The 55,814-nt window shown below is 67.5% G+C and carries 50 protein-coding genes, 8 tRNA genes and 1 pseudogene (2 of these 59 only partly in view); 35 read left to right on the top strand and 24 right to left on the bottom strand.

Annotation, left to right across the window (positions count from 1 at the left end; all coding sequences use genetic code 11):
• The 7 genes from GO999_RS10775 to GO999_RS10745 all read left to right on the top strand — a co-directional run.
• On the top strand, positions 1-542 hold the 3' portion of the coding sequence (locus GO999_RS10775) for an L-threonylcarbamoyladenylate synthase (RefSeq protein WP_011001091.1). It extends 82 nt beyond the left edge of the window; only the last 542 of its 624 coding nucleotides appear in the window; the start codon falls outside the window, past its left edge; it ends in the stop codon at positions 540-542.
• Between the two features lie 57 nt (positions 543-599).
• Complete coding sequence (locus tag GO999_RS10770) at positions 600-1,277, top strand: site-2 protease family protein (RefSeq protein ID WP_019717989.1); 678 nt, start codon at positions 600-602, stop codon at positions 1,275-1,277.
• Positions 1,278-1,290: 13 nt separating this feature from the next.
• On the top strand, positions 1,291-2,493 hold the full coding sequence (locus GO999_RS10765; protein WP_020831674.1) for a tryptophan--tRNA ligase: 1,203 nt from the start codon (positions 1,291-1,293) through the stop codon (positions 2,491-2,493).
• A gap of 19 nt (positions 2,494-2,512) precedes the next feature.
• A complete protein-coding gene (locus tag GO999_RS10760) occupies positions 2,513-3,085 on the top strand; it encodes a class I SAM-dependent methyltransferase (RefSeq protein WP_011001094.1) in 573 nt (190 codons plus the stop codon).
• 118 nt (positions 3,086-3,203) lie between these two features.
• Positions 3,204-4,088, top strand: a complete 885-nt coding sequence (gene dapA, locus GO999_RS10755) for a 4-hydroxy-tetrahydrodipicolinate synthase (RefSeq protein ID WP_028852909.1) — start codon at positions 3,204-3,206, stop codon at positions 4,086-4,088.
• Between the two features lie 40 nt (positions 4,089-4,128).
• Positions 4,129-5,325 (top strand): NlpB/DapX family lipoprotein, encoded by a 1,197-nt coding sequence (gene bamC, locus GO999_RS10750; RefSeq protein ID WP_058907008.1) that lies wholly within the window; start codon positions 4,129-4,131, stop codon positions 5,323-5,325.
• Positions 5,326-5,359: 34 nt separating this feature from the next.
• A complete protein-coding gene (locus GO999_RS10745; protein WP_019717992.1) occupies positions 5,360-6,145 on the top strand; it encodes an MBL fold metallo-hydrolase in 786 nt (261 codons plus the stop codon).
• Positions 6,146-6,282: 137 nt separating this feature from the next.
• On the opposite strand, the gene GO999_RS24705 is transcribed toward GO999_RS10745, so the two are convergent.
• Together GO999_RS24705 and GO999_RS10735 are read right to left on the bottom strand one after the other, a co-directional pair.
• Complete coding sequence (locus GO999_RS24705) at positions 6,283-6,561, bottom strand: hypothetical protein (RefSeq protein ID WP_020831678.1); 279 nt, start codon at positions 6,559-6,561, stop codon at positions 6,283-6,285.
• A 226-nt stretch (positions 6,562-6,787) separates the two neighbouring features.
• The gene (locus GO999_RS10735; protein WP_211906214.1) at positions 6,788-8,017 is read right to left on the bottom strand and encodes a ribosomal protein uL16 3-hydroxylase; all 1,230 of its coding nucleotides are present in this window, start codon (positions 8,015-8,017) and stop codon (positions 6,788-6,790) included.
• Positions 8,018-8,028: 11 nt separating this feature from the next.
• Between GO999_RS10735 and GO999_RS10730 the strand changes: the two genes are divergently transcribed.
• A complete protein-coding gene (locus GO999_RS10730) occupies positions 8,029-8,553 on the top strand; it encodes an FKBP-type peptidyl-prolyl cis-trans isomerase (protein WP_011001099.1) in 525 nt (174 codons plus the stop codon).
• A 54-nt stretch (positions 8,554-8,607) separates the two neighbouring features.
• Here GO999_RS10730 and GO999_RS10725 read toward each other — a convergent pair whose 3' ends face one another.
• The gene (locus tag GO999_RS10725) at positions 8,608-9,672 is read right to left on the bottom strand and encodes a hypothetical protein (RefSeq protein WP_021154891.1); all 1,065 of its coding nucleotides are present in this window, start codon (positions 9,670-9,672) and stop codon (positions 8,608-8,610) included.
• On the bottom strand, positions 9,672-11,312 hold the full coding sequence (gene mutS, locus GO999_RS10720; protein ID WP_249215019.1) for a DNA mismatch repair protein MutS: 1,641 nt from the start codon (positions 11,310-11,312) through the stop codon (positions 9,672-9,674). The genes GO999_RS10725 and mutS overlap by 1 nt, the downstream gene beginning before the upstream one ends.
• Here mutS and GO999_RS10715 point away from each other — a divergent pair.
• Positions 11,313-11,423, top strand: a tRNA-OTHER gene (locus GO999_RS10715). It abuts the gene before it with no gap.
• 144 nt (positions 11,424-11,567) lie between these two features.
• On the opposite strand, the pseudogene GO999_RS25090 reads toward GO999_RS10715, so the two are convergent.
• Together GO999_RS25090 and GO999_RS10705 are read right to left on the bottom strand one after the other, a co-directional pair.
• Positions 11,568-12,239 (bottom strand): annotated as a pseudogene (locus GO999_RS25090) (MutS N-terminal domain-containing protein); the annotation flags it as partial.
• A gap of 167 nt (positions 12,240-12,406) precedes the next feature.
• The gene (locus GO999_RS10705) at positions 12,407-13,300 is read right to left on the bottom strand and encodes a LysR substrate-binding domain-containing protein (protein WP_211906213.1); all 894 of its coding nucleotides are present in this window, start codon (positions 13,298-13,300) and stop codon (positions 12,407-12,409) included.
• 112 nt (positions 13,301-13,412) lie between these two features.
• Between GO999_RS10705 and GO999_RS10700 the strand changes: the two genes are divergently transcribed.
• The 4 genes from GO999_RS10700 to GO999_RS10685 all read left to right on the top strand — a co-directional run bounded on the left by GO999_RS10700 (position 13,413) and on the right by GO999_RS10685 (position 19,346).
• Entirely contained in the window at positions 13,413-14,615 is a 1,203-nt protein-coding gene (locus GO999_RS10700; RefSeq protein ID WP_011001103.1) for an MFS transporter, read from the top strand.
• Positions 14,616-14,647: 32 nt separating this feature from the next.
• On the top strand, positions 14,648-15,463 hold the full coding sequence (gene dkgB, locus GO999_RS10695) for a 2,5-didehydrogluconate reductase DkgB (protein ID WP_020831681.1): 816 nt from the start codon (positions 14,648-14,650) through the stop codon (positions 15,461-15,463).
• A gap of 133 nt (positions 15,464-15,596) precedes the next feature.
• Positions 15,597-17,468, top strand: a complete 1,872-nt coding sequence (locus GO999_RS10690) for a methyl-accepting chemotaxis protein (RefSeq protein WP_211906212.1) — start codon at positions 15,597-15,599, stop codon at positions 17,466-17,468.
• 75 nt (positions 17,469-17,543) lie between these two features.
• Positions 17,544-19,346: a methyl-accepting chemotaxis protein gene (locus tag GO999_RS10685; protein WP_211906211.1), complete on the top strand. Its 1,803-nt coding sequence runs from the start codon at positions 17,544-17,546 to the stop codon at positions 19,344-19,346.
• Between the two features lie 8 nt (positions 19,347-19,354).
• On the opposite strand, the gene GO999_RS10680 is transcribed toward GO999_RS10685, so the two are convergent.
• Entirely contained in the window at positions 19,355-20,080 is a 726-nt protein-coding gene (locus GO999_RS10680) for an MOSC domain-containing protein (protein ID WP_071012717.1), read from the bottom strand.
• On the bottom strand, positions 20,077-20,805 hold the full coding sequence (locus tag GO999_RS10675; RefSeq protein ID WP_011001108.1) for a glutamine amidotransferase: 729 nt from the start codon (positions 20,803-20,805) through the stop codon (positions 20,077-20,079). Before GO999_RS10675 ends, GO999_RS10680 begins: the two co-directional genes overlap by 4 nt.
• 92 nt (positions 20,806-20,897) lie before the next feature.
• Here GO999_RS10675 and GO999_RS10670 point away from each other — a divergent pair, with 92 nt between their 5' ends.
• Entirely contained in the window at positions 20,898-21,446 is a 549-nt protein-coding gene (locus GO999_RS10670; protein ID WP_011001109.1) for a helix-turn-helix domain-containing protein, read from the top strand.
• A 45-nt stretch (positions 21,447-21,491) separates the two neighbouring features.
• Here GO999_RS10670 and GO999_RS10665 read toward each other — a convergent pair whose 3' ends face one another.
• The gene (locus tag GO999_RS10665; RefSeq protein ID WP_011001110.1) at positions 21,492-22,304 is read right to left on the bottom strand and encodes an inositol monophosphatase family protein; all 813 of its coding nucleotides are present in this window, start codon (positions 22,302-22,304) and stop codon (positions 21,492-21,494) included.
• 113 nt (positions 22,305-22,417) lie between these two features.
• Here GO999_RS10665 and GO999_RS10660 point away from each other — a divergent pair, with 113 nt between their 5' ends.
• Complete coding sequence (locus tag GO999_RS10660; protein ID WP_028852917.1) at positions 22,418-23,281, top strand: RNA methyltransferase; 864 nt, start codon at positions 22,418-22,420, stop codon at positions 23,279-23,281.
• A 136-nt stretch (positions 23,282-23,417) separates the two neighbouring features.
• Positions 23,418-24,164 (top strand): serine O-acetyltransferase, encoded by a 747-nt coding sequence (gene cysE, locus GO999_RS10655; RefSeq protein ID WP_016725822.1) that lies wholly within the window; start codon positions 23,418-23,420, stop codon positions 24,162-24,164.
• A 21-nt stretch (positions 24,165-24,185) separates the two neighbouring features.
• Here cysE and GO999_RS10650 read toward each other — a convergent pair whose 3' ends face one another.
• Genes GO999_RS10650 through GO999_RS10635 form a run of 4 tightly spaced genes read right to left on the bottom strand, consistent with a single transcriptional unit; the run spans position 24,186 to position 26,819 of the window.
• Complete coding sequence (locus GO999_RS10650) at positions 24,186-24,992, bottom strand: UDP-2,3-diacylglucosamine diphosphatase (protein WP_165591463.1); 807 nt, start codon at positions 24,990-24,992, stop codon at positions 24,186-24,188.
• Complete coding sequence (locus GO999_RS10645) at positions 24,989-25,495, bottom strand: peptidylprolyl isomerase (RefSeq protein ID WP_019718005.1); 507 nt, start codon at positions 25,493-25,495, stop codon at positions 24,989-24,991. The genes GO999_RS10650 and GO999_RS10645 overlap by 4 nt, the downstream gene beginning before the upstream one ends.
• Positions 25,496-25,533: 38 nt before the next feature.
• The gene (locus tag GO999_RS10640) at positions 25,534-26,106 is read right to left on the bottom strand and encodes a peptidylprolyl isomerase (protein ID WP_016722171.1); all 573 of its coding nucleotides are present in this window, start codon (positions 26,104-26,106) and stop codon (positions 25,534-25,536) included.
• Positions 26,107-26,159: 53 nt separating this feature from the next.
• Complete coding sequence (locus GO999_RS10635; RefSeq protein ID WP_019718007.1) at positions 26,160-26,819, bottom strand: tetratricopeptide repeat protein; 660 nt, start codon at positions 26,817-26,819, stop codon at positions 26,160-26,162.
• Between the two features lie 242 nt (positions 26,820-27,061).
• On the opposite strand from GO999_RS10635, the gene cysS reads away from it, so the two are divergent.
• The 6 genes from cysS to GO999_RS10605 all read left to right on the top strand — a co-directional run bounded on the left by cysS (position 27,062) and on the right by GO999_RS10605 (position 33,373).
• Entirely contained in the window at positions 27,062-28,459 is a 1,398-nt protein-coding gene (cysS, locus tag GO999_RS10630; RefSeq protein ID WP_019718008.1) for a cysteine--tRNA ligase, read from the top strand.
• Positions 28,444-29,319 (top strand): DNA-3-methyladenine glycosylase family protein, encoded by an 876-nt coding sequence (locus GO999_RS10625; RefSeq protein WP_019718009.1) that lies wholly within the window; start codon positions 28,444-28,446, stop codon positions 29,317-29,319. The genes cysS and GO999_RS10625 overlap by 16 nt, the downstream gene beginning before the upstream one ends.
• Positions 29,320-29,405: 86 nt before the next feature.
• A complete protein-coding gene (locus GO999_RS10620; RefSeq protein WP_011001119.1) occupies positions 29,406-30,374 on the top strand; it encodes an acetyl-CoA carboxylase carboxyltransferase subunit alpha in 969 nt (322 codons plus the stop codon).
• A 7-nt stretch (positions 30,375-30,381) separates the two neighbouring features.
• Complete coding sequence (gene tilS, locus GO999_RS10615; RefSeq protein WP_211906210.1) at positions 30,382-31,770, top strand: tRNA lysidine(34) synthetase TilS; 1,389 nt, start codon at positions 30,382-30,384, stop codon at positions 31,768-31,770.
• 128 nt (positions 31,771-31,898) lie between these two features.
• Positions 31,899-33,149: an aspartate kinase gene (locus tag GO999_RS10610; RefSeq protein WP_011001121.1), complete on the top strand. Its 1,251-nt coding sequence runs from the start codon at positions 31,899-31,901 to the stop codon at positions 33,147-33,149.
• A 130-nt stretch (positions 33,150-33,279) separates the two neighbouring features.
• Positions 33,280-33,373, top strand: a tRNA-Ser gene (locus GO999_RS10605).
• 177 nt (positions 33,374-33,550) lie between these two features.
• Here GO999_RS10605 and fabI read toward each other — a convergent pair.
• Positions 33,551-34,345, bottom strand: coding sequence for an enoyl-ACP reductase FabI (gene fabI, locus GO999_RS10600; RefSeq protein ID WP_011001122.1), 795 nt, complete (start codon positions 34,343-34,345; stop codon positions 33,551-33,553).
• Between the two features lie 265 nt (positions 34,346-34,610).
• On the opposite strand from fabI, the gene GO999_RS10595 reads away from it, so the two are divergent.
• The 5 genes from GO999_RS10595 to GO999_RS10575 all read left to right on the top strand — a co-directional run bounded on the left by GO999_RS10595 (position 34,611) and on the right by GO999_RS10575 (position 41,303).
• Entirely contained in the window at positions 34,611-36,488 is a 1,878-nt protein-coding gene (locus tag GO999_RS10595; protein ID WP_211906209.1) for an extracellular solute-binding protein, read from the top strand.
• Between the two features lie 18 nt (positions 36,489-36,506).
• Complete coding sequence (locus GO999_RS10590; protein WP_011001124.1) at positions 36,507-37,562, top strand: microcin C ABC transporter permease YejB; 1,056 nt, start codon at positions 36,507-36,509, stop codon at positions 37,560-37,562.
• Positions 37,563-37,568: 6 nt separating this feature from the next.
• Positions 37,569-38,693 carry an ABC transporter permease gene (locus GO999_RS10585; RefSeq protein ID WP_019718012.1) on the top strand — a complete coding sequence of 375 codons (1,125 nt, stop codon included), beginning with the start codon at positions 37,569-37,571 and terminating at the stop codon, positions 38,691-38,693.
• Positions 38,690-40,345 (top strand): ABC transporter ATP-binding protein, encoded by a 1,656-nt coding sequence (locus GO999_RS10580; RefSeq protein ID WP_211906208.1) that lies wholly within the window; start codon positions 38,690-38,692, stop codon positions 40,343-40,345. The genes GO999_RS10585 and GO999_RS10580 overlap by 4 nt, the downstream gene beginning before the upstream one ends.
• Positions 40,346-40,634: 289 nt before the next feature.
• Positions 40,635-41,303, top strand: a complete 669-nt coding sequence (locus GO999_RS10575; protein ID WP_011001127.1) for a C40 family peptidase — start codon at positions 40,635-40,637, stop codon at positions 41,301-41,303.
• A gap of 73 nt (positions 41,304-41,376) precedes the next feature.
• Here the strand turns inward: GO999_RS10575 and GO999_RS10570 are convergent, their stop codons facing one another.
• Entirely contained in the window at positions 41,377-42,336 is a 960-nt protein-coding gene (locus GO999_RS10570) for a patatin-like phospholipase family protein (RefSeq protein WP_016722164.1), read from the bottom strand.
• Between the two features lie 173 nt (positions 42,337-42,509).
• Between GO999_RS10570 and gltX the strand changes: the two genes are divergently transcribed.
• The 7 genes from gltX (at position 42,510) to GO999_RS10535 (ending at position 44,898) form a co-directional block, all read left to right on the top strand.
• The gene (gltX, locus tag GO999_RS10565) at positions 42,510-43,907 is read left to right on the top strand and encodes a glutamate--tRNA ligase (RefSeq protein ID WP_016722163.1); all 1,398 of its coding nucleotides are present in this window, start codon (positions 42,510-42,512) and stop codon (positions 43,905-43,907) included.
• Positions 43,908-44,020: 113 nt separating this feature from the next.
• A tRNA-Ala gene (locus GO999_RS10560) sits at positions 44,021-44,096 on the top strand.
• A 116-nt stretch (positions 44,097-44,212) separates the two neighbouring features.
• Positions 44,213-44,288: transfer RNA gene (locus GO999_RS10555), tRNA-Glu, on the top strand.
• A 64-nt stretch (positions 44,289-44,352) separates the two neighbouring features.
• Positions 44,353-44,429, top strand: a tRNA-Asp gene (locus GO999_RS10550).
• Positions 44,430-44,489: 60 nt separating this feature from the next.
• Positions 44,490-44,565: transfer RNA gene (locus tag GO999_RS10545), tRNA-Ala, on the top strand.
• Between the two features lie 116 nt (positions 44,566-44,681).
• A tRNA-Glu gene (locus GO999_RS10540) sits at positions 44,682-44,757 on the top strand.
• A 64-nt stretch (positions 44,758-44,821) separates the two neighbouring features.
• Positions 44,822-44,898 (top strand) — tRNA-Asp (locus GO999_RS10535).
• A 99-nt stretch (positions 44,899-44,997) separates the two neighbouring features.
• On the opposite strand, the gene GO999_RS10530 is transcribed toward GO999_RS10535, so the two are convergent.
• From GO999_RS10530 to trxA, 9 genes are all read right to left on the bottom strand, one after another.
• Entirely contained in the window at positions 44,998-46,344 is a 1,347-nt protein-coding gene (locus tag GO999_RS10530; RefSeq protein ID WP_011001130.1) for an MATE family efflux transporter, read from the bottom strand.
• Complete coding sequence (locus GO999_RS10525) at positions 46,331-48,127, bottom strand: ArnT family glycosyltransferase (RefSeq protein ID WP_020831697.1); 1,797 nt, start codon at positions 48,125-48,127, stop codon at positions 46,331-46,333. The genes GO999_RS10530 and GO999_RS10525 overlap by 14 nt, the downstream gene beginning before the upstream one ends.
• 158 nt (positions 48,128-48,285) lie before the next feature.
• Positions 48,286-48,549 carry a type B 50S ribosomal protein L31 gene (locus tag GO999_RS10520; RefSeq protein WP_011001132.1) on the bottom strand — a complete coding sequence of 88 codons (264 nt, stop codon included), beginning with the start codon at positions 48,547-48,549 and terminating at the stop codon, positions 48,286-48,288.
• A gap of 192 nt (positions 48,550-48,741) precedes the next feature.
• A complete protein-coding gene (locus GO999_RS10515; protein WP_019718015.1) occupies positions 48,742-49,305 on the bottom strand; it encodes a hypothetical protein in 564 nt (187 codons plus the stop codon).
• Complete coding sequence (locus GO999_RS10510; protein ID WP_019718016.1) at positions 49,302-50,168, bottom strand: M90 family metallopeptidase; 867 nt, start codon at positions 50,166-50,168, stop codon at positions 49,302-49,304. Before GO999_RS10510 ends, GO999_RS10515 begins: the two co-directional genes overlap by 4 nt.
• A gap of 56 nt (positions 50,169-50,224) precedes the next feature.
• On the bottom strand, positions 50,225-50,893 hold the full coding sequence (locus tag GO999_RS10505) for a LuxR C-terminal-related transcriptional regulator (RefSeq protein ID WP_011001135.1): 669 nt from the start codon (positions 50,891-50,893) through the stop codon (positions 50,225-50,227).
• 1,005 nt (positions 50,894-51,898) lie between these two features.
• A complete protein-coding gene (locus GO999_RS10500) occupies positions 51,899-53,275 on the bottom strand; it encodes a sigma-54 dependent transcriptional regulator (RefSeq protein ID WP_028860457.1) in 1,377 nt (458 codons plus the stop codon).
• Between the two features lie 255 nt (positions 53,276-53,530).
• The gene (gene rho, locus GO999_RS10495; RefSeq protein ID WP_011001137.1) at positions 53,531-54,793 is read right to left on the bottom strand and encodes a transcription termination factor Rho; all 1,263 of its coding nucleotides are present in this window, start codon (positions 54,791-54,793) and stop codon (positions 53,531-53,533) included.
• A 193-nt stretch (positions 54,794-54,986) separates the two neighbouring features.
• Entirely contained in the window at positions 54,987-55,313 is a 327-nt protein-coding gene (gene trxA, locus GO999_RS10490) for a thioredoxin TrxA (protein WP_011001138.1), read from the bottom strand.
• A gap of 200 nt (positions 55,314-55,513) precedes the next feature.
• Here trxA and GO999_RS10485 point away from each other — a divergent pair, with 200 nt between their 5' ends.
• Positions 55,514-55,814, top strand: partial view of a PD-(D/E)XK nuclease family protein gene (locus GO999_RS10485; RefSeq protein ID WP_211906207.1) — the start only. Its footprint extends 2,588 nt past the window's final position; the window shows 301 of its 2,889 coding nt (coding positions 1-301); it begins with the start codon at positions 55,514-55,516; its stop codon lies off the right edge, out of view.

The following is a 55,814-nucleotide window of genomic DNA, read 5'->3' as shown; positions in this document are numbered from 1 at the left end:
GCCTGATCGCGCTGCCGACCGACTCCTGCTACGCGCTGGCCTGCCACCTGGATGACAAGGCCGCCGTGGAGCGCTTGCGCCGCGTGCGCGGCATCGACGAAAAGCACCACCTGACGCTGATGTGCCGGGACCTGTCGGAGCTGGCCACCTTCGCCCGCGTCGACAACCGGCAGTATCGCGCGGTCAAGGCGGCCACGCCCGGCCCGTTCGTCTTCCTGCTGGAGGCGACCCGGGAGGTGCCGCGCCGGCTGTCGCATCCGTCGCGCAAGACCATCGGCCTGCGCGTGCCCGACCACCCGATCCCGCTGGCGCTGATGGCCGAGCTGGGCGAGCCGCTGCTGTCCGCCACGCTGCAGCTGCCGGGCGACGAAGCGCCGCTCAACGAAGCGGATGCCATCCGCGCCCTGCTGGAGCGGCAACTGGAGCTGGTGATCGACGGCGGCCCGGCCCCGGCCGAGCCCACCACCGTGATCGACCTGACCGGCGGCGAGCCGGAACTGGTGCGCAGGGGGCGCGGCGACCCGGCCAGGGTCGGCCTGTAGGCAAGGCGCGCGGGCGGCCGCTGTGCGGTTGCGCGCGCTTGCTACAATAGCCCGCTTATGAATCCCACCGTCATCCAAACTCTCACGGTCTACGCGATCCCCGTGCTGTTCGCGATCACCGTGCCGGCCGCCGCCCGTGGCTATCTCGCCAGGCACTATGGAGACAACACGGCATTCCTGGCGGGCCGGCTGAGTTTCAACCCGCTGCGCCATGTCGATCCGATCGGTACGATCGCGATGCCGCTGCTGCTGTACTTCGTGACGGGGGGCGCGCTCGTATTCGGCTATTCCAAGCCGGTGCCGGTGGATTTCAGCGCGCTGCGCGATCCGCGCTGGCAGGGGCTGCGCGTGGCGCTGGCCGCGCCGGAGACCAATTTCGCGATGGCGCTGGCCTGGGGGATGCTCGGGCTCACCCTGGCCGCTGCCGGCATCGACGAGCGCTTCCTGACGGGCATGGCGGCCGCCGGCGTCGGCGCCAATCTCGCCATGGCCGCGCTCAATCTCGTCCCGGTGCCGCCGCTGGATGGCGGCCGGGTGCTGGCGGCGCTGCTGCCGCAGCGCCTGGCGCCGGTCTTCGCCCGCGTCGAGCAATATGGTTTCTACATCGTCATGGCGCTGATCCTGACGGGCGTGCTGACCCAGGTCTGGATGCGCCCGGTCGCGGGGTTGCTGGCCAAGGCGCTGATGATGGTCCTCAGTCCGCTTCAGGCGGCGCTTTCCTGGTTCGTCTCCTAAATCCTTTCCCCACATGTTTCCTGAACGCGTTCTTTCCGGCATGCGGCCGACCGGTGCCTTGCACCTGGGTCACTACCACGGCGTCCTGAAAAACTGGGTCCGGCTGCAGGCCGAATACCCATGCTTTTTCTTCGTCGCCGACTGGCATGCGCTGACCACGCACTACGAATCGCCCGAGGTGATCGAGGAATCGGTGTGGGAGATGCTGATCGACTGGCTGGCCGCCGGCGTCGATCCGACCCAGGCCACGCTGTTCATCCAGAGCCGTGTGCCCGAGCATGCCGAGCTGTTCCTGCTGCTGTCGATGGGCACGCCGCTGGGCTGGCTTGAGCGCGTGCCGACCTACAAGGACCAGATCGAGAAGCTCAAGGAAAAGGACTTGTCCACCTACGGCTTCCTCGGCTATCCGCTGCTGCAGGCCGCCGACATCCTGATCTACCGCGCCGGCTTCGTGCCGGTGGGCGAAGACCAGGTGCCGCACGTCGAGATGACGCGCGAGGTGGCGCGCCGCTTCAACTACCTGTACGGCCGCGAGCCGGGCTTCGAGCAGAAGGCGCTGGATGCGGCCAAGAAGCTCGGCGGCAAGCGCGCCAAGCTCTATCTGGAGCTGCGCACGGCCCACCAGGAGCGCGGCGAGGACGATGCCCTGGAGCAGGCCCGCGCATTGCTGGCCGAATCGCAGAGCCTGTCGATGGGCGACCGCGAGCGCCTGTTCGGCTACCTGGAAGGCGCGCGCAAGATCATCCTGCCGGAGCCGCAGGTGCTGCTGACCGAGGCGTCGCGCATGCCGGGCCTGGACGGGCAGAAGATGTCCAAGTCCTACGGCAACACCATCCGCATGCGCGAGGACAAGGCCAGCGTCGAGAAAAAGGTACGCACCATGCCGACCGATCCGGCCCGCGTGCGTCGCACCGATCCGGGCGATCCGGGAAAGTGCCCGGTCTGGCAGCTGCACCAGGTGTACTCCGATGCGGATACCAGGGAATGGGTGCAGAAGGGATGCCGCAGCGCCGGCATCGGCTGCCTGGAATGCAAGCAGCCCGTCATCGACGGCATCTTGCGCGAGCAGCAGCCGATGCTGGAGCGCGCGCAGAAGTACATGGACGACCCGTCGCTGCTGCGCGCCATCATCGCCGACGGCTGCGATACCGCACGCAAGGTCACGCAGGAGACCATGCGCGAGGTGCGGGAGGCGATGGGGCTGACGTACAGCTGAGCCACCGGGCGATTGACGCATGTGTCCAGCCGTCGTTCCCGATGATCCGCACGCGCTCACGGCGCCATCGCCGTGGGTGGTGCGCTGGGCCGCACCGCTGCCGGCCGGCGCGCGCGTGCTCGACGTGGCCTGCGGCAGCGGCCGGCATGTACGCTGGCTGGCGGCGCGCGGCCTGCGCGTGACCGGCATCGATCGGGATGCCGACGCGCTGTCGGGCCTGTCGGAGGCTGCCGACACCCTTATCGCCGACATCGAGGACGGCCTGTGGCCGTTGCCGGCCGAGGCCGTCTTCGATGCCGTGGTCGTCACCAACTATCTGTACCGCCCGCTCTGGCCGCGCCTGCTGGCCTGCGTCGCGCCGGGCGGCCGGCTGATCTACGAAACCTTCGCGGTCGGAAACGAAACGGTCGGAAAACCGTCCAACCCGGCATTCCTGCTGGCGCCGGGCGAACTGCTCGAAGCCGTGCGCGGCCAGCTGCGCGTGATCGGCTACGAAGACGGCTTTATCGCGGCGCCGCGGGAGGCTTACGTGCAGCGCCTCTGCGCGGTTCGCGAATCGGCAGGGGCGCAGGCCCGGCGCTACGCACTTTGAAGTCGTCTGCGGTGTGATGTCCCCGCCTTGTCCAGGGCTTCGCGTGTGGCGAATTCATTTTTACGATCCGGTACAATCCCACTGATTTACGTTTACGCTTTTGTCTGCTTTCGAAACCATGACCCAGATTTCCGGCAGTCTCGTCGCCATCGTCACGCCCATGCACGAGGACGGCAGCCTAGATTTCCCGTCGTTGCGCAGCCTGATCGACTGGCATATCGCCGAAGGCACGGACGGCATCGTCATCGTCGGGACCAGCGGTGAATCGCCGACGGTGTCGGTGGACGAGCACCGGGAGCTGATCCGCGTGGCGGTAGAGCAGGTCAACAAGCGCATTCCGGTCATTGCCGGCACCGGCGGCAATTCCACCACCGAAGCCGTGGAGCTGACGGCCTACGCCAAGTCGGTGGGCGCCGATGCCTCGCTGCAGGTCGTGCCGTACTACAACAAGCCGACGCAGGAGGGCATGTACCTGCACTTCCGCAAGGTGGCGGAGTCGGTGGACCTGCCGGTGATCCTGTACAACGTGCCTGGCCGCACCGTCGCCGATATGTCGGTCGACACGATGCTGCGCCTCGCGCAGGTGCCCGGCGTGATGGGCGTCAAGGAGGCGACCGGCAATATCGACCGTGCCGCCCAGTTGATCAAGGCCGCGCCGGCGTCCTTCAAGATTTACAGCGGGGACGACCCGACCGCCGTCGCGCTGATGCTGCTGGGCGGTCACGGCAACATCTCCGTGACGGCCAACGTGGCGCCGCGCGCCATGCATGACTTGTGCGCCGCCGCCATGCGCGGCGATGTGGAGACGGCCCGCCGCATTCACATGCAGCTGCTGTCGGTGCACAAGAACCTGTTCGTGGAATCGAACCCGATTCCCGTCAAGTGGGCCCTGCAAGCCATGGGCAAGATGGCCGGCGGCATCCGCCTGCCGTTGACGCCGCTGGCGGCCCAGTATCAAGAGGTGGTGCGCGCATCCTTGCAGGATGCCGGACTGCTCTCCTGATTCATAAAGCCCTCGTTCTCATCTGAAGGATCGCAAGTCAATGAAACTGCTCCAAACCCGTCGCGGGGCTGTGGCGACGTCCGCTCAACTGCTGCTGGCCGCGTTGTCGGTTGCCCTGATTTCCGGTTGCGATACCGTCAATGAGGTGATGCAGCCGGACCGCATCGATTACAAGTCGCAGGCGAAGAAGGGCCCGACGCTGGAAGTCCCGCCCGACCTGACCTCCGTCCAGGCCGACCGTCGCTACGCTGCGCCGGATTCCGGCACCACCACGCTGTCGGCCTACACTTCGGCCGCGCCCAAGGTGACCACGCCGGGCGCCGGTGCCGACAACGTGCTGCCGGCCGTGTCCGACATGCGCATCGAGCGCGACGGCAACCAGCGCTGGCTGGTCGTGAAGACCACGCCGGATACCCTCTGGCCGCAACTGCGCACGTTCTGGCAGGAACTCGGCTTCCTGCTGGTGATCGATTCGCCCGAGACCGGCATCATGGAAACCGACTGGGCCGAGAACCGCGCGAAGATTCCGCAGGACATCATCCGCCGCACCGTCGGCAAGGTGTTCGACGGCCTGTATTCGACCTCGGAGCGCGACAAGTTCCGCACCCGCATCGAGAAGGGCCCCAACGGCACGGTCGAGGTCTACATCTCGCATCGTGGCGCACAGGAGCAACTGGTCGGCTCGTCCAAGGACCAGACCGTGTGGACGCCGCGTCCGGCCGATCCCGAGCTCGAGGCTGAATTCCTGTCGCGCCTGATGCAGCGCCTGGGTGCGAGCAAGGAGGGCGCCCAGCAGAAGCTGGCGCAGGCCAAGGCCACGCATCCGGTGGAAGACGGCGCCAAGGCCGAGCCGGCCCCGCGTACCGGCCCGTCGCTGCTGACGCAGGCGAATGGCCAACCGGTGCTGCAGGTGCCGGAGCCCTTCGATCGCGCCTGGCGGACGGTGGGCCTGGCCCTCGACCGCGTGAACTTCACCGTGGATGATCGCGACCGCTCGCAGGGCGTGTACTTCGTCCGCTACGCCGACACCCGTGCCGAGGCGAACGCGCCGGGCTTCTTCTCGCGCCTGTTCTCGGGCACGAAGATCGAAGACCTCAAGCGCGCCAAGCGCTATCGCGTGGTGGTCAAGGACGGCGGCGCTTCGTCGACCGTGCTGGTGCAGAACGACGACGGCTCGGCGCAGACCGGCGACATCGGCAAGCGCATCCTGTCGCTGCTCGACGAGCAGCTGCGGTAAGCGGCATCATGCAGTCAGGCTGCCCGGGCGGGCGATGGCAGTGAGATTCGCCAGTCTCGGCAGCGGCAGCGACGGTAATGCGCTGCTCGTCGAATCCACCGATGGAACGACGAGCACGCGCATCCTGCTCGATTGCGGATTCGGCATCCGCGAGACCGTGCGCCGGCTTGAACGCCTGGGCTGCACGCCGGCGTCCCTCGACGCCATTCTCGTCACGCACGAGCATGGCGACCATATCGGCAGCGCCTATGCGTTCGCCGCCAAATACAGTGTTCCGGTCTGGACCAGCCACGGCACGTATCGCGCCACGGCATCGCTGCGCGGCGCCGACCGGGCCGCCGTCCGTTTCTGCCGTGCCGACGATGCCTTCAGCATCGGCGATCTGCGGATCCTGCCCTACACCGTGCCACACGATGCGCGCGAGCCCTTGCAGTTCATCTTCGACGACGGCGCGCGGCGCCTCGGTGTGCTGACGGATGCCGGCATGTCGACGGAGTACCTGTGCGGGCACCTGACCGGTCTGCATGCCTTCGTGCTCGAATGCAATCACGACCGTGAGATGCTGGCCAACTCGGCGTATCCGTGGTCATTGAAGCAGCGGATCGGGGGAGACTTCGGGCACCTGGCCAATGACATCGCGGCGGCGATCCTGGCGCGCGTCCGGCACGACGGTCTTCATACCGTCGTGGCCGCGCATCTTTCCAAGCAGAACAACACGCCCGAGCTGGCGGCGGCGGCGATCGCGTCGGCGCTGGGCGTGCCCGCGGGCGACGTGCCGATCGCGGATCAGGAAGCGGGCCTCGGCTGGCAAGCCGTCTGAGCGAGGGCCGGCGGCCTTGTAAGATTCAGAAACAACTTTGTGTGGCGATCGGGCGACCTGTCGGCAGGTGCGTGCCGTTCAGCCATGAAAAAAGCCGACCCGAAGGTCGGCTTTTTCGTCTCGCGAGAAGCGCGCGATTATTGCTTGGCAGCCGGAGCCGAAGCGGCGGCGTCCGAAGCGGCCGGGGCAGCAGCGGCCGGAGCCGAAGCGGCGGCGTCCGAAGCGGCCGGGGCGGCAGCGGCCGGAGCCGAAGCGGCAGCAGCTTCCGAAGCGGCCGGAGCGGCAGCAGCCGGAGCGGCGGCGGCGGGAGCCGAAGCTTCCGGAGCGGCGGCCGGAGCAGCAGCTTCTTCCTTCTTACCGCAGGCAGCCAGAGCCACGGCGGCCATCAGCGAAGCGATCAGGAGAGACTTTTTCATTTTTTCGATCCTTGACTATGGAAAGCGAAACAACAGAAAGGGCGATGAATAATTACCGGTAATTATCGCTCTACGACACGGCACTTCTTATGTGCCCGCAGCCAAGCCGCGCAGGCGGCTGCTCGTGCTGCAAGCCAGCGTCGGATTATAGCGGCCTTTAACTACCCTGTGTAGCAGAGGCCTGCCCGTTGCCGCCCCGATTCCCGCGCTTTTGTAACGATGTGTTTCAATGCGCGCCGGGCCCGGCGAGTTGCAGCCAGCCTTCCTCGTACCAAGCGTGCAGGGTATCCATCAGGTCGGGCAGATCGGCTGCGGTATCCACTGCTTCCGCGCTTGCCCCGCGCTGGTCCGACAACGCGGACAGCCACGCAAGCAGCGTATCCGAAGGCTCGAATGTGTCGCCGTTGATCCAGAAGCGCTGCGCGTCGTAGAGCGCCTGCGTGCGCGCGTCGAGCACGATCCCTTCCTTGCGTGCGCGGGCCGTGAAGCGGGCCAGCGACAGGCGCGGCTGCGTGACGAATTCCACGTGGTCCTTGGGCTCGGTCAGGTAGGCGCCGAAGAATTCGCCGACCAGCTCGGGTGTCCAGCGCAGTGCGTTGAGCTTCTGCGCCAGCGCACGCACCATGGCGGTGGGCAGTTCGCCGGGGCGCTCGACGGGCTTCTGCTCCGGGTCGGTGTAGCGGCCTTCGAAGTCCGGGTTGTCTTCGAGCGTCTGCGACAGGAAGCCGAGGAAGTGGCCGGCCAGTTCGCGGTAGGACGGCGAGCGGAAACCGACCGAGTACGTCATGCAATCGCCTTCGGCCACGCCGTCGTGCGCGTAGTGCGGCGGCAGGTAGAGCATGTCGCCGGGTTCCAGGATGAACTCTTCCTCGGGCGTGAAGTTGGCCAGGATCTTCAGCGGCAGGTCGGGCACCAGCGTGAGGTCATTCTGCGACGAGATCCGCCAGCGTCGCCGGCCGTGCGCCTGGAGCAGGAACACGTCGTACGAATCGAAATGCGGGCCGACGCCGCCGCCGTCGGTGGCGAAGCTGATCATCACGTCGTCCAGGCGCGCGTCGGGGATGAAGCGGAAACGCTGCATCAGTGCATCGACCGCGGGCTCGACCAAGTTCACGCCCTGCACCAGCAGCGTCCAGTTGCGGGCCTTGCGCGATGGCAGCGGCCGCTCGTTGAACGGGCCGTGGTTGAAGGTCCAGCGCCCGCGTGTCTGGGCGATCAGGCGGGACTCGACATCCTCGCGCCTGGCCAGCTTGATCAGCGCGTCGGGCGACAATGGGAAGTGCAGCGCACGCATGTCTTCGGGCGACAGCGCCTGGCGGATCAGCAGGGGCTTCTTCTGCCAGTGCGTGCGCATGAAATCGCGCGGCGACAGCCCGCCCAGCAACTGCGCCGGACGCCCCGCCGCCAGGCCGGGTTGGACACCGCGGGCGGCGGCGTATAATGGGAGTTCGTTCATGGAGTGCGCAATTGAAAATCGCGAAGAATACCGTGGTGTCGGTGGCTTACAAACTGTCCGACGCGCAGGGCAACGTCATCGAGGAATCCGATGAGCCGATGGTGTATTTGCACGGCGGCTATGATGGCACGTTCCCCAAGATCGAGGAAGCGCTGGACGGCCATGAGCAAGGCTTCGAGACGAAGCTGCAGCTGGAGCCGGACGACGCCTTCGGCGAATACGACCAGGAGCTGATCAAGATCGAGCCGCGTGACCGTTTCCCCGAGCCGCTGGAAGTCGGCATGCAGTTCGAGGGCGTGCCGGAGGATGGCGATGACGAAGACGCCATCATCTACACCGTCACCGATGTGGCCGAAGACAAGGTCGTGCTGGACGGTAACCACCCGCTGGCCGGCATGGCGCTGCGCTTCGATCTGCGCGTGACCGACGTGCGCGAGGCCACCGCCGAGGAGATCGAGCACGGGCACGTGCACGGCGAGAACGGTCTCGAGGTGGCCGATGAAGACGATGAGGAGCCGCCGCGCACGCTGCACTGACAGATCGGTGTGCTGAGAGGTAACGCAATGGAACGGGAGCTTCGGCTCCCGTTTTCATTGCTGCGGCGTGGATGGCGCGATGTCGCTGGCCAGGCGGCGGGCGCGGATGTGGAACAGCGGCGCGGTGCCCGGCGTGACGGAGACTTCCAGCCATTGGTCCAGCGTCGGCGAGCCGAACGTGCGGGCGCGCATCACATGCGGATCGGGGCGGCCGCTTTCATCCTTGAGCGGGCGGTCGAGCAGGAAGCTCTGGCTGGCGCCGTGGATCAGCAGCACGGCGCCGTCGTACTCGCGGGCGAGGGCGCGCAGTTGGCGCTTGAGCGCGAGATAGCCGTCGTGCGGGCGGCGGCGCAGCAGGCCGTCGAGCAGGTTGGGCGCGCGGCGGCGCTCCCAGCCATCTTCGAACAGGGGGTCGGCCTGCATCATGATCACCATGCCCGGCAGCTTGCGCTGGCGTGCGATGGCGAATGCGCGCGCGAGCCACTGCCGGTTGGCTTCGAGGCGGTCTTCGTATTCACCGTTGCGGCCGCCGGCGGTCTTGTAGTTGTTGTTGTCGCCCGGCACGTTGAGCGTGACGAACAGGACGCCGCCGGTTTCCCAGCGCGCGTTCTCGCGGTAGCTGCGGAACTTGGCCTGGTCGGACTGGCGCATCACCGTCATGGTCCGCTGGCCGAGCGCGTTGTCGTCGGGGTAGAACAGATCGCGTAGCCGCAACAGGCGCTCGATCGGGTCGAAGCGGCCGGCGGTGGGGCGCCCGCAATCGCTCCAGTCGTGGTCGCCGGGGATGTAGATGAGCGGCGTGATGGTGCTGTCGAGCAGGTCGTGGCGCTCTTCGAGCAGGTTGTCGGTGCAGGATTCGTCCCGGCCCTTGAGGTTGCCGAGGTGGACGACGAAGGCGGGGTGCTCGGTGTCGATGGCGTCGAGCAGCGCGCGGGCGGGGGCGACGTCTTCGGGCCGCTGCGGCACGTTGCCGACCACGGCGAAGGTGAAGCCGGCTGGCGCGGCGGGCGCTGCCGTGGCGTGCCCCTTGGGCGCGGCGGGCGCCGCCGTCGCGGCCAGCATGGCCAGCACGGCGGCGATGCCGCGCCACGCACGGAAAGCCGCGCCGGGCCGGGCCATCACGCGGATGCGTCCGACAACGCCTTGAGCCGGTACAGCGCGTCGAGCGCGTCGCGCGGCGTCATGCTGTCCGGGTCGATGCCGTCGAGCGCCTCGGCGAGGGCGCTTGGCGCGGCGGCTTCGGCCGCATCGTCATCGGACGGGTCGCTGGGCAGGGCGAACAGGTCGAGCTGCGGCGTGGCGCCGGTGTCGGCCGAATGCTGCTCCAGCCAGGCCAGCCGCTTGCGCGCGGCGCGGATGACCGGCTGCGGCACGCCGGCAAGCTGCGCCACCTGCAGGCCGTAGCTCTGGCTGGCCGGGCCTTCCTGCACGGCATGCAGGAAGACGATGCCGTCGCCGTGCTCGACCGCCGACAGGTGCACGTTGGCTGCTTGCGCGAACTCCTGCGGCAGCTGTGTCAGCTCGAAGTAGTGCGTGGCGAACAGCGTGTGGCTGCGGTTGTGCGACAGCAGGTGGCGCGCGATCGCCCAGGCCAGGGCCAGCCCGTCGAAGGTGCTGGTGCCGCGGCCGATCTCGTCCATCAGCACCAGGCTGTTGGGCGTGGCGCGGTGCAGGATGGCGGCGGCCTCGGTCATCTCGACCATGAAGGTCGAGCGCCCGCCGGCGAGGTCGTCCGCGGCGCCGATGCGCGTGAAGATGCGGTCGATCGGGCCGATGGTGGCGGCGTCGGCCGGCACGAAGGCGCCCACGTAGGCGAGCAGCACGACCAGCGCGGTCTGGCGCATGAAGGTCGATTTACCGCCCATGTTCGGGCCGGTGATCAGCAGCAGCTTGCGCGTCTCCTGGAGCACGCAGTCGTTGGCGACGAACTGCTCGACCTGCTGCTCGACCACGGGATGGCGCGCGCGGATCAGCTCGATGCCCGGCGCGTCCGTGAGCGCCGGGCGCGACCACGAGAGCGCGTGGGCACGCTCGGCCAGCGTCGCCAGCACGTCCGCCTGCGCCAGCGCGGCGGCGATGCGCTTGAGCACGGGCAGGTGCGGCAGCAGCTTCTGCAGCAGGTCTTCGTACAGGTACTTCTCGCGCGACAGGGCGCGGTCCTGGGCGGAGAGCGCCTTGTCCTCGAACGCCTTCAGTTCGGGCGTGATGTAGCGCTCGGCGTTCTTCAGCGTCTGGCGGCGGCGGTAGTCGTCGGGCACCTTGGCGGCCTGGCCGTTGGTGACTTCGATATAGAAGCCGTGCACGCGGTTGTATTCGACGCGCAGGTTGGCGATGCCGGTGCGCTCGCGCTCGCGCGCTTCCAGGTCGACCAGGAACTGGCCGCAGTTCTCGGAGATGTCGCGCAGCTCGTCGAGGTCCGCATCGTAGCCGCGCGCGATGACGCCGCCGTCGCGGACCATCGCCGCCGGCTCGGCCATCACCGCGCGCTGCAGCAGCGCGTGGGCGTCTTCGGGGATGGCGAGGGCGGCATGCAGATCGCCCAGCAGCTGGGCGTCGTCGCTTTGCGGCAGCTGGTCGCGCACTTCCGGCAGGCGCGCCAGGGTATCGCGCAGCGAGGACAGATCGCGCGGACGAGCCGACAGCAGCGCCAGCCGGCCGGTGATGCGCTCCACGTCCGACAGCGTGCGCAGCGTGCCGCGCAGGCTCTGCCAGTCGCCGGCCAGCAGCACCTCGATGGCCTGCTGGCGCGCCTGCGGCACCGCGCGGTCGCGCAGCGGATGGTGCAGCCAGTGGCGCAGCAGGCGGCTGCCCATGCTGGTGGCGCAGGTGTCGAGCAGCGAGAACAGCGTCGGCGATTCCTGTCCGCGCAGGGTTTCGGTCAGCTCCAGGTTGCGGCGGGTGGCGGTGTCCAGGCCGATGAATTCGCTCTCGTGCTCGACCGTCAGGCCGATCACGTGGCGCAGCGACTGGCCCTGCGTGGCGGCGGCGTAGTTCAGCAGGGCGCCGGCGGCGGCCAGCGCGGCCGTCAGCGTCTCGCAGCCGAAGGCCACCAGGCTCGCCACGCCCAGTTGCTCGCGCAGGCGGCGTGCGCCGGCTTCCACGTCGAAGTGCCAGTCCGGCAGGCGGGTGCGGGCGACGTCGAAGGCGACGGCGTTGAGCGTGGCGTCATCGGCCAGCACCTCGGCGGGGCGGATGCGCTCGAGTTCGCGGTCGAGCTGTTCGGCGCTGCATTCCATCAGCCGCAGTTCGCCGCCGACGAGGTTGAGCCAGGCCAGGCCGACCAGCGGCGCGGCGCCGCGCTTGCCCGGGATCTGCGCGATGGCGAGCAGGTGGTTGTTGACCTTGTCGGACAGCAGCGCCGCGTCGGTCAGCGTGCCGGGCGTGACCACGCGCACGACCTTGCGCTCGACCGGCCCCTTGGTGGTGGCCGGGTCGCCGATCTGCTCGCAGATGGCGACCGATTCGCCCAGCTTGACCAGCTTGGCCAGGTATTGCTCGACTGCGTGGAACGGCACGCCGGCCATGCGGATCGGCTGGCCGTTGGTGGTGCCGCGCGAGGTCAGCGTGATGTCGAGCAGACGTGCGGCCTTTTCGGCGTCTTCGAAGAACAGTTCGTAGAAGTCGCCCATCCGATAGAAGACAAGCGTATGCGGATGCGCCGATTTCAGCTTGAGGTACTGCTGCATCATCGGCGTGTGCTTGTCGAAGGGGCCGTATTTCGGGTCGATCTCCAGAGCCGGAGCGGAGTGTTCAGCCATGCGATGTCAAATGCGTAGCGCGCGACCGATCGGCCGCGCGCGGAAGGTGGGTGTGCAATCGCGCAATTGTTGCACAGCCGCGCAGGGGTTTCACCTCATTCGCCCTGTGCCAGGCGGGCTTCGAGCACGTCGAGAAAGCACGTGATGCACGAGGCCAGCTGCGTGTTGCGGTAGTAGACCGCATGGATCGGCTGCTGGATCTCGACGGTGGCCTCGGGCAGCACCTGGACGAGATCGCCCGCGCGGCGATCCCGGGCCGTCATGAAATCGGCCAGGCAGACGATGCCGGCGCCCTGCAGCGCGAGTTGTCGCAGGGTCTCGCCGCTGGAGGCCTTGAGCGTCGGCGTGATGCGCAGGCGGTCGCCGTGCGGGCCGCGCAGCGGCCAGTGGTTCAGCGATTCGGGCTGCACGAAGCCGAGCAGCGCGTGATGCCGGAGCGCATCGACCGTGCGCGGACGGCCGTGCGCCTTCAGGTAGGCGGGACTGGCCAGCACGCGCAGCCGCCGCGTGCCGAGCCGCCGCGCCCGCAGGGTCGAGTCGCGCAGCGCGCCGATGCGGATGGCGACGTCGGTGTCTTCTTCCAGCAGGTCGATGATGCGGTCGCTGGTGTTCAGTTCCAGCTCGATCTGCGGATACTGCGCGCGGAAGTCGGCCACCAGCGGCGCGATCACATGCAGCATGAACGGCATGGCGGCGTTGACGCGCAGGCGCCCGCCCGGCTGCTGGCGGCGCAGGGCGATCAGCTCCTCGGCTTCGTCGACGGCGGCGAGGATGCCGCGCGCGTGCGCCAGGAAGGCCGTGCCCTCGTCGGTCAGCGCCAGCCGGCGCGTGGTGCGGGACAGCAGCGTGGTCTCCAGCTTCTCTTCCAGCCGGCGCAGCGCGCGGCTCACACCCGAGACGGTCTGGCCGAGCTGTTCGGCGGCGGCGGTGACCGAGCCGGTGTCGACCACCGTGCGGAAGGCGAGCAGTTCTTCGAGCGTCGTTTTCATGGAGGCGTCGGCCAGATTATCAATTTTCAGTCAAAAGTATTCTGCCCAATGCGGGGTTTTTTGCAAAGGCGAGCGCCCTGACACTCCGTCCGTCTGCATCACGGAGGGCACCATGCCGATTGCTTTGCTTGCGCTCACGCTGAGCGCGTTCGCCATCGGGACGACCGAGTTCGTCATCGTTGGCCTGATCCCGACGGTGGCGGCCGATCTCGGCATCACGCTGCCGTCGGCCGGATGGCTGGTCAGCCTGTATGCGCTGGGCGTGGCGGTCGGCGCCCCGGTGCTCACGGCGCTGACGGGGCGGCTGCCGCGCAAGGCGCTGCTGCTGGCGCTGATGGCGCTGTTCACGCTCGGCAACCTGCTGGCGTGGCGCGCGCCGGGCTATGCGCCGCTGGTGCTGGCGCGCGTGATGACGGGGCTGGCGCACGGCGTGTTCTTTTCGATCGGCTCGACGCTCGCCACCAGCCTGGTGCCCAGGGAGAAGGCCGCGAGCGCCATCGCCATCATGTTCACGGGCCTGACGGTGGCGCTGGTGACGGGCGTGCCGCTGGGCACGTTCATCGGCCAGCACTTCGGCTGGCGCGAGACGTTCCTGGCGGTGGCCGGGCTGGGTGTGATCGCTTTCGTCGGCAGCCTGGTGTTCGTGCCGCGCGACATCGCGCATGCGCCGCCGGCGTCGCTGGCCAGGCAACTGCAGGTGCTGGCGCAGCCGCGCCTGCTGATGGTCTACGCGAAGACGGCCATCGGCTACGGCGGCTCGTTCATCCCTTTTACCTTCCTGGCGCCGATCCTGCAGGACGTGGCCGGCTTCAGCGCCGGGGCGGTGGGCTGGGTGATGCTGGTGTACGGCGTGTCGGTGGCGGCGGGGAACCTTTGGGGCGGCCGGCTGGCCGATCGCAAGGGGCCGATCGCGGCGCTGCAGGTCATCTTCGCGCTGCTCGCGGCGGTGCTGTTCGCCTTCACGTTCACCGCGCGGTATCCGTGGACGGCGGTGGCGACGGTGCTGCTGTGGGGCGCGGTGGCGTTCGGCAATGTGCCGGGGCTGCAGGCCTACGTGGTCAAGCAGGCGGAGCGCTTCGCGCCGCAGGCCGTGGACGTGGCGTCGGGCCTGAACATTGCCGCGTTCAACCTGGGCATTGCCGGGGCGGCATGGGCCGGCGGCTGGATCGTGACGCACCTGGGCCTGATGCATACGCCCTGGATCGGCGCGCTGGTGGTGCTGGTCTCGCTGGGCCTGACCGCCTGGAGCGGAGCGCTGGACCGCCGCGGCGGCATCGGCCCGCGCCTGGATGGCCCGGCCCCGGTGGGGCATTGAGACGGATTCAACATCGAACACAAGGGAACGCCATGAACGACACTTTCACGATGCCCGCTTTCGGCCTCGGTACCTTCCGCCTGACGGGCGAGGCCGCGATCGACTCGGTCAGGACCGCGCTGGAACTGGGCTACCGCGCGATCGACACGGCACAGATCTATGCGAACGAGGCCGAGGTCGGCCAGGTGATCGCCGCGTCGGGCGTGCCGCGCCGCGACCTGTTTCTCACCACCAAGATCTGGGTCGACAACCTGGCCGCCGATCGGCTGATCCCGAGCCTCAAGGCCAGCCTGGCCAGGCTGCGCACCGAGCAGGTGGATCTGACGCTGATCCACTGGCCGTCGCCCGGGGGCGCGGTGCCGATGGCCGAATACCTGGGCGCGCTGGACGAGGCCAGGCGCGAAGGGCTGACGCGGGCGCTGGGCGTCTCGAACTTCACCGTGGCCTTGCTGCGCGAGGCCATCGAGACGGTGGGCGCGGCGCAGATCGCCACCAACCAGATCGAGCTGCACCCGTACCTGCAGAACCGCAAGGTGGCGGCGTTTGCACAAAGCCAGGGCATCCATGTCACCTCGTACATGACGCTCGGCGTGGGCAGGGTGCTGGCCGATCCGGTCTTGGCAGACATCGCCCGGGCGCATGGCGCGACGCCGGCCCAGGTGGCGCTGGCGTGGGCGATGCAGCTGGGCTGTTCCGTGATCCCGTCCTCTACGCGCCGGGCCAACCTGCAGAGCAACCTGGCTGCCCGCGACCTGCGCCTGACCGGCGACGACATGGCCCGCATCGGCGCGCTGGACCGGGGCGAGCGCATTGCCGATCCGGCCGGCATCGCGCCCGACTGGGATTGACCATACCCCCGACGTGACGGGGGCGACTCAAGATCTGCGCGCAAGTTGCCGATAGACAGTCCGGAGCCCTGAAAAAACATGGGGGGACGCCTCGTGCACGGCACGGGGCGTTTCCGCGCACGGAGACCTTGGAATGAGCAAGCTCAGCTTCCGCCAGAAGCTTTGGCTGCCGCTGGCGTTCAGCCTGATCGCGCTGACGCTGATGTCGGTGTTCAATGCCTATCAGGCGCGCGGGATTCGCATCGAGGAACGCAGGAACAACCTGGTCAGCGTGACCAGCATGGCGCTCAACCTGGTCAAGCAGTACGACGACCTGGCCCGCGGTGGCGTCCTGACCAAGGAGGCGGCACAGCAGCAGGCGCTGGACCGCTTCCGCTCGCTGCGCTACGACAAGGACGGCTACTTCACCATCACCCGTTCCGACAACGTGGTGGTGATGCACCCGATCAAGCCCGAATTCATCGGCAAGGACCAGACCGGCTTCAAGGACGCGCAGGGCAACAGCGTCTACGTCAATCTCACCAGCGCCGCCAGGCAGCCCAACGGCGGCTTCACCAGCTATGTCTGGCCGCACGTCGGTGGGACGGCGCTGGTGCCGAAGACGGCCTTCGCGCAGCGCTACGAGCCGTGGGACTGGGTGTTTTCGACCGGCGCCTACATGGATGACATCAACGCCGCGTTCATGACGTCGCTGTACGAGAGCGGCGGCCTGCTGCTGCTGGCGGGCGCGGTGCTGGTGTTGCTGGCCGGCGTGGCCAACCGGGGTCTGCAGCGTGCGTTGGGCGGCGACCCGGCCTATGCGGCGGAGGTGGCCAACCGCATCGCCGGCGGCGACCTGAGCGTCGAGATTGCCACCCGGCCGGATGACCGCGACAGCCTGCTCTACGCCATGGGCCGCATGCGCGGCGCGCTGGTGCAGACCATCGGCCGCATCAGGGGCGCATCGGAGACCATCGGCACGGCCACGCGCGAGATCGCCAGCGGAAACCTGGATCTGTCTTCGCGTACCGAGCAGCAGGCGAGCTCGCTCGAAGAGACCGCCTCGGCCATGGAAGAGCTGATGTCGACCGTGCAGCAGAACGCCGACAACGCCAACCAGGCCAACCAGCTGGCCGTGTCCGCCTCCGACGTGGCGGTGCGGGGCGGCGACGTGGTGTCCCGCGTGGTCGAGACGATGGGCTCGATCAATGCGTCCTCGCGCAAGATCGTCGACATCATCGGCGTGATCGACGGGATCGCTTTCCAGACCAACATCCTGGCGCTCAACGCCGCCGTGGAAGCGGCGCGCGCAGGCGAGCAGGGGCGCGGCTTCGCGGTGGTGGCCGGCGAGGTGCGCAGCCTGGCGCAGCGCAGCGCCGCCGCGGCCAAGGAGATCAAGGCGCTGATCGACGACTCCGTGACCAACGTGGATGCCGGCAGCACCCTGGTGGAAGAAGCCGGCACGACCATGCGCGAGATCGTCGCCAGCGTCCGGCGCGTGACGGACATCGTCGGCGAGATCACCGCCGCGAGCCAGGAGCAGCGCTCGGGCATTGAAGAAGTCAGCCACGCTGTCACGCAGCTCGACGATGCCACCCAGCAGAATGCCGCGCTGGTGGAGCAGGCAGCGGCCGCCGCGCAATCGTTGCAGGAGCAGGCCGACAGCCTGACGCAGGTCGTGGCGCAGTTCCGCCTCGACCCCACGATGTCGGCGGTGCGCAGCGTGGTGGCCAAGGCCGAGCCGACGATCGCGCCGCCGCTACCCAAGGCTGCCGAGGCCGGGCCGGCCACACCCGTATCCGTGGCCGCACCCGTGGCCGCGCCGTCCCAGGCGCCGCGCCGCGAGCCGGTCAAGCCCAGCCCCGAGGCCGCCAGGCCCAAGCTGCAGCCGCGCAAGGCGCCGGTGCTTGCCAAGCGCGCGGCCAGGCCGGACACCGTGCCCGCCACGGTGCCGGCCGCATCGCCCAAGCCTCTGCACCAGCCGCTGGTGGCCGCCGGCGACGATGCCGACTGGGAAACCTTCTGAACCGTCCGGCGCGGCAACGCGCCGGCCTGACCCCGGCCCCGCACCTGGAATGCGGGCCGGTCTCCGGAGACAACTGTGGAACGCTTCCTGAAAAACACCAGTGTGCGAGCCGGCCTGCTGGCGATTCTGGTGACCTTTGCACTGATGATCGTGGTGGGCGCGGCGGTCGGCGTGCTGGCCCTGAGCACGGCCAACGTATCGACCGAGCGCGTGCATGCCATCTCGGCACGCAGCATGCTGCTCAATGACGCCTACAAGGACATGATGCGCGCCCGCACCGGGCTGGCGCGCGTCTACGGCATGCTGCGCGAGAATCCCGGCACGCCCTTGGCGTCCAACGCGCTCGATAGCGCCGAGTCGGGCGTGAAGAAATCGCTCGCCCAGCTCGACGCGTTCAAGAGTGCGCCGGCCATCGAAGGCGTGGATCAGGCCCTGCGCCAGGCCGCCGCCCAGGCCGCGCAGGCGCATGCCGACGCCGTGCAGCGCGCCATGGCCGCCCTGCGCGCCAGCGATGCGGCCGCCTACGCCACCATCAACGCCAAGGACGTCACCTCATCGGGGGCGGCCTGGTCGGTCGAGATCGAACGCTTCCAGAAGCTCAGCAGCCAACTGGCCCAGGAAGAGGCTGACGGCGGGCAGGCGCGCTACGGCCTGATCGTCAAGTTCGTGAGCGTCGGCATCGTCATGGCGCTGGCGTTGATTGCCACCGTGCACTACGCGCTCAAGGCCTTCGTGGTGACGCCGCTCAACGACGCGGTGGATGTGCTGACGCGCGTGGCCGAGGGCGATCTGTCGGTGCAGGTGAGGGAAGGCGGGCGCAACGAGCTGGGCCGGCTGCTGTCGGCCGTGGCCCGCATGCGCGCCAGCCTGCTGCAGACGGTGCGCCAGGTGCGCAGCAGCTCGGACGCGGTCAACACCGGCGCGCATGAGATCGCCAGCGGCAACCTCGATCTGTCGTCGCGGACCGAGCAGCAGTCGGCGTCGCTGGAGAAGACGGCCGCCAGCATGGAGCAGATGACCTCCACCGTCACCAACAACTCCGAGAACGCCCGCCAGGCCAGCGCGCTCGCGGCCAGCGCGGCCGACCTGGCCTCGCGTGGCGGCGAGGTGGTGCGCGGCGTGGTCTCGACCATGGACGAGATCAGCGCGAGCTCGCGCAAGATGGCCGACATCATCGGCGTGATCGACGGCATCGCCTTCCAGACCAATATCCTGGCGCTCAACGCGGCGGTGGAAGCCGCCCGCGCCGGCGAGCAGGGGCGTGGCTTCGCCGTGGTGGCCGGCGAGGTGCGGGCCCTGGCCCAGCGCAGCGCGGCCGCCGCCAAGGAGATCAAGGACCTGATCGATGCCTCGGTCGATCGCGTGCAGGCCGGCAACACGCTGGTGGCCCAGGCGGGTTCGACCATGACCGAGACGGTGGATGCGGTGCGCCGCGTGGCCAACATCGTCGAAGACATTGCCGCCGCCTCGTCCGAGCAGACGCAGGGCATCCTGCAGATCAGCCAGGCGGTGTCGGAGATGGAGCAGGTGACGCAGCAGAACGCCGCGCTGGTCGAGCAGGCCGCGGCCGCCGCGCAGTCGCTGGAGGAGCAGTCGCTGAACCTGACCCAGGTGGTGGCCCAGTTCCGGCTGGACGAGACGGACGGTGTGGTGGCGGCTGCCGCGTCCAAGCCGGTGCGTACCGCGCCGGCGGCCGCCGTGAAGCCGGCCGCCAAGCCGCCGCGCCCGGTCGTGCGCAAGCGTGGACCCAGCCCCAAGGCCGTGGCGCCGGCCACCGTGCCTGTCGTCGCGTCGGCTGCCGCGCCTGTTGTTGCGCCGGTCAAGGCCCAGCCGCTGGCCGCCGTCGCCGGCTCGGACGGCGACTGGGAAACCTTCTGATCGTCGGATCAGGCCTGCGGCGCGCGGCCCGAGGGATCGCGTGCCGGGCCTTCGATCCGCTTGTCCCAGCTTTCCACCTCGCCGCGTGCCAGCCGGTTCTCCACCAGCTTGCGCCACGACGGTGTCAGCGGCAGCGCCAGCATGTCGCCGAGCGCGTCCGCGTCCAGCATGTTCCGATAGAGCACGTCCAGCACACGCGCCAGCGGCCATTGCGGCCACGGGCGTTCCAGCCAGGCGAGTGTGTCGCCCGCGCGCAGCGTGCCGCCTTGCAGCACCCGGTAGTACCAGCCCGTGCGGCCGGTCTGCTGCACGCGACGGGCCATGTCGCGCTGTGCGAAGCGGTCGTTGAGCTTCCAGCACGGCTGGCGCAGCTGCGAAACCTCCAGCACCACCTCGCCCGCGCGCAGCCGGTCGCCGACGCAGAGATCGGCTTCGGTGAGGCCCCGCGTGCTGATGTTCTCGCCGAACGCGCCGGGCCGGGCCAGCAGCGGGTGCGCACCGAGGTCGGCCTGCCAGGCCGGGTAGTGGTCGAACGGGTAGTGGTGGATCGCCTTGTCGGGCCCGCCGTGCACGCGCAGGTCGCCTTGCTCGTCGCCGACGATGCCGTCGGGGCCGATCTGCACCGCATCGGCTACCGGCCGCTTGTCGATGGCGCTGCGCGAGCCGGGGCGGGTGTAGTCGACGGCCCGGCCAGTCAGGAGGGCATCGATGCGGATGGGGGCGGGCAGCATCATGCGGCGCTCCGCGCGGCGTGAGCCTCGGCGCGATCCAGCCACGCGGTGAAGACATCGTGGGCGCGCTGCGCCAGCGGTGCGGCCAGCGCGGGGGCCTGCCCGCGCAGCGTGCGCGGGTCGATGCCCGCGGCGGCCAGCTCGGCCGCATGCCCGATCAGCCAGGCCTCGAGTTCGCGCAGATCGGCCTCCAGATGGAATTGCAGGCCGAGCGCGTGGTCGCCCAGGGCAAAGGCCTGTTCCGCGCAGACCGATGTGGATGCCAGCCGTGTGGCGCCGGGCGGCAGCTCGAACCGGTCGCCGTGCCAATGCAGCACGGGCGTGCCGTCGGCCAGCGGCGCGAGCGGGGAGGCCGCGCCCTCGGCCGTCAGCGTCAACGGCGCGAAGCCGATCTCCTTGACGTTGTCGCCCATCGGCGCCACGGCGGCACCCAGCGCGCGCGCCATCAGCTGCGCGCCCAGGCAGATGCCGAGCAGCGGCTTGCGTGCCGCCAGCCGCCGCGCGATGGCGTCGGTTTCCTCGCGCAGGAAGGGGTAGCGATCATCGTCGAAGGCGCCGATGGGGCCGCCCAGCACCACCACCAGGTCCGCCGCGGCCAGCGCTTCGGCCGGCAGCGGCTGCAGGCCGGCGTCGAGCGTGCGCACCGCGTAGCCGCGTCCGAGCAGCAGCGATTCCAGGACGCCCAGATGCTCGAACGGGACGTGACGCAGGGCGAGCGCGGTTTTCATGATCGGCACAGACGGAATGAGGGAATCCGCATTCTATGACACAGGGTGTCTTATGTGACAATTGTTCAAATAACCATGACACCCGTAGACCGATGACCGTCCGCCTCAAACCGCTGCGCAAGGATCGCGGCTGGACACTCGAAGTGCTGGCCGAACGCACCGGCCTGACCAAGAGCTACCTGTCCAAGGTCGAGCGCGGCCTGTCCGTGCCGTCGATCGCCGTGGCGATGAAGCTGGCGGGAGCGCTCGGCGTGCCCGCCGAAACCCTGTTCGGCGAACCCGCCGCCGCCTCGGCCATCACCGTGGTCCGCGCGGGCGAGCGCACCGCCGCGGGCGCGCCCGGCGCGCAGCCGCGCTACGAAGGCATCGCGACCCAGCGCGGCGGCAAGGCGCTGCTGCCGTTCATGATCTATCCGCCGGCCGATTTCAGCGCCTCGCCGTTCAAGGAGCACGAGGGCGAGGAGATGCTGTTCGTGCATCGCGGCGAGGTCGAGATCGCCTTCGCCGGGCAGACCGTGCGCCTGGCCGCGGGCGATGCGGTGGTGTTCGATGCGCGGATTCCGCATCGCACGCGCTCGGTGGGGGAGGAGCCGGCGCAGGCGCTGGTGGTGGTGAGCGCCGCGCCGGCCGGCGCGCAATAAAAAAGCCCGCGTTCCGGCGGGCTTCGTCGATCGGGCGAGGCGTGATCAGACCACGGCCTGCGAGCGCGAGAACGGCGTGGTCAGCTTGATCATCTGCACGAAGGCCTTCGGGTTGCCGGCCAGGATCTCGCCCTGGTCCAGGTAGCCGGCCTCGCCGCAGTAGTTGCCCACCAGGCCACCGGCCTCGGTGATCAGCAGCGAGCCCGCAGCCATGTCCCACGCGTTGAGGCCCTGCTCGAAGAAGCCGTCGAGGCGGCCGCTGGCCACATAGGCCAGGTCCAGTGCGGCGGCGCCCGGGCGGCGCAGGCCGGCGCAGTTCTCGGTCATGGTGGCGAACAGCTTGACGTAGTCGTCCAGGCCTTCCATGTCGCGGTAGGGGAAGCCGGTGCCGATCAGGCAGTCGGCCAGCTTGTCGCGGCGCGTGACGCGGATGCGGCGGTTGTTGAGGAAGGCGCCCGCGCCCTTGGAGGCGGTGAACAGTTCGTCGCGGGTCGGGTCGTAGACCACGGCCTGGGTGACGACGTTGCGCTGCATCAGCGCGATCGACACCGCGAATTGCGGGAAGCCGTGGATGAAGTTGGTGGTGCCGTCCAGCGGGTCGATCACCCAGACGTTTTCGCTGGCGGTTTCGCCGTCGGCCCAGGAGCGACCGGACTCTTCCGCTAGAATCGCGTGATCCGGATACGCTGTCTTGATGATCTCGATGATCGTGGCTTCGGCCGCGCGATCGACGTCGGTGACGAAATCGTTGTGTTGTTTGCGCTCGATCTGCCGGGAATCGCCCTGGAGCGTGGCGCGATTGATGACGGTCCCGGCTTTGCGGGCAGCCTTGACGGCGATATTGAGCATCGGATGCATGACGGATCTCCGCGCCTGGCGCGGATCGCGCGTCAGGCGAAACAACACAGCGAATTGTGGAAGAACGAACGGCGGGCACGATTCCGCCGCCAAAAAGAGTGGCCGTATTGTATATGAACCCCGCCTCCCGCGCCTCGGAAACCAGCCCGGCCCGCGACAATGACGTCTTGCGGCAACGTGCCGCCCGTTGCCGCTTCGTGCTGGTGGAAACCAGCCATCCCGGCAATGTCGGTTCGACGGCACGCGCGCTGAAGACCATGGGATTCGGCGAATCCGGAAGCTATGTGCTGGTGCGTCCGCGCGAGCCCGGTGCGCAGTCGCATCCCGACGCCGTTGCCATGGCAAGCGGCGCCGATGACGTGCTCGCCGATGCCCGGGTCGTCGACGATTTCGGCGAGGCGCTGGCCGGGGCTTCGCTCGTCATTGCGCTGACGGCGCGTCCGCGCGAGTTCGGCCCGCGCCGCATCGGCCCGCGCGCCGCCGCGCAAGAAGTGGCGGCCTTGCTGGCTGCGCCGGGGGCGACGGTCGCCTTCGTCTTCGGCAACGAGCGCTACGGTCTGCCCAACGAGGTGGTGGAGCGCTGCCACGTCGTCACCCATATCCCCGCCAACCCGGCCTATGCGTCGCTCAACCTGTCGCAGGCGGTGCAGCTGATCGCGTATGAAGTGCGCATGGCGCTGCTGGCCGATACCGGCACGGGCGATACCCGCGTCGACGGCGTCGGCTTCGTCGGCGAGCCGGCCACCGCCGAGCAGATCGACGGCATGTTCGCGCACCTGGAGCGCGGCCTGGTCGAGATCGGCTTTCTCGATCCGGCCCAGCCGAAGAAGCTGATGCCGCGCCTGCGGCGCCTGTTTGCCCGCACGCAGCTGGAGGCCGAGGAGGTCAACATCCTGCGCGGCATCGCCAAGCGCATGCTCGGCCGCCGGGCCGATGCCGCCGCGCCGCCCACCGGCGCCGCCGACGACTGTCGGTGATCCCCGCGAAGCCGCTTTCCTGGCGGCTTCTCCCACGCCCGTCAGGCCAAGACCCTTGCCGTAACGCGGCAACGGAATGCCTTACACTGCCCCCAAGCGCATCGCGCTGATCGATATTCCGTTTTTTCACAGACCCATGTTCACACGCATTCGCGAAGACATCCGCGCCATCATGGAGCGAGACCCGGCCGCGCGCAGCCGCTGGGAAGTGCTGACCTGCTATCCGGGCCTGCACGCCATCATCGTCCATCGGGCCGCGCATGCGTGTTGGGGCGCGGGCTTCAGGTGGCTGGGCCGATGGCTGTCGCACCTGGGCCGTTTCCTGACCGGCATCGAAATCCACCCCGGCGCGCAGGTCGGCCGGCGCGTGTTCATCGATCACGGCATGGGCGTCGTGATCGGCGAGACCGCCGAGATCGGCGACGATTGCACGATCTACCAGGGCGTGACGCTGGGCGGCACCTCGCTCTACAAGGGCGCCAAGCGGCATCCGACGCTGGGCAAGGGCGTCGTGGTCAGCGCGGGCGCCAAGGTGCTCGGCGGGTTCGTGATCGGCGACGGCGCGCGGGTCGGCTCCAACGCGGTGGTGCTCAAGCCGGTGCCGGCCGGCGCCACGGCGGTCGGCATTCCCGCCCGCATCCTCGAGCGCGACGTGCCGGGCGCGGTCCAGCCCGCACTCAAGCAGGAGTTCTCGGCCTACGGCATCACGCCGGACGCGGACGATCCGGTTTCGCTCGCGCTCAAGCGGCTGATCGACCATAGCGCGCTCCAGCAGGAGCGCATCGAGTCCATCCTGAGCGCGCTGGATCGCCTGGGCGCGCATCTCGAGAACTCGCCGAACGATCCGTTCGATGCCAGCGAGCTCAAGCGGATGCTGAAGTGAGGGCAGGGCCGCGGCGGCGGATTACGCCGTCACCGGCTCGGCCGTCAGCACGCCGTCCTGCAGCCTGAGGAAGCTGCCGCGCGGCTGCGCATGGTCGAAATCCCAGTCGGAGAGGACCCAGCGCTCGCCGCCGGGCTCGTGGTGCAGCCGGGGGCGGTGCGTGTGGCCGTGGATCAGCAGCGGGATGCCGGCGGCCTTGAACAGCGCGTCCACCGCCTCGGGCGCCACGTCGCCCATCATCGCAGCCGCGCGCGGCTCGCCCGCCACGTTGGCGGACAGGGCGCGGCCGGCTTCGCTGTCGGCGCGCATCTTCTGCGCGATCCGCAGCCGCCAGCGCAGCGGCATCGCCAGGAACAGCCGCTGCACCCAGCGCTTGCGCGTCCAGCGGCGGAACCGCATGTAGGCCGCGTCGCGCGTGCACAGCGCATCGCCGTGGGCCAGCACGATGCGCAGGCCATCGGCTTCCAGCACGCTCGGATCGGGCAGCAGCGTCGCCTGCGTGGTTGCCAGGAAGCGCTTGCCCAGCAGGAAATCGCGGTTGCCGTGCATGAGCAGCACGCGCGTGCCGGCCTGCGCCAGCTCGGCGAGCAGCGCGGCGACATGCCGGTGGAACGGATCGGCGAGTTCCTCATCGCCGACCCAGTATTCGAAGAAGTCGCCCAGGATGACGAGCGTGCTGGCCTCGCGCGCCCGTGTGCGCACGAAGCGCTCGAACGCGGCGGCCGTGGCGGGCATGCCGGCGCTCAGGTGCAGGTCCGAAATGAAAAACACCGGCCCGGAAACCCGGACCGGTGTCTTCAGTGCGGACGCCGTCGGCGCATCGCTCATTCGATCACTTCGGCGCTTTCGATCACCACGTCTTCCATCGGCACGTCCTGGTGGTAGCCGCGGTTGCCGGTGCGCACGGCGCGGATCTTGTCGACCACGTCCAGGCCCTCGGTCACCTTGCCGAACACGGCATAGCCCCAGCCTTGCGGCGTCGGCGAGGTGTGGTTCAGGAAGTCGTTGTCGACCACGTTGATGAAGAACTGGGCCGTGGCCGAATGCGGGTCGTTGGTGCGCGCCATGGCGATCGAGCCGCGCTCGTTCTTCAGGCCGTTGTTGGCTTCGTTGTCGATCGGTGCGTCGGTCGGCTTCTGCTTCATGTCGGCGCCCGGCTCGAAGCCGCCGCCCTGGATCATGAAGCCCTTGATGACGCGGTGGAACACCGTGCCGTTGTAGTGGCCCTTCTTGACGTAGTGGACGAAGTTGGCGACGCTCTTGGGCGCCTTCTCGGCGTCCAGGGCCAGCGTGATGTCGCCGTGGTTGGTGTGCAGCTTGACTTGGGTCATGGTGAGTTCCTTGGCGGAAAAGCGCAAAAGCAAAAGCGTTACTTGGTGACGAGGGTGGCCGATTCGATCACGATCGGCGTGACGGGCACGTTTTGGTGCGGGAGCTTGCTGGTGGTCTCCACGCCCTTGATCTTGTCGATGGTGGCGGTGCCTTCGACCACCTTGCCGAACACGGTGTAGCCGTAGCCGTCCTGGCCCGGGTAGTTCAGCATGTCGTTATTGACCACGTTGACGTAGAACTGGGCGGTGGCGGAGTTCGGGTCCATGGTGCGCGCCATGGCGATGGTGTACTTGTCGTTCTTCAGGCCGTTCTTCGATTCGATCTCGACGGGCGCGCGCGTGTCCTTCTGCTTCATGTCGGGCGTGAAGCCGCCGCCCTGGATCATGAAGCCGTCCATCACGCGGTGGAAGATGGTGCCCTTGTAGAAGCCGTCCTTCACGTACTGCAGGAAGTTGGCGACGGTCTTGGGCGCCTTGTCCGGGTAGACCTCGACGGTGAAGTCGCCCATCGACGTCTTGAACTGCACGCGTGGGGCCGGCGCGGCGGCCGCGCTGACGGAAACGGCCAGTGCACACACGAGCCCGGCAAAGAGGGAGCGGATACGGAGCATGGTCTTGAGGGAGCTTTGGGGGTGGGAAAACGGGAGCGGCCGCGCGCCGGGTTTCAGCGCTTGGCCGGCCTGGCGTTCACGCCGCTGGCGGCGGGTGGTTCGGCTGCGGGTTTGGACGGCACGGCGCGCATGCCTGGCAGATCGGGCAGGGCATCGAGCCGCGCGCGTGCGGCGGCGTGCTTCGGGCTCAGCCTGAGCGCATTCTGGTAGGACTGCGCCGCCAGCCGCACATAGATATCGCCCAGGTTGGCCTGGGCCTGCGCGTTCTCCGGCGCCACGCGGGTGGCCGTGATCAGGGTCTCGCGGGCGCGCAGCAGCTCGCCGCGCTCGGCGTAGAGCGTGGCCAGGTTGAGATACGGCTCGGGCAGCTCGGGAAAGTCCTGCGTCATCTGGCTGAAGGCGACCACGGCGTCGTCGCTGCGGCCCAGGCCGGCCAGGGCCACGGCGCGCTGGAAGCGGGCCTGCGCGTTGCGCGGCTGTGCGGCGACGTCCTTGTCGAGCTCGGCCAGCGCCTGCGCGTACTGTTTCCTGGCGAGCCACTCGTCGATGCGCTTCTGGCGCGCGACCTGCGGCGGCTGCGGCGTGTTGGGCGTCAGATCGGCCGGCAGGGCGATGCCGGGGGCGGCGGTCTGTGCGAAGGCCGGCGCGGTGGTCATTGCAATGAGGCCGGTCAGTGCCGCACCGAGGGCGCGGCATCGCAGCGTACTGTTCATGAGAATCGGTTCCGTTATACTCCGCCGCATTCTAACAAACCGTCTTTGCGCGCAGCAGCGGTCAGACGCGCCGGACGGGGTTCTTGACGGCGCACAGGGCGGGGGCCCGGCCTGGTCCGACCCGTCGGTGCAGTTCCGGTAAGATATGCCGCTGATTTTGCTTCGCGCCTGCGCAGGCAGCCACGCCTGCCGGCCGACACGACGCCCCGCACGCGGCGGCGCGCCGCTTCTCCCTACACCGCATGGAATCACTCAAGATCTACAACACGCTCGCGCGTGAGAAACAGACGTTCGTCCCCATCGAGCCCGGCCGCGTGCGCATGTACGTGTGCGGGATGACGGTGTACGACTACTGTCACGTCGGGCATGCGCGGGTGATGGTGGTGTTCGACATGGTGCAGCGCTGGCTGCGCGCGTCGGGGTATGACGTGACCTACGTGCGCAACATCACCGACATCGACGACAAGATCATCAAGCGCGCGGTCGAGAACGGCGAGACCATCGGCGCGCTCACCAACCGCTTCATCGCCGCCATGCACGAAGATGCCGACGCGCTCGGCGTGCAGCGCCCCGACCGCGAGCCGCGCGCCACCGAATACGTGCCGCAGATGCTGTCGATGATCGGCCGGCTGCAAGACAACGGCCTGGCCTACCAGGCGGCCGACGGCGACGTGAACTACGCGGTGCGCAAGTTCCCGGGCTACGGCAAGCTGTCGGGCAAGTCCCTCGAAGACCTGCGCGCCGGAGAACGCGTGGCCGCCAACGATGCCAAGCAGGATCCGCTGGACTTCGTGCTGTGGAAATCCGCCAAGGCCGACGAGCCGGCCGAGAGTCGCTGGGCCTCGCCGTGGGGCGAGGGCCGTCCGGGCTGGCACATCGAGTGCTCGGCGATGAGCTGCGAACTGCTCGGCACGCATTTCGACCTGCACGGCGGCGGCGCCGACCTGCAGTTCCCGCACCACGAAAACGAGATCGCCCAGTCCGAGGGCGCCAGCGGCAGCACCTTCGTCAACACCTGGATGCACAACGGCTTCGTGCGCGTGAACGACGAGAAGATGTCGAAGTCGCTCGGCAACTTCTTCACCATCCGTGACGTGCTCAAGGTGTACGACCCGGAAGTCGTGCGCTTCTTCATCCTGCGCTCGCACTACCGCAGCGACCTGAACTACAGCGATGTGCACCTGGACGATGCGCGCCACGCGCTGACGCGCCTGTACACCGCGCTCAAGGACGTGCCCGCCGAGGCGCAGGCCCGGCCCGACTGGAACGAGCCCCATGGCAAGCGTTTCCGCGAGGCGATGCACGACGACTTCAACACGCCCGTCGCCATGGCCGTGCTGTTCGAGCTGGCCACCGAAGTCAACAAGACGCGCTCGCCGGCGCTGGCCAGCCAGCTGGCGGCGCTGGGCGGCGTGATGGGCCTGCTGGTCCGCGATCCGCATGCCTTCCTGCAGGGCGGCGTCGGCGCGGCCGCCGATGGTCTGGATGCCGCCGAGGTGGAGGCGCGCATCGAAGCCCGCCGCGCCGCCAAGGCCGCGCGTGATTTCGCACGCGCCGACGGTATCCGCGCCGATCTGCTGGCGGCCGGCATCGTGCTCGAAGACAAGCCGGGCGGCGTGACCGAATGGAGACGCGCATGAACGCGGTGGCCAAGAAAGCCGGTGTGGCGCGCGCGGCGACCGTCCGCAAGGCGGCGCCGGCCAAGGCGCCCGCTGCCAAGAAAGCGGCGGCCAAGCGCGTCGACGGCGTGGCGAGCAAGACGGTCGCCGCCAAGGGGGCGGTGATCCAGGCGGCCAAGCGCGCAGCCGGCTCCAGGGTGCCGCTGCCCGAGGTGCCGGCCACCAGCGAGCCGCTGCCCGTCCCGACGGACGCGGTCACGCTGTCCGGCCCGCCCGCCTATTGGCAGGAGGCCTGCGCCGACCTCATGAAGCGCGACCGCATCCTGCGCAAGATCATCCCGGCGTTCGGCCCGGCGCACCTGGCGTCGCGGGGCGATCCGTTCGTCACGCTGGCGCGCTCGATCGTCGGCCAGCAGATTTCCGTCAAGGCGGCGCAATCCGTGTGGGAGCGCTTGGTCGAGGCATGCCCCAAACTGGTGCCCGCGCAGTTCCTGCGCGCCGGCCATGAGAAGCTGGCGGGCTGCGGGCTGTCCAAGCGCAAGGCCGAGTACATCCTCGATCTCGCCGAGCATTTCCGCAACGGCACGGTGCACGTTGCCAAGTGGGCGGAGATGGAAGACGAGGATGTGATCGCCGAGCTCACCCAGATCCGCGGCATCGGCCGCTGGACGGCGGAGATGTTCCTGATGTTCAACCTGTTGCGCCCCAACGTGCTGCCGCTGGACGACATCGGCCTGATCAACGCGATCTCGCAGAACTATTTCAGTGGCGAGCCCGTCACTCGCAGCGAGGCGCGCGAGGTCGCCGCCAACTGGGAGCCGTGGCGCACGGTGGCCACGTGGTACATGTGGCGCAGCCTCGACACGGCCACCACCTATTGACCTGTCCATTCCGATGAAACGTGGCGTGTCTGCGGCCGGTCAAAATCCGGTAGAATGCGCGCCTTCAAGAGCCTTCCGGGGAATCCATGAAAACAACCTTCCTGGAGTTCGAGCAGCCGATCGCTGAACTTGAGGCGAAGATCGAAGAACTTCGCTTCGTGCAGGACGATTCGGCCGTCGACATTTCCGAAGAAATCTCCCGCCTGGCCGCGAAAAGCCAGCAGCTGACCAAGGACCTGTACGCCACCCTGTCGCCCTGGCAGGTCGCGCAGATCGCACGGCATCCGCAGCGTCCGTACACGCTGGACTACGTCCGAGAAATCTTCACCGACTTCCACGAGCTGCACGGCGACCGCACGTTCGCGGACGACCTGTCGATCGTCGGCGGCCTGGCGCGCTTCAACGGCCAGCCGTGCATGGTGATCGGCCACCAGAAGGGCCGCGACACCAAGGAGCGCGCGCTGCGCAACTTCGGCATGTCCAAGCCCGAGGGCTATCGCAAGGCCAAGCGCCTGATGGAGCTGGCCGACAAGTTCGGCCTGCCGATCTTCACCTTCGTCGACACGCCGGGCGCGTTCCCGGGCATCGAAGCCGAAGAGCGCGGCCAGTCGGAGGCCATCGGCCACAACCTGTTCGTGATGGCCGGCCTGAAGGTGCCCCTGATCGCCACCATCATCGGCGAGGGCGGTTCGGGCGGTGCACTGGCCATCGCCGTGGGCGATTCGGTGATCATGCTGCAGTTCGCCACGTATGCCGTGATCTCGCCGGAAGGTTGCGCATCCATCCTGTGGAAGACCGCCGAGAAGGCACCCGAAGCCGCCGAGGCGCTGGGCCTGACCGCGCACCGCCTCAAGGCGCTGGGCCTGATCGACAAGATCGTCAATGAGCCGCTGGGCGGCGCGCACCGCGATCCGAAGGCCATGGCGACGATGCTCAAGCGCGCGCTGGCCGAGTCGCTGCGCCAGTTCCAGGGCATGAAGACGTCCGAGTTGCAGGCGCGCCGTCACGAGCGCCTGATGGCCTATGGCAAGTTCAAGGAAACCGGCTCGAACTGATCCTTCAGTGCTGCTGGTCGACAAGGTCGCACAACGCGTCGTCGCGTGTGCGGCCTTTGTTGTTTCTGGCGGGGCGCCGACGGTCGCGGTTGCACTGTCGGGCGGGCGGGATTCCGCGGCGCTGCTGCATGCCGTCGCTGCGTGGCGCGATGCCGCCGGCGTGCCGGTGCGGCTGGTCGCACTGCACATCCACCATGGCCTGCAGGCCGATGCGGATGCATGGGAGGCCGCCTGCGCGCGGATGGCCGCCGCCGTTGGCGCCGCGTTCCGCGTGCGGCGCGTGCGGGTGTCCACAGATGCCGGTCGCGGCATCGAGGAAGCCGCGCGCGAAGCCCGTTACGCCGCGCTCGACGCGCTCTGCGCCGAGACCGGCGCCACCCTCCTGCTGACCGCCCACCACCTCGACGACCAGGCCGAGACCGTGCTGCTGCAATTGCTGCGCGGCGCCGGGCTCGACGGCCTGTCGGCCATGCCGATGGCGCGCGAGCGCCGAGTGACGCTGCTGCGTCCCTGGCTGGACGTGCCGCGCGGCGATATCGAAGCCTATGCCCGGGCCCATGCGCTCGCGTGGGTCGAGGACCCCTCCAATGGCGATGCCCGCTATGCCCGCAACGCGCTGCGGCCGTTGCTGGCCGGCATGGCAGGGCATTTTCCCGCCTACCGGGCCTCGCTGGCGCGCAGCGCGGCGCATCTGGCCGAGGCGGCGGCGCTGATCGAGGAGGTTGCGCAGACCGATCTTGCGCGGATCGCGCCGGCGGGCACGCTGGCGGTGGCCGGCCTGGCGGCGCTGTCCGGGCCGCGTCAGCGCGCGGCGCTGCGGGCATGGCTGGCCGGGGCCGGGTTGCGTGCGGTGTCGTCGCGGCGGCTGGAGGACTTGCGCGCGCAACTGCTGGGTGCCCGTGCCGACGGCGCGCCGTGTGTCCGCCTGCCCGGCGCGCAAGTGCGGCGCTACCGCGGGCAGGCATGGATCGAGGCGGCCGGGCAGCCCGGGGCCGGGCCCGCGGATTGCCCGATCGCCGTCTCGCGGTTCGATCCGGCCCGGGCCGAGGTGCAGCGGGTGGACGTGGCGGCGTGGGGCGGTGCGCTGCTGTTCTCGCCGGCCCAGGCGGAAGGCATCGACGCGCGGATCCTGCAGGCGCCGCTGTCGCTGGCCGCCCGGCGCGGCGGCGAGCGCATCGTGTTGCGGCCGGGCGGGCCATCGCGGGCGCTCAAGCAGGCCTATCAGGAGGCCGGCATTCCGGCGTGGGCGCGGGCCAGGCTGCCCTTGCTGTATGCGGGCGAGCGGCTGGTCTTTGCCGCTGGGCTGGGCCCGGACCGGTCGGCTGTCACCATGGGCTCCGGCTGGCATGTCGCCTGGCTGCCGGCAGTGGGCCAGGACGGGCTGGATGCGGGTTGAGCGGCGGGCCGCCGGCTGAACGGCACGCTGCCGGGTCGGTTGGTGCGGCAAATGACTTGTCGATCGGTGTGAATTGCTGTATTTTCAAAAGCTTTTGCACCGTCCCGCCTCCTTTCGTTTTCTCCAAGATGGCTCTCATCGTTCACAAATACGGCGGCACGTCGATGGGTTCGGTCGAACGCATCAAGAACGTCGCCAAGCGCGTCGCCAAGTGGCACCGCGCCGGTCACCAGATCGTGGTCGTGCCGTCGGCCATGTCCGGCGAAACCAACCGCCTGCTGGGCATGGCCAAAGAGATTTCGGCCCAGCCCGACCCGCGTGAACTCGACATGATTGCCTCGACCGGCGAGCAGGTGAGCGTGGGGCTGCTGGCCATCGCGCTGCATGCCGAAGGCATCGACGCGATCAGCTATACCGGCTGGCAAGTGCCGGTGCAGACCGATTCCGCCTACACCAAGGCCCGCATCCAGTCGATCGACGACGAGCGCGTGCGCGCCGATCTCGAGGCCGGCCGCGTGGTCGTCATCACCGGCTTCCAGGGCATCGACGGCGAAGGCCACATCACCACGCTCGGCCGCGGTGGTTCCGATACGTCCGCCGTGGCGGTCGCCGCCGCGCTGGAAGCGGAGGAGTGCCTGATCTACACCGACGTCGACGGCGTCTACACGACCGATCCGCGCGTGGTGGACGACGCCCGCCGCCTGGACAAGATCACCTTCGAAGAGATGCTGGAAATGGCCAGCCTCGGCTCCAAGGTGCTGCAGATCCGCTCGGTGGAGTTCGCCGGCAAGTACCGCGTGAAGACCCGCGTGCTGTCGTCGCTGACCGACCCGCTGATGCCGCTCGAGGTGGAAATGCACTCGGGCACGCTGATTACTTTTGAGGAAGATTCGAACATGGAAGCCGCCGCCATTTCCGGCATCGCCTTTGCCCGCGACGAAGCCAAGATCACCGTGATCGGTGTGCCGGACAAGCCCGGCATCGCGTACCAGATCCTGGGCCCGGTCGCCGACGCCAACATCGACGTCGACATGATCATCCAGAACCAGTCGGTGGACGGCAAGACGGACTTCACCTTCACCGTGCCGCGCGGCGACTACCAGCGTGCGCTGGGCATCCTCAACGACAGCGTGAAGGGCCACATCGGCGCCGCGAACGTGTCGGGCGACCCGAAGGTGTCGAAGGTGTCGGTGGTGGGCGTGGGCATGCGCTCGCACGTGGGCATCGCCAGCAAGATGTTCCGCACGCTGTCGGAAGAGGGCATCAACATCCAGATGATCTCCACCTCGGAGATCAAGATCTCGGTGCTGATCGACGAGAAGTACATGGAGCTGGCCGTGCGCGCGCTCCACAAGGCGTTCGAGCTGGACCAGGCGTAAGCGCCCGGCCGGTTTTCCGGGCGGCGGCCCGGCGCCACATGCCGTCACACGGTTGTCGTTGACCGAGTGAAGTGAAGTGGCTAGAATACGCGCTTCGTCGAGCGGGCTCCTTCGCTGCGACGCTGTTTTGGGAGACGTGGCCGAGAGGTCGAAGGCACTCCCCTGCTAAGGGAGCATCCGGGCCAAAACCTGGATCGAGGGTTCGAATCCCTCCGTCTCCGCCAGTTTGGCGCTTCTTGCGGGAAGCGCATCTGACCGGCGGATGCGAGTCGAGCTGACGTGACGGCTCGCATTGCGATGCACGTCAAAAAGCCCGCATGGTTTGCGCCATGCGGGCTTTTTTCTTTGCTGCTTTCGGCAAAGCGCGCCAACCGAAGATGGCGCGCTTGCGTGTCAGCGCATCAGCCTTGGGCGGCGACGTCCGGCACGCCTGCGGTCACGTTGAAGCCGCAGTCGACATAGGTGATCTCGCCCGTCATGCCGCTGGACAGGTCCGACAGCAGGAAGGCGGCCACGTTGCCGACCTCCTCGATGGTGACGTTGCGGCGCAGCGGCGCGACATCTTCCATGTACTTGAGCAGCTTGCCGAAGTCCTTGATGCCCGAAGCGGCCAGCGTCTTGATCGGGCCGGCCGAGATGCCGTTGGCGCGGATGCCCTTCGGGCCGAGGGCGCTCGCCAGATAGCGTACGCAGGCTTCGAGCGCGGCTTTGGCCACGCCCATCGTGTTGTAGTTCGGGACCACGCGCTCGGCGCCCAGGTAGGTCAATGCCAGCAGCGACGCGTTGGGCGAGAGCATCGGCAGCGCGGCCTTGGCCAGCGCGGGGAAGCTGTAAGCCGAGATGTCGTGCGCGATGCGGAACGCTTCGCGCGACAGGCCGTCGAGGAAATCGCCGGCGATCGCCTCGCGCGGCGCGAAGCCGATCGAATGCACCAGGCCGTCGAAGTGGTCCCAGTGTTGGCCGAGATCGGCGAACACCTTGGCGATCTGCTCATCGCTGCCGACGTCGCAGTCGAACACCAGCTGGCTACCGAACTCGTTGGCGAATTCGGTGATGCGATCCTTGAAACGCTCGCCGACATAAGTGAAAGCCAGTTCGGCGCCCTCGCGCTTGCATGCGCTGGCGATGCCGTAGGCGATCGAGCGGTTGGACAGAAGGCCGGTGATCAGAATGCGTTTGCCTGCCAGAAATCCCATGGTTTCTCCATACAAATGTGGGGCAGCATCGCGTCCGGGCATCGCGCGGGATGGCGCACGGCGGGAGCCGGGGCGACACGGTCGGCGCGATCATACCGGAAAGCGCGGCCGGTACCGCCGTTTTGCCGGCCGGGGCTGCCTTGTCGATGTGCTGCGGTCCCGTTGCGCAAATTGGCGGCAAGGGCCGGCGAGGGCGGTAGAATGCCCGATAGCCTGCATCCGGCCCGGCCGGATGCGTTGATCGGATGGATGAGACAAGGGCGGGATGAGCGTGCTCGGAGCGGCGCTGAAGCGACTAGCAATGATGACCTGGGGCCTCGCCGCCAGCCTGAGCGCGGCCTCCGCGTGGGCCGCGCACGGCTATGCCGAATACGGCGACCTGAAGTACCCGGCGGGCTTCACGCATTTCGCCTATCTGAACCCGAAGGCGCCGATCGGCGGCACGCTCGCGCTCGGCAACCCGGACCGCCGCACCAGCTTCGACAAGTTCAATCCGTACACGATCAAGGGCACGGCCGCGCCGGGGCTCAACGCGCTGGTCTTCGAGAGCCTGCTGATCGGCAGCTGGGACGAGACCGCCAGTGGCTACGGCCTGCTCGCGGACGACGTGAGCGTGGCGCCCGACGAGCTGTCCGTCACGTTCCATCTCAATCCGCTCGCGCGCTTCTCCAACGGCGACCCGGTGCGCGCCGCCGACGTCAAATATTCTTACGACATGCTGATGGGCAAGGGCGCGAGCCCCGCCTACCGCAGCATGACGGCGGACGTGTCCAAGGTGACGGTGATGGATGAGCGCACCATCCGCTACGACTTCAAGCGCCGCAACAAGGAGCTGCCGCTGATCGTCGGCAACCTGCCGGTGTTCTCGCCCAAGTGGGGCAAGGGCAGCGGCAAGCCGGACGACCCGGAGGGCGGCAAGGACACGCCCTTCGACAAGATCACCTTCCAGGAGCCGATCGGCAGCGGGCCGTACCTCATCGAGCGCTACGACGGCGCGCGCGGCATCACCTTCCGCCGCAACCCCGACTACTGGGGCCGCAACCTGAACGTGCGGCGCGGCGCGTACAACTTCGAGCACATCCAGTACAAGCTCTACAAGGACGAGACCGCGCGCCTGGAGGCCTTCAAGGCCGGCGAGTACGACGCCATGGTCGAGTATCGCGCCAAGAACTGGGCGAAGAGCTACGTGGGTGTGAAGTTCCGCAGCGGCGAGCTGGTCAAGAGCGAATTTCCGCACCGCAACGGCGCCGGCATGCAGGGCTTCGTGATGAATCTGCGTAAGCCGATCTTCCGCGACCTGCGCGTGCGCCGTGCCCTGGTGCTGGCGCTCGACTTCGAGTGGCTGAACCGCCAGCAGTTCTACGGCGCCTATCGCCGGCTCGACAGCTACTTCGCCAACAGCGAGCTGGCCGCGTCCGACTCCGTCACCGGGCAGCCCGGCAAGGGCGAGCTTGCCCTGCTGGAGCCGCTGCGCGGCAAGCTCGATGCGGAGGTGTTCGGCGTGCTGCAGGCGCCGCCGTCGACCGATCCGCCCGGCTCGCTGCGCGACAACCTGCGCCAGGCGCGGCGCCTGCTCGCCCAGGCCGGCTGGACGTACAGCGACGGCGCGCTGCGCAACACCAAGGGCGAGCCGTTCACCTTCGAGATGCTCGACGACGGCGGCGCCATGAGCCGCGTGATGGCGGCCTATGTGCGCAACCTGGAGAAGCTCGGCATCCGCGTCAACCAGCGCATCACCGACTACGCGCTGTACCAGAAGCGCCTGGAAGAATTCGACTTCGACATGATCTCGCTGCGGTTTCCCGATTCGTCGAGCCCCGGCAACGAGCTGAAGGACCGCTTCGGCTCGGCGGCGGCCGACGAGCAGGGCTCCGACAACCTGATCGGCGTGAAGTCGCCGGCGGTGGATGCGCTGATCGACGACGTGCTGCGCGCGGGCAACCGCGATGAGCTCGTGACGGCATCGCGCGCGCTCGACCGCGTGCTGATGCAGGGCTGCTACGTCGTCCCGCACTGGTATGCGCCCACCCATCGCGTGGCCTACAACCGGAACCTGATGTACCCGGATCGCCTGCCGTACTACTACTCGGCCGAGGGCTGGGTGCTGACGGCCTGGTGGCGCATTCCCGGGTCCCCGAAATAAGCGTATTGCGTTGACGCCATGTTTGCCTACCTGATCAAACGCCTGCTGCTGCTGATCCCGACACTGATCGGCGTGGTGACGCTCACCTTCGTGGTGATCCAGTTCGTGCCCGGCGGGCCGGTCGAGCAGATGCTGATGGAGATGAAGGGGCGCGGCAGCGGCATCGTCGAGGCCAGCGGCGGCGGGGGCATGGAATACCGCGGCCGGCGCGGCGTCGATCCCGAGAAGATCAAGGAGATCCGCGCGCTGTACGGTTTCGACAAGGGACCGGTCGAGCGCTACTTCCTGATGCTCGGCCGCTTCGCCCGCTTCGACCTGGGCGAAAGCTATTTCCAGCACCGCAGCGTGTGGGAGCTGATCAAATCCAAGCTGCCGGTATCGATCTCGATCGGGCTGTGGACGTTCTTCCTGACCTACCTGATATCGGTGCCGCTCGGCATTGCCAAGGCGGTGCGCGCGGGCAGCCGGTTCGACCTGGTGAGCAGCGTGATCGTGCTGGTCGGCTACGCGATCCCGGGGTTCGTGCTCGGCGTGCTGCTGCTGGTGCTGTTCGGCGGCGGCACGTTCTTCCAGTGGTTCCCGATCCGGGGGCTGACCTCCGACAACTGGGGCCAGCTCAGCCTGCCCGGCAAGGTGACGGACTACCTGTGGCACATCGCGCTGCCGATCACCGCCTCGGTCGTCGGCAGCTTCGCCGTCATCACCATGCTGACCAAGAACGCATTCCTGGAGGAGATCCGCAAGCAGTACGTGCTGACGGCCCGCAGCAAGGGCCTGTCGGAGCGGCGCGTGCTGTGGAAGCACATCTTCCGCAACGCGATGATCCCGCTGGTGACGGGCTTTCCCGCCGCGTTCATCGGCGCCTTCTTCACCGGCTCGCTGCTGATCGAGAAACTGTTTTCGCTCGACGGCATGGGCCTGATGTCTTACGAAGCGGTGGTGCAGCGCGACTATCCGGTCGTCCTCGGGACGCTCTATGTCTTTACGCTGATCGGCCTGGCGACGCGGCTGATTTCCGATGTGTGCTACGTGCTGGTCGATCCGCGCATCCATTTCGGCGCGATCGGGCGGTAAGCGACCATGACCCAGTACTCCCGCGCATCCGTTCATCCCGCCAATACGGCGGCGCCTCACGCCGTGCGCCATTCGCCGTCGCCGCTCAAGCGCGCGTGGCGGCGTTTCAAGCAGCACCGGCTGGGGTATTGGAGCCTGATCCTCTTTGTCGCGCTGTTCGTGCTGAGCCTGCTCAGCGAGGCGATCTCCAATGACCGTCCGCTGGTGGTCAAGTACCACGGCCAATGGTATTTCCCGATCGTCAAGACGTATCCGGAAACCACCTTCGACGGCGATTTCACGACACCCACGGACTACCTCGATCCGTACATCCGCGACAAGTTCAACGCGCCGGGCAACTTCGCGCTCTATCCGCCCAATCCCTATTCGTACGAGACGCTCAACTATTTCGCCAAGGAGCCCAATCCGGCGCCGCCGTCGGCCGAGAACTGGCTCGGCACGGACGACCGCGGGCGCGATGTGTTCGCGCGACTGCTCTACGGCTTCCGCGTGTCGGTGCTGTTCGGGCTGGCGCTGACGCTGATCGGCGTGCTGGTCGGCACGCTCACCGGCGCGCTGATGGGCTTCTTCGGCGGGCGCTTCGATCTGGTGTCGCAGCGGCTGATCGAAATCTGGGGCTCGATGCCGGAGCTCTACCTGCTGATCATCTTCGCGTCGATCTTCGAGCCGAGCCTGGGGCTGCTGATCGTCCTGCTGTCCCTGTTCGGCTGGATGAGCCTGTCGGCCTACGTGCGCGCCGAGTTCTACCGCAACCGTTCGCTGGACTACGTGAAGTCTGCCCGCGCGATGGGCCTGTCGGACGGGCAGATCATCCGGCGCCACATCCTGCCCAACAGCCTGACGCCGATCATCACCTTCCTGCCGTTCAACATGAGCGCGGCCATCCTGACGCTGACCAGCCTCGACTTCCTCGGCCTGGGCGTGCCGCCGTCGATGCCCAGTCTCGGCGAGCTGCTGGCGCAGGGCAAGGCCAACCTGGATGCGTGGTGGATTTCCCTGTCGACCTTTGTGACGCTGGTGCTGATCTTGGTGCTGCTGACCTTCATGGGCGACGCCCTGCGCGACGCCTTCGATACACGTCTGTCGTTCGCGCAGCTGCGCGCGCGCCAGAAGCCGGCGGGGGTGAAATGACCCGCGTCGACCTGCGCTCGGCCAAGCCCGACTACGATGGCCCGCTGCTGCGGCTGGACGACCTGTCCGTGCGCTTCGAGGCCGAGCACAACGAGTGGATCGAGGCCGTCAGGCACGTCTCGTTCGACCTGCACGCCGGCGAGCGCTTTGCGCTGGTGGGCGAGTCGGGCTCCGGCAAGACGGTCACGGCGCTGTCGATCATGCGCCTGCTGGCCGACGCGCATTACAGCGGCCGCATCCTGTTCGAGGGGCGCGACCTGCTGGCCGCGAGCGAGCGCCAGATGCGCGGCCTGCGCGGCGCCGACGTCGCGATGGTGTTTCAGGAGCCGATGACGGCGCTCAACCCGCTGTACACCATCGGCAACCAGATCGTCGAGACGCTGGAGCTGCACGAAGGCCTGGACAAGCGCGCCGCCAAGGCCCGCGCGATCGCGCTGCTGGAGCACACCGGCATCGCCGAGGCACCGCGCCGCTTCGATGCTTTCCCGCACCAGTTGTCCGGTGGCCAGCGGCAGCGTGCCATGATCGCCATGGCGCTCGCCTGCAGCCCCAAGCTGCTGGTCGCCGACGAGCCCACCACCGCGCTGGACGTGACCGTGCGCATGCAGATCCTGCAGCTGCTGCGCGACCTGCAGGCCGAATACGGCATGGCCGTGATGCTGATCACGCACGACCTGAACATGGTGCGCGCCTTTGCCGAGCGCGTGGGCGTGATGGAGCGGGGCGTGCTGGTGGAAACCGGCGAGACGGCGACCGTCTTCAGCGCGCCGCAGCATCCCTACACAGTGCGCCTGCTGGAAAGCCGCCCGCAGCGCGATGTGCTGCCGCTGGTGCCGCTCGCTCCCGTGCTGCTGGAGGCCGACCAGCTGACGGTCACCTACGATCGCCATCGCCCCGGGTTTGCCGGCTGGTTCCGCGCCGATCCGTTCACCGCCGTCGACCAGGTCTCGCTGCAGTTGCGCGAGGGCGAGACCCTGGGCATCGTCGGCGAGTCCGGTTCGGGCAAGACGACGCTGGCGCAGACGCTGCTCGGGCTGCAGAGTCCGAAGGCGGGCGATCTGCGCTTCCTCGGCAGTTCGCTGCTGGGCCAGACGCGCGACGAGCGCCGCACGGTGCGTGCCCGCATGCAGGTGGTGTTCCAGGACCCGTTCGGTTCGCTCTCGCCGCGCATGACCATCGAGCAGATCGTCGGCGAGGGGTTGGCGCTGCATCAGCCGCACGTCAACGACGCCGAGCGCCGCCAGCGCGTGATCGAGGCGCTGCGCGAGGTCGGCCTGGACCGCACCGCCCTGGGACGCTATCCGCATGAGTTCTCCGGCGGGCAGCGCCAGCGCATCGCCATTGCGCGGGTGCTGATCCTCAAGCCCCAGGTCCTGGTGCTGGATGAGCCGACTTCGGCACTCGACGTGTCGATCCAGCAGCAGGTGCTGTCGTTGCTGTCCGCCCTTCAGAAAAAGTACAACCTGTCGTACCTGTTCATCAGCCACGACCTCGCCGTGATCCGTGCCATGTCGCACCGGGTGATGGTGATGAAGGACGGGAAGGTGGTGGAGGCGGGCGACACGGAAGCCGTGCTGGCGTCACCGTCCCACCCCTACACCTGCAAGCTGATGGCGGCTGCGGCGCTCAAGCCGCTTCAGCCGCCGGGCTGAGGCGGCTGTGCGACACCGCGGGCGGCCCGGCGTGGAAACATTTCCTTTACGAAAGCCTTGCGAAAGCTCGGATCGGGTAATTTTGACACTCCCGGACGTGATGCTGTGCCTACGAAGTCATGTCTAAGTTCATGATTCGTATATCAATTCTGGGAAATTTGTAACGTCCTTTGACAAGTCAAGGTGTTGTTTTTATCATCCTGCGAGATTGTTTGAGCAGGATTCGGAAAGGTCGCATTCCGTTCGTATCGGTTCGGTTGACTCTCCGCCCTTCCCAACAGGAGAACCAATGCAGCATTTCGTACTTCATTCCATGGCGCGCCTGGCGGTGGGGGTTGTGATCGGCTGCGGCGTGCTCGTCTCGAATGGAGTGCGGGCCGACACCGTGTTCAAGGACACGGAAGTCCGCGCCGATGCCAAGCCGGAAGCCAAGCCCGGGATCTTTTCCTCCATGGTTGGCGCCACCTCCGATGTGGTGAGCCGGACCGGCGACGTCGTCATGAACGCGCTGGGCATGATCGGCTTGCGCTACCGGTTCGGCGGCAATACGCCTGAATCGGGCCTCGACTGCAGCGGCTTTGTCCGCTACGTCTTCCACGACACCTTCGGCTTCCTGCTGCCGCGTCGCGCGGTGGAGATGAGCCGCGTCGGCACCAGCGTTGACATGAAGGATCTGCGCCCCGGCGATCTGGTGTTCTTCAACACCATGCACCGCACGTTCTCGCATGTGGCCATCTACGTCGGCGACAACAAGATGGTGCATGCGCCCTCGACCGGCAGCAAGATCCGCGTCGATGACATGACCGCGTCGTACTGGGTGTCGCGCTACAACGGCGCGCGCCGCATCGACTGGCAGGGCAACGGCCAGATCAAGGAAGGCGCCGAGAATTTCGTCGAGCAGCTGCAGCGGATCGACCCGAACGCCGCCGGCAAGTCGCTCTCGATGTACGGCGGCTGATCCGCTCGATACCCGGACCCCAAGAAAGAAGACCGCCGCGGCGGTCTTTTTTGTTGCCTGTCTCCGGCGCCGGTCAATGCGGCGGCAGCGGCGTGGCCTGGGCCGTCTGCGGCAGGCGCAGCTTTTCGCGCAGCAGCGGCATGGCCGCCTGGGCGGCCTGTTCGCCGCCGAGGATGGCTTCGTTGCGTGCCGTGAAATCGCTGCCCTTGACGAACGGCAGCGACGGGGCGATCACCACGTCCGCCTGCGCCAGTTCCGTCTTGTTGATGCTCTGGCCCATGATCGTCGTGGTCTGCAGCAGCATGCTGGCCTGGCCGGACACCGCCTGCGCCGACGGGTCCGCCGAGATGTTCACCGCGATCACGAAGGTCGCCCCCATCTGCTTGGCGTAGGTGACGGGCACCGGCGCCACCAGGCCGCCGTCCACGTATTGGTGGCCGCTGATCGTCACCGGCTGGAACACGCCCGGGATGCTGCAGGATGCCCGCACGGCCTGGCCGGTATTGCCGCGGCGGAACAGGATCGGCTTGCCGCTGCCCAGGTCCGTGGCGACGATGCCCAACGGAATGCGCATCTGCTCGATGGTCTTCTGCTTGACCAGGCGGTTGACGTATTTCTCCAGTGCCTCGCCCTTGAGCCAGCCGCCGAAGCGCGTGCCGAACGGCAGCGCCCAGTCCGCGATCGTCGCCTCGTCCATCTTCAGCGCCTGCCGGTTCAGTTCGATGCCCGACATGCCCGACGCGTAGAGGGCCGCCACCACGCTGCCTGCGCTGGTGCCCGTGATGAAATCGATCTGGATGCCCTGGGCTTCCAGCGCCTTGATCACGCCGATGTGCGCGAAGCCGCGCGCGGCGCCGCCGCCCAGCGCCAGGCCGATGCGCACCGGTGGCACGGCCGGCTGCGATTCGGGCGGCACGACCGCCGTGGCCAGCGCGGGGGCGTTCTTGCTGCCCGACGACGATGAGAAGCCCGTGACGGTACAGGCGGAGAGCAGGGAGGCGCCGGCGGCGCCCAGGAAGAGACGGCGTTGCATGGACGGTTGGGGCAGTTCTGGGTGGGACGCGCGGAGCCATCATGGGCGGACGCGGGCCGGTCGCCATTGTGCCAAAGTTCGGCGGCGGACCGGTCGGGCGCACAGGATGCGGTTGCTATAATTTCCGTTTTGACAGAGGCCGCCTTCGCGGCCTTGTCCGTTCGGCCATTCCTATGACTCAGCGCGTCCGCACCCGTTTCGCTCCCAGCCCCACCGGTTTCATCCACCTCGGCAACATCCGTTCGGCCCTGTATCCGTGGGCGTTCGCCCGCAAGATGAAGGGCGATTTCATCCTGCGCATCGAAGATACCGACGTGGAGCGCTCGACCCAGGAGGCCGTCGATGTGATCCTGGAAGCGATGGATTGGCTGGGCCTGGATATCGACGAAGGGCCGTTCTACCAGATGCAGCGCATGGACCGCTATCGCGAGGTCATCGCGCAGATGGTCGCGCAAGACCTGGCCTACCCGTGCTACATGAGCACCGAGGAACTCGACGCCCTGCGCGAAGCCCAGCGCGTGCGCGGCGAGAAGCCCCGGTACGACGGCACCTGGCGTCCCGAGCCAGGCAAAGTCCTGCCGACGCCGCCGGCCGGCGTGCAGCCGGTGATCCGCTTCAAGAACCCGATTGGCGGCAGCGTGGTGTGGGACGATGCGGTCAAGGGCCGCATCGAGATCTCCAACGACGAGCTTGACGATCTCGTCATCGCGCGTCCGGATGGCACGCCCACCTACAACTTCTGCGTGGTGGTCGACGATATGGACATGCGTATCACCCATGTGATCCGCGGCGACGATCACGTCAACAATACGCCGCGCCAGATCAATATCCTGCGCGCGCTGGGCGGCACGCCGCCCATCTATGCCCACCTGCCGACGGTGCTGAACGAGCAGGGCGAGAAGATGAGCAAGCGGCACGGTGCCATGAGCGTGACCGGCTACCGCGATGCGGGCTACCTGCCCGAAGCCGTCGTCAACTACCTGGCCCGCTTGGGCTGGGCGCACGGCGACGCGGAAATCTTCTCGCGCGAGCAGTTCGTCGAGTGGTTCGACCTGGAGCACCTGGGCAAGTCGCCGGCGCAGTACAACCCCGAGAAGCTCGCCTGGCTGAACAACCACTACATCAAGCAGGCCGACAACGCGCGGCTGGCAGAGCTGGTGAAGCCGTTCATCGAAGCGCTGGGCGGCCGCGTCGAGGGCGGTCCGCAGCTGGCCGACGTGATGGCCTTGGTGAAGGATCGCGCCAACACGCTGCAGGAAGTCGCGCAGACGGCGCTGCTGTTCTATCGCACCGAGATCTCGGTGGCGCCGGAGCTGGCTGCGCAGCATCTCACCGATGAGGTGCGCCCGGGCATCATGGCCCTGGCCGACAAGCTGGGGGCGTTGCCCGAGTGGAAGCGCGAGGCCATCGGCGCGGCCTTCAAGGAGGTGTTGGGCGCCCACGGCTGGAAGATGCCGAAGCTGGCAATGCCGGTGCGGCTGCTGGTGGCCGGCCAGTTGCAGACGCCGTCGATCGATGCGGTGCTGGAGCTGTTCGGCCGCGAGGTCGTGCTGCGCCGCCTGGCCGGGTGATCCGGGCGGCCTGAAAAAATTTGCGAAAGGGTATTGCCAGCCGCTGAACACTTCCCCTATACTCTTGTTTTCGCTGAAACACGAAGCGAAAATGCAGTAAAAAGCAGTAATTCGGGGCTATAGCTCAGCTGGGAGAGCGCTTGCATGGCATGCAAGAGGTCAGCGGTTCGATCCCGCTTAGCTCCACCAAGATACCGGAAGGCTGGATTCAAGTTCATTTGAAAAGAGTCTTCCAGATCGCTGAAAAGGTCGTTATAATCGCGGTCTTCGCAGCGTCAGGCAGAAAACGTTGCAAAACAGTTTCTGTCCCCTTCGTCTAGAGGCCTAGGACATCACCCTTTCACGGTGAGTACAGGGGTTCGAATCCCCTAGGGGACGCCAGAAAACAGAGCTTAACCAGAAGCTCGTCGCAAAGCCGGTGCAAACCGGCCGAGCAAACCGACACGGAGTGGTAGTTCAGTCGGTTAGAATACCGGCCTGTCACGCCGGGGGTCGCGGGTTCGAGTCCCGTCCACTCCGCCAAATCAAAGCCCGCTCGCGCAGCGGGTTTTTCTTTCGAAAGAAAGAGTGCAGTTTGATTTCGGGGCTATAGCTCAGCTGGGAGAGCGCTTGCATGGCATGCAAGAGGTCAGCGGTTCGATCCCGCTTAGCTCCACCAAGATGCCGGAGGGCTTGGTTCAAGGCAACTTGAAAAGAGCCTTCCAAATCGCTGCAAAGACCGTTATAGTCGCGGTCTTCGCAGCGGCAGACGGAAAACGTTGCAAAACAGTTTCTGTCCCCTTCGTCTAGAGGCCTAGGACATCACCCTTTCACGGTGAGTACAGGGGTTCGAATCCCCTAGGGGACGCCAGAAAACAGAGCTTAACCAGAAGCTCGTCGCAAAGCCGGTGCAAACCGGCCGAGCAAACCGACACGGAGTGGTAGTTCAGTCGGTTAGAATACCGGCCTGTCACGCCGGGGGTCGCGGGTTCGAGTCCCGTCCACTCCGCCAAATCAAAACCCGCTGCTTGCAGCGGGTTTTTCTTTTTGTGCTCCCGTTTTTCGGCATGGAGAAACGGGAACGTTCCCGGGTCCCGGGCAAGGTGCCGGTCTAGTCGGCTGCGCGGCTGATGCGATTGAAATAGCCGACGAGCAAGGTGCCGGCCACCGCCAGGCTGAGCGCATTGGCTGCCCAGAAGCCGGCGGCGCCGCGCAGGGCGGCGGCGGATTCCCCCAGGAGGCCAAAACCGAGCAGGTAGCCCCCTCCCAATCCCACGCCCCAGAGCGACAGCGCGTAGATCACCGTCGGGATCAGCGCGATCTTGTAGGCGCGCAGGATGAACGCCGCCGTGACCTGCAGCGCATCGAACAATTGGTAGAACGCGATGAACGGCAGTAGCGGCACCGCGATGGCCATCACGGTGGCATCCCGGGTGTAGAGGCCGACCAGGTCGCGGCGCAGCAGCAGAACGCATCCGCCGACAGCGATCGCGCAGGCGGCGGCGAGCTTGAGCCCGTTCCAGGCAATCCGCCGCGCGGCATCGCGGTCGCGCGCGCCGATCATTTGGGCCACCAGTGTCGATGTGGCGATCGACAGGGATAGCGGCACCATATAGGCCACCGCTCCCACGTTGGCCGCAATCTGGTGGCCGGCCAGCACTACGGTTCCCATCCGCGCGATGAAGATCGCCATCAGCGTGAACGACGTGATCTCGATCAGGTAGGTCAGGCCCATCGGTACGCCCAGGCGCACCAGTCCCCACAAGCGTCCGAGGTGGGGCGGCGAGAACTGCGTGAAGATCCGGAAGGGCCGGTAGACCGGGTTGCGCATCAGGATGAGCGCGCCCGCGATGCACCACAGCCAGCCGATGATCATCGATGCCAGCGCGCAACCGGGGCCGCCCATCGCGGGCAGGCCGAGGCCGCCGTACAGGAACAGGGCGTTGAGCGGGAACTTCAGGGCCAGCCCGCCCAATTGCAGCACCGTCACCATCACCGGCCGCGACAGCGCGTTGTTGAGCGCCGAGTAGATGCGGAAACCCAGCGCGGCGGGCAGCGCCAGCGCTTCGTAGCGGAGGTAGGCGGTTGCCTTGCTGGTCAGCTCGGGCGAGGCGTCGGCGAGCCGCAGCAGCGGTGCGGGAAACCACAAGAGCAGCATGCCGATGGCCGATAGCGCCAGCCCGAGCCAGGCGGCTTGGCGGACCTCTTCGCCGATCTCGCCGTGCCGGCCCGCGCCGTAGAGCTGGCCGGCAATGGGCGAGAGCGCCTGCAAGACGCCCATCAGGCTGATGTAGACCGTCACATAGATCGAGCCGCCCAGCCCGATCGCGGCCAGATCCGCTGCCGACGCACGCCCGGCCATGGCGGTATCCAGCACGCCGAAGGCGATCACCGCGAGCTGGCCGACCAGCACCGGCCAGGCCAGCGCGGCAATGCTGCGGATGTCAGCCAGGAACATGCAGCTTGCGCCTGCGCGAGGTGGCCGGAACGGGCGCCGGGTGGGTGGCCTTGGCGGCTTCGGTCAGGTGGTACATGCGGAAGTGCTCGTCGCGGTCGGCGGGGCGGCGGCCTTCCCAGATGACGCGCCATTCGTAGTTGGGCATGCTGGACGGATCGCCGTATTCGTACGGGTCATGGCGCAGCAGGATGTCGCAGTTGTCTTCGGGATTGCCGAAGCGGATGTGACCGAAGTACGCGAACGATGCCAGCTGGGCGTCGCCGATGCGGATCGGCTGCACGCATGTATACGTCTGCGGCAGCGCCAGCGAGGCCGACTGCGCGACCTCGCGGTACGTCTTGGCGTAGTTGATGGTGGGCAGCCACAGCGTCATCATCAGCACCCACAGCAGCGTGGTGCCGGCCGCGGAGATCACCACCGCGCGCCAGATCGCCTTGGGCACGCGCGAGGTTCGCCACACCACGATCAGGACCCAGGCCGCCGTCACGAGCAGCGCGCACAGCAGCGCTGTCCAGCTGAACGTCGGTCGATAGCCTGGCAGCAGGCGGTACAGGTTGCGCGCGATCTGCGCCGGATAGCCGGTCATCTTGGCGATCCAGACCAGCCAGACGAAGCCGCCGAGCAGGGTGAAGGCCAGCAGCGCGAACCAGTCGATGGCGTTGATGGCCGCGCGCTTGAGCGTGGGCAGGGCGAACGTCGCCATCACGGCCATCGGCGGAATCAGCAGCAAGAAGCCGTCATCGCCCGGCTGGGGCTGCAGGAGCAGCAGCACGGACTGCGGCACCAGGATCGCCAGCGGCAGCGCAATATGCGGGGCGGTGCGCATGCCGCTCCAGCTTTTCCAGGCCCATGCTGCCAGTGGCCACACGGGCCACGCGAAGGGCAGCAGGTTGCGCGCGATGTAGCCCAGCGAATGCGGGGTCGGCCCGGTGTACTGGCGGCGGTCGAAGCGTGCCCACTCGCGGATGAAGGTGACGGCGTCGGTCGGGTTGGCGGCCAGCAGGTAGGCCATCGCCGGCCACGACCAGCCCAGCACCAGCGATACCGGCAGGGCAATCGTCAGCAGCGGCCTGATCGGCAGCACGCGGGTCAGGCGCGCCGTCACCAGCACGGACAGCGTGATGACCAGGGGCAGGATCGGCCCGCCCGCCAGCGACAGGCAGCCGATGCCGAAGCCATAGATCAGGCTGCCCAGCACTGGCCGGTCGAGCGCCCGGATCAGACCGTACAGCGTGAGCGCCACGAAACACAGCGCGCCGACCAGCGGCGTGGTTTCGTGACCGCGCTGGGCCAGCCCCACGCAGGCGAGGAAGATCAGCAGCGCGCCGTCGGCCAGCGTGCGGCCGTAGTCGATGGGGCTCGGCTGGCCGCCGAAGACGAATTCAAAGGGCTGGACCTCGGCGCGGCGGCCAAGCAGGTAGGCGCCGTACCAGATGCATGCGCAGGTGATGAAGAAGAACAGTGCCGTGGTCAGGCGCGAGGCGTCCGACGGGCCCATCCACTGGCCGAACACGCGGATGAACGCGCCGCCGATCCAGAACACGAGCGGCCCGGCCTGCACGAACGGGCGGCCCACGATGTTGGGCATCAGCCAATCCTGGCCATTGCCGGTCGCCAGTGACCACATCACGCCGAAGCCGGCGGCGTCTTCGTTCTTCCATGGATCGCGGTAGAACAGGCCGGACAGGCCGTAGATCACGCAGATGGCGAGCAGCAGCCAGCGCGGCAGGGCGCTGGTGGCGGAGGCGGTCAGGCGAACGCGCGAGACGCGGGTGGGATTCATCAGGGGTCAGACCGTCGGGAGAGCGTCACGGTTGCACTGCGGAGGTGGCCATGGCGCAAAGTCCGCCATTGTGCCAAGAAACAAAAAAGGCAGCCGCAGCTGCCTTCTTCTTTGACCAGCGGGACGGATCATGTCGTGAACCGTCTCCGAAGCCGGCTTTACTTGGCAGCCTTGCCTGCCTTGCTGCCGAACTTCTGGCGGAACTTCTCGACGCGGCCGGCCGTGTCCATGATTTTTTGCGTGCCCGTGTAGAACGGGTGCGATTCGGACGAGACTTCGATCTTGGCCAGCGGATATTCCTTACCGTCCTTCCAGACGATGCTTTCCTTGGTCTGGATGGTCGAGCGGGTCACGAAGCTGAAATCGCTGGACATGTCCTGGAACACGACTTCGCGGTAATTCGGGTGGGTATTTTCTTTCATGATGGGCCCTGGATTTGAGGTAGCCAATTCGAGGGACGAGGGGCGCAGCGCGCTGCCGTCGAATCACTTGCCGGGTGGAGAAACGGCGATTATGCCAGAGAAACAAGGGCTTGGGCAACGCGCTTGCGCGGCCGCTTCCAGGCGGCCCGGCAGAAAAAGCGATGCTTGATGCACTTTCATGGGCTGCGGGCCTCATGGAGCATCCAGGCGCTCGATGGTCAATGTGCCGCGCGCATCCAGGTCGATGGTCCGGCTGTCGCCCACGCGCAACGAGGTGTCGAGATTGCGCCGCCAGGTGTCGATGCTGGCCGGCGTCTCGCCATCGGGGGCGGGCAGGAAGCGGTGCAGCGTCACGGCGATCGACAACGGCTGAAATTCGCCCGATCCGGCTAGCGGACGCAGCGTGACGTCGACGCCGGTCTTGGCCCACTGGTGGCGCACGAACCGGCAGGCCGAGGCGTCGCAGCCGAGCGGAATCGTGTCGTCGGGCAGCCCGGCGGCGAAGCGCTGTTCCCATTCGGCGCGCGGCATGCTGCCGCCGGTGTCGTAGCTCTGGGTGCGCTCCAGCAGCGTGACGTGCGGTTCGGTGGCGGACGCTTGCGCCGGCAGCGTCAGCCGCCGGGTCTCCGATTGGCCGTCGAGTTGCGCGGTGAGGCTCAGGACCAGCGAGGCGGGCAACTGCGCATGCGCGGCCGCCGCGGCCGCGGACAGCGCCAGTGCGGCAAGGCGACAGGAACAGGTGGGGCGCATCGTCATGGCGTGGCTGGCTCGGCGTGTCGCCCGGCGTCCAGCATGCGCCGTGCCGGGTCTTGCAGATAGAACGCTTGCAGGAGCGCGTAGAGCGCCGGCAGCGTGTCCTGCAGCGCGGCGGGCTCGACGAAAAACACTTCCGAGGCGACCGCGAAGAACTCCGCCGGATGCTGGGCGCCGTACGGATCGAGCAGCGACAGGATCGGATCGGCATCCCAGCGCCGTTCGGGAATGCGATCGCAGCGCTCGGCGAAGGCGTCGTATTCAGCGTAGAGGTCGTCAGCCCATTGCTCGCGGTCGAGCCCGGCGTGCAGCCGCGACGAGAACGCCGGGATGCCGTCCGCTTCGCCGTTGAGCATGTCGAGCTTGTGGGCGAACTCGTGCATGACGACGTTGTACGGCTGCATGTCGGGTCCGGCCAGCACGCTGCCCAGTTCGATGTCCTGCCACGACAGCAGGACCAGGCCGTTGGCCGCCGCCTCGCCGCTGGCTTCCTGGCGCACGTCGTGCACGACGCCGTCTTCGTCCATCGCCTCGCCGCGGATCAGGAACTCGCCGGGGTAGAGAACCACGCCGCGCCAGCCCCGGTACCACGCAATCCCCAGTTCGAGGATGGGCACGCTCGCCTGCGCGGCGATGCTGACCACCATCTCGTCGGTGAGCGCCAGGCCGTGGGCCGTGGTGAACTCTTTCTCGGCGATGAACAGCGTGGCGGTTTCACGCAGGCGCGCGAGCGCCGCCGGCGGCCAGTCGAGCAGGAAGGGCAGGCCGGAGAGCGTGCGTGTCCACAGCGCGTCGGAGATGGCATAGCGGGCGAGCTGGCGCGAGCGTGCGCGTCGCGACAGCCATTGGGAGAGTCTTGAAAGCATGCGCCCAGTATAGGGCGCGCGTCCCAGCCTTCACCTCGGTGTTCAGGCGGCCGGCGTCAGGCCACCGATAGCAGCCGCGCGCCGCGCTGGTTGGCGACGTAGACGGCCTCGGTCCGGCTGCGTACCTTCAGCCGGCGATACAGTGTGCTGATATGCGCCTTGGCGGTGGCCTCGGAGATGTTCAGCATGCGGCTGATGGTCTTGACCGGGTGTCCGCGTGAGAGCAGCACCAGGATTTCGTATTGGCGCGGGGTGATCCCGAGCAGCTTGGGATCGGTCTGCGGATCGCCGGCCAGCGAGGGGTTGGGCGTACCGTCCAGCCGCGATTCGGGCAGCAGCGCGCTGGCGGGGATGTACTGTCCGCCGACCAGAACGAGCTCCAGCGATGCCGCGATGACCTCGCCGGGCGAATGCTTGAGCGTGTAGCCCGACAGCCCCATCTGCATGAGGGTGCGGATGATGTCCGGCGACTCCGATTCGGCCAGCACCACCACGTGGCGGGCGTGCGGCCGGTGCATGATTTCGCCGATGGCGGACAGTTCGTCCAGATGTGGCAGCGGCAGTCCGATGACCAGGAGTCCGGCGTCCGCGTGGGCTTCGATGGCATCGAACATGCCCTCGTCCGGTTCAACGACGGTGACGCCGGTGACGCCCTTGAGTGTGCGCAACAGGTGCGCAATGCCCGTGCGCACCAGCGGATGCGCTTCGATCAAAACAGTGTTCATCGTTGTTCTCGACCTGTGACCGATCTTGCGAACATCCTCTGTCGCCCCAGGCGAGATATCGGCCGGAGCAGACCCCCGTTCCGAACCATTTTAGTGGCGTATCGGGAAAATGACAGTTGCCACGGCATGCCTCGGGACGCTGCGCGGCACGCTCCAGCCTCGATCTGCGTGCGATGCCGAGGCGTGCGGTGCGCTTTTCCATACGGCTACGGCCGGCATCGCAGAGGGCGTTTTCGTCACAGCTGTTGTTTCAGGCATGACTCAAGGAACGCGCGCAGGCTGCCGTCCAAGCCGCCTTTCGTTGCTGAATTTCCCGTGAAAACAAGACCTTGGCCGTCATGGCATGGATGTCGCTCTGGCGTCTTCGGGGAGGAGCGAGCCATGCCTACAACGTTCACGCAGCGCTGTGCTCGACATGCGCCGTTCCAGCGGGCGATCAGTATGACAGCAGGAGGCGCGTGCCGCCTGGCCATCGCCAGGAGGGTGCCGGTCCGCGTTGAAGACGGCGACATCATCACGCCGCGTATCGCCTATCGGGGTGTTCCGGCCGGTGCATTGCCGGTGCGAACTACCGCCGCGACTTCTCCCATCCGCGCATTCGATCGGTCGGCTGGTCCGATCGCATCGTTCTGGCGCAATGCCGAACACTGTGGGTCGTATGCGTCCCTTAACCATCCATCGCGGGAGGGGCGTGGCGCAATCCCCTCAGAGGGAGGGGGCTCGGTGCCGTGTCGGCCGCGGGCCCGGCAGCCCGGCATGCGGTGGCAGGCGTTCGCACTGGCTGGGCCGCTCTCGCTGTGTTCATGCGCGGCGTGCATGGCGTGGTGCCATCGCAACGGCTGTCCGGGCGCGACAACGCTGTCAGTCGGCCGCCTTGTCGGCGGCGCCCATCGGTTTTTGTGCTCCGTCCCCCGGCGGGCACTCTTTTTTTCATGTGCGGCGGCGCAACGAACAGGGCGCGACATGCGCCGCGCCCCGATGGCCTGGCCGCCGTCGGCCCGACGGCTACGAAACCGGATGATGCAGGGGGTGTTCGGCGCGGATGCCGTGCTTCTGCATCAGCCGGTACAGCGTCACGCGGGACACCGCCAGCTCGCGCGCCGTCATGCCCATATGGAAGCCGTTGCGGGCGATGGCGGTGCGGATCGCATCGGATTCCGCGCCTTCGCGTGCTTCTTCCAGCGTCTGGCCGGAGATCGATGCGTAGCCTTCCAGGTGCAGGTCGGAGGCGGAGATCTTGCGGTTGTCCGTCATCACCAGCGCGCGGCGGACGCGGTTGATCAGCTCGCGCACGTTGCCCGGCCACGGGTAGTGCATCATCGCGTGCAGCGCGCAGGGCGTGAAGCCGCGAATGCGGTGCGAGGCCTCGTTGGCGTGCTGGGCCAGGATATGCTCGGCCAGCAGCACGATATCGCTGCCGCGCTCGCGCAGCGGCGGCACCGACAGCGTCAGCACGCACAGCCGGTGGAACAGGTCGGTGCGGAAGCCGCCGTGATGCTGCGCGGCTTCCAGGTCCACGTGCGTGGCGGAGATGATGCGCAGGTCGAGCGGGATTGCCTGGTGCCCGCCCAGCCGCGTGATGGTGCCTTGCTGCAGGAAGCGCAGCAGGCTCACCTGGCTCTCCAGCGGCAGGTCGCCGATCTCATCGAGGAACAGCGTGCCGCCGTTGGCGTGCTCGACCCAGCCGATATGGCGCTGGTGCGCGCCGGTGAAGGCGCCTTTCTCGTAGCCGAACAGCTCGGACTGGATCAGGTGCGGCGGGATGGCGCCGCAGTTGATGGCGATGAAGGGACCGCCCGCGCGCGCCGAGGCCTCGTGGATGGCCTGGGCCGTCAGTTCCTTGCCGGTGCCCGATTCGCCGGCGATGAAGGCGGGCGCGCTGTTCTGCGCGACCTTGCGGATCGCCCGGAACAGGCTCTGCATGGCTGAACATTCGCCGAGCATGCGGGCATTGCTGATCTTGGGCGCGGGGGCCTCCTGCGCCAGCGTGGCCATGCCCCATGCATGCCGCAGCGAGTACCCGGCTTCCTCGATGCGCAGCGGCATCTGGACGTAGTCGACGCAATAGTCGCGCACCAATTGGCGTACGCGCTCATGGCTCAGCATGGCCTGCGGCAGCGCGGCCACCCAGCCCACGTGCGAAACCTGCAGGCAGCGCTCGAGCAGATCCAGCTCAGCGGACGAGAACGCGCTGCCGAAGTCGATCAGCCCGGCTTTCGGCACGCCGTCACGGATGGCGCATCCGAGTTCGCGCACCGAGTTGACGTGCCTGACATGCCAATCCGCGCCCAGGATCGTCTCGCTGATCTCCCCCATGCCGGCGCGTGACGCAACCACAACGGTTCGGCACGCACTCGTACATTCCAGCGGCTCTTCGCGCATGGTTTCCCCCGTTCGATTTTTCGTGGTTTCCCTGCTGCTTGGCTCAAGCAGGCTTGCAGTATGGTTCTCGCGCTGCGCTTTTGCGATGACGTTTAAGGACGAGAGGCGCAAACGGTTGCCCGGACAACGTGTAATGCAAATGAACTAGCAAGCTTCATGACGCCGCCAACGATGCCGGTGGGGGATGCGCGGCCGGCGCGCGGGCAATAAAAAAGCGCACCCAGAGGTGCGCTTCCCGGTACGCGGCGCGCAGACTCAGCTGCCACGTCGCATCATGTCGAAGAACTCCGCGTTGTTCTTCGTGGACTTGAGCTTGTCGAGCAGGAATTCCATCGCCTCGACCTCGTCCATATCGTGGATGAACTTGCGCAGGATCCACACCTTCTGCAGGATGTCCGGCTTGATCAGCAGCTCTTCGCGGCGCGTGCCCGACTTGTTCAGGTTGATGGCGGGGTAGACGCGCTTCTCGGCCAGGCGGCGCTCCAGGTGCACTTCCATGTTGCCGGTGCCCTTGAATTCTTCGTAGATCACGTCGTCCATGCGGCTGCCGGTTTCGATCAGCGCCGTGCCGATGATGGTCAGCGAACCGCCTTCCTCCAGGTTGCGCGCGGCACCGAAGAAGCGCTTCGGACGCTGCAGGGCGTTGGCGTCCACGCCGCCGGTCAGTACCTTGCCGGAGGTCGGCACCACGGTGTTGTAGGCGCGGGCCAGGCGCGTGATCGAGTCCAGCACGATCACCACGTCCTTCTTCAGTTCAACCAGGCGCTTGGCCTTCTCGATCACCATTTCCGCGACCTGCACGTGGCGCACGGCCGGCTCGTCGAAGGTGGAGGCCACCACTTCGCCGCGCACGGTGCGCTGCATCTCGGTCACTTCTTCCGGACGCTCGTCGATCAGCAGCACGAACAGTTCGGCTTCCGGATGGTTGGCCGTGATGGCATGCGCGATGTGCTGCAGCATCACGGTCTTGCCCGACTTGGGCGAGGCCACCAGCAGCGCGCGCTGGCCGCGGCCGATCGGGGCAATCATGTCGATGATGCGGCCGGTGATGTTCTCCTCGGCCTTGATGTCGCGTTCGAGCGTGAGCGTGCGGTTCGGATGCAGCGGCGTCAGGTTCTCGAACATGATGCGGTTCTTGACCGCTTCAGGAGGCTGGGCGTTGACCTTGTCGACCTTCACCAGCGCGAAGTAACGCTCGCCGTCCTTGGGCGTGCGGACTTCGCCTTCGATGGTGTCGCCGGTGTGCAGGTTGAAGCGGCGGATCTGCGACGGGCTGATATAGATGTCGTCCGTGCTCGCCAGGTACGACGTTTCCGGCGAGCGCAGAAAGCCGAAGCCGTCGGGCAGCACTTCCAGCGTGCCGTCGCCGAAAATCGTTTCCCCCTGTTTCGCTTTCTTTTTCAGGATGGCAAACATCAGCTCCTGTTTGCGCATGCGCTGCGCGTTGTCGATCTCCAGCTGTCCCGCCATTTCCAGCAATTGGGACACATGCAGGGATTTCAGTTCTGTCAGATGCATAGACGAATGAATGGGAAGAGCCCGGACGGGCAGCGAATACGGGATGAAGCGGGGAGGGGGAAGGTCGAGCGAACGCTCGGGGAAACAGATTGGCTGCAATCTTAGCACAACGCCGGCGGCCTTCCAGGCGGAAGATCGCCGGCACGTGCGGCTGGCGGCGGGAAGGGGTTCCGCGCCGCCCCGGTGATGCGGCTTAGAGGTGGCTGTCCAGGAAGGCGGTCAGTTGCGACTTGGACAGCGCGCCCACCTTCTGCGCAGCCACGGCGCCGTTCTTGAACAGGATCAGCGTCGGGATGCCGCGAATGCCGAACTTGGCCGGCACGCCTGCGTTCTCATCGACGTTGAGCTTGGCGATCTGCACCTTGTCGCCGTAGTCCTTCGAGACCTCGTCGAGGATCGGGGCGATCATCTTGCAGGGGCCGCACCACTCCGCCCAGAAATCGACGAGCACGGGTTTGTCGGACTTGAGCACGTCGGCTTCGAAGGACGCGTCGCTCACATACTTGATCTGTTCGCTCATGGCGGGAACCTCTGTTATTTCGTAAAAGCTGGCGCCGTGCGCCGAACCCATACATTACACGATTACGCCGCACGGCGTGCGTTCGGGCACGGCCGCGGCGGAGGCTGCTGATATAGTACCAACGCCGCCATTTTCAACGTTGATTTTCTCTATCGCGCCGATAGCCCCCGGCCGCGTTCTTCCTCCCCCGTTTCGCCTGCATGCAGACGCTTGCCTTTGCGCCCGGCCCAGCATTCCTGCCGCACGCCGCCGATGCCGCGTGGCGGTTCTTCGATGCCCATGCCACGGATGCCCCTGGCGCCGGCGTGGTCGTTGTGCCGACCGCCGCGCAGATCCCCGGCGTGCGCGGCGCCCTGCATGCCAGCGCCCAGGCGGCCGGCGCGCTGCGCTTGCTGCCGCGCATCCTGACGCTGGGGCACTGGCTGCTCGACCTGCCGCCGGAGGCCGGCCTGCCCGCGGCGCGCAGTACGCTGTCGCGCCTGCTGGCGGTGCAGCAGGCGC

The sequence above is a fragment of the Ralstonia nicotianae genome, from assembly GCF_018243235.1.
GTDB classification, from domain to species: domain Bacteria; phylum Pseudomonadota; class Gammaproteobacteria; order Burkholderiales; family Burkholderiaceae; genus Ralstonia; species Ralstonia nicotianae.
Note: the sequence above shows the minus strand (reverse complement) of the source record. Positions and strands in the feature narration are given on the sequence as shown.

Excerpts from the sequence above, each read along its gene's own strand:
- GO999_RS10770 (WP_019717989.1), top strand. The coding sequence starts at position 600 with ATGAATCCCACCGTCATCCAAACTCTCACGGTCTACGCGATCCCCGTG.
- GO999_RS10575 (WP_011001127.1), top strand. The coding sequence starts at position 40,635 with ATGCAGCATTTCGTACTTCATTCCATGGCGCGCCTGGCGGTGGGGGTT.
- GO999_RS10765 (WP_020831674.1), top strand. The coding sequence starts at position 1,291 with ATGTTTCCTGAACGCGTTCTTTCCGGCATGCGGCCGACCGGTGCCTTG.
- GO999_RS10645 (WP_019718005.1), bottom strand. The coding sequence starts at position 25,495 with ATGACCCAAGTCAAGCTGCACACCAACCACGGCGACATCACGCTGGCC.
- GO999_RS10585 (WP_019718012.1), top strand. The coding sequence starts at position 37,569 with ATGACCCAGTACTCCCGCGCATCCGTTCATCCCGCCAATACGGCGGCG.
- GO999_RS10760 (WP_011001094.1), top strand. The coding sequence starts at position 2,513 with ATGTGTCCAGCCGTCGTTCCCGATGATCCGCACGCGCTCACGGCGCCA.
- GO999_RS10705 (WP_211906213.1), bottom strand. The coding sequence starts at position 13,300 with ATGAAAACGACGCTCGAAGAACTGCTCGCCTTCCGCACGGTGGTCGAC.
- GO999_RS10725 (WP_021154891.1), bottom strand. The coding sequence starts at position 9,672 with ATGGCCCGGCCCGGCGCGGCTTTCCGTGCGTGGCGCGGCATCGCCGCC.
- GO999_RS10625 (WP_019718009.1), top strand. The coding sequence starts at position 28,444 with ATGGAGACGCGCATGAACGCGGTGGCCAAGAAAGCCGGTGTGGCGCGC.
- GO999_RS10570 (WP_016722164.1), bottom strand. The coding sequence starts at position 42,336 with ATGCAACGCCGTCTCTTCCTGGGCGCCGCCGGCGCCTCCCTGCTCTCC.
- cysE (WP_016725822.1), top strand. The coding sequence starts at position 23,418 with ATGTTCACACGCATTCGCGAAGACATCCGCGCCATCATGGAGCGAGAC.
- GO999_RS10690 (WP_211906212.1), top strand. The coding sequence starts at position 15,597 with ATGAGCAAGCTCAGCTTCCGCCAGAAGCTTTGGCTGCCGCTGGCGTTC.
- dapA (WP_028852909.1), top strand. The coding sequence starts at position 3,204 with ATGACCCAGATTTCCGGCAGTCTCGTCGCCATCGTCACGCCCATGCAC.
- GO999_RS24705 (WP_020831678.1), bottom strand. The coding sequence starts at position 6,561 with ATGAAAAAGTCTCTCCTGATCGCTTCGCTGATGGCCGCCGTGGCTCTG.
- GO999_RS10735 (WP_211906214.1), bottom strand. The coding sequence starts at position 8,017 with ATGAACGAACTCCCATTATACGCCGCCGCCCGCGGTGTCCAACCCGGC.
- GO999_RS10640 (WP_016722171.1), bottom strand. The coding sequence starts at position 26,106 with ATGCTCCGTATCCGCTCCCTCTTTGCCGGGCTCGTGTGTGCACTGGCC.
- GO999_RS10500 (WP_028860457.1), bottom strand. The coding sequence starts at position 53,275 with ATGCGCGAAGAGCCGCTGGAATGTACGAGTGCGTGCCGAACCGTTGTG.
- GO999_RS10650 (WP_165591463.1), bottom strand. The coding sequence starts at position 24,992 with ATGAGCGATGCGCCGACGGCGTCCGCACTGAAGACACCGGTCCGGGTT.
- GO999_RS10745 (WP_019717992.1), top strand. The coding sequence starts at position 5,360 with ATGGCAGTGAGATTCGCCAGTCTCGGCAGCGGCAGCGACGGTAATGCG.
- GO999_RS10620 (WP_011001119.1), top strand. The coding sequence starts at position 29,406 with ATGAAAACAACCTTCCTGGAGTTCGAGCAGCCGATCGCTGAACTTGAG.
- GO999_RS10660 (WP_028852917.1), top strand. The coding sequence starts at position 22,418 with ATGAACCCCGCCTCCCGCGCCTCGGAAACCAGCCCGGCCCGCGACAAT.
- rho (WP_011001137.1), bottom strand. The coding sequence starts at position 54,793 with ATGCATCTGACAGAACTGAAATCCCTGCATGTGTCCCAATTGCTGGAA.
- GO999_RS10610 (WP_011001121.1), top strand. The coding sequence starts at position 31,899 with ATGGCTCTCATCGTTCACAAATACGGCGGCACGTCGATGGGTTCGGTC.
- GO999_RS10515 (WP_019718015.1), bottom strand. The coding sequence starts at position 49,305 with ATGACGATGCGCCCCACCTGTTCCTGTCGCCTTGCCGCACTGGCGCTG.
- GO999_RS10635 (WP_019718007.1), bottom strand. The coding sequence starts at position 26,819 with ATGAACAGTACGCTGCGATGCCGCGCCCTCGGTGCGGCACTGACCGGC.
- trxA (WP_011001138.1), bottom strand. The coding sequence starts at position 55,313 with ATGAGCGAACAGATCAAGTATGTGAGCGACGCGTCCTTCGAAGCCGAC.
- gltX (WP_016722163.1), top strand. The coding sequence starts at position 42,510 with ATGACTCAGCGCGTCCGCACCCGTTTCGCTCCCAGCCCCACCGGTTTC.
- GO999_RS10590 (WP_011001124.1), top strand. The coding sequence starts at position 36,507 with ATGTTTGCCTACCTGATCAAACGCCTGCTGCTGCTGATCCCGACACTG.
- GO999_RS10675 (WP_011001108.1), bottom strand. The coding sequence starts at position 20,805 with ATGAAAACCGCGCTCGCCCTGCGTCACGTCCCGTTCGAGCATCTGGGC.
- GO999_RS10530 (WP_011001130.1), bottom strand. The coding sequence starts at position 46,344 with ATGTTCCTGGCTGACATCCGCAGCATTGCCGCGCTGGCCTGGCCGGTG.
- bamC (WP_058907008.1), top strand. The coding sequence starts at position 4,129 with ATGAAACTGCTCCAAACCCGTCGCGGGGCTGTGGCGACGTCCGCTCAA.
- GO999_RS10670 (WP_011001109.1), top strand. The coding sequence starts at position 20,898 with ATGACCGTCCGCCTCAAACCGCTGCGCAAGGATCGCGGCTGGACACTC.
- GO999_RS10510 (WP_019718016.1), bottom strand. The coding sequence starts at position 50,168 with ATGCTTTCAAGACTCTCCCAATGGCTGTCGCGACGCGCACGCTCGCGC.
- dkgB (WP_020831681.1), top strand. The coding sequence starts at position 14,648 with ATGAACGACACTTTCACGATGCCCGCTTTCGGCCTCGGTACCTTCCGC.
- GO999_RS10665 (WP_011001110.1), bottom strand. The coding sequence starts at position 22,304 with ATGCATCCGATGCTCAATATCGCCGTCAAGGCTGCCCGCAAAGCCGGG.
- GO999_RS10525 (WP_020831697.1), bottom strand. The coding sequence starts at position 48,127 with ATGAATCCCACCCGCGTCTCGCGCGTTCGCCTGACCGCCTCCGCCACC.
- GO999_RS10505 (WP_011001135.1), bottom strand. The coding sequence starts at position 50,893 with ATGAACACTGTTTTGATCGAAGCGCATCCGCTGGTGCGCACGGGCATT.
- fabI (WP_011001122.1), bottom strand. The coding sequence starts at position 34,345 with ATGGGATTTCTGGCAGGCAAACGCATTCTGATCACCGGCCTTCTGTCC.
- GO999_RS10580 (WP_211906208.1), top strand. The coding sequence starts at position 38,690 with ATGACCCGCGTCGACCTGCGCTCGGCCAAGCCCGACTACGATGGCCCG.
- GO999_RS10595 (WP_211906209.1), top strand. The coding sequence starts at position 34,611 with ATGAGCGTGCTCGGAGCGGCGCTGAAGCGACTAGCAATGATGACCTGG.
- GO999_RS10700 (WP_011001103.1), top strand. The coding sequence starts at position 13,413 with ATGCCGATTGCTTTGCTTGCGCTCACGCTGAGCGCGTTCGCCATCGGG.
- GO999_RS10680 (WP_071012717.1), bottom strand. The coding sequence starts at position 20,080 with ATGATGCTGCCCGCCCCCATCCGCATCGATGCCCTCCTGACTGGCCGG.
- cysS (WP_019718008.1), top strand. The coding sequence starts at position 27,062 with ATGGAATCACTCAAGATCTACAACACGCTCGCGCGTGAGAAACAGACG.
- GO999_RS10520 (WP_011001132.1), bottom strand. The coding sequence starts at position 48,549 with ATGAAAGAAAATACCCACCCGAATTACCGCGAAGTCGTGTTCCAGGAC.